At 66.0% G+C, this 56,629-nt stretch carries 53 protein-coding genes, 2 pseudogenes and 1 riboswitch (2 of these 56 only partly in view); of the genes and pseudogenes, 31 read left to right on the top strand and 24 right to left on the bottom strand.

Going from position 1 to position 56,629, the window contains the following annotated elements; genetic code table 11:
* The 3 genes from M4578_RS15515 to M4578_RS15505 form a co-directional block, all read left to right on the top strand.
* Window positions 1-130: the end of a hypothetical protein gene (locus M4578_RS15515; protein WP_258094202.1), read on the top strand. 194 nt of this gene lie to the left of the window's left edge; the window shows 130 of its 324 coding nt (coding positions 195-324); its start codon lies beyond the left edge, outside the window; its stop codon occupies window positions 128-130.
* Between the two features lie 100 nt (window positions 131-230).
* Window positions 231-671, top strand: a complete 441-nt coding sequence (locus M4578_RS15510; RefSeq protein ID WP_258094201.1) for a c-type cytochrome — start codon at window positions 231-233, stop codon at window positions 669-671.
* A 1-nt stretch (window position 672) separates the two neighbouring features.
* Window positions 673-912: a hypothetical protein gene (locus M4578_RS15505; protein ID WP_258094200.1), complete on the top strand. Its 240-nt coding sequence runs from the start codon at window positions 673-675 to the stop codon at window positions 910-912.
* A gap of 65 nt (window positions 913-977) precedes the next feature.
* Here the strand turns inward: M4578_RS15505 and M4578_RS15500 are convergent.
* The 5 genes from M4578_RS15500 to M4578_RS15480 form a co-directional block, all read right to left on the bottom strand.
* Window positions 978-1,744 (bottom strand): IS5 family transposase gene (locus M4578_RS15500; RefSeq protein WP_274705651.1). Its coding sequence is split into 2 segments (ribosomal slippage): window positions 978-1,420 and window positions 1,420-1,744, totalling 768 coding nucleotides; the frame shifts between segments, so codons are not numbered across the junction.
* Window positions 1,731-2,111 carry an ATP-binding cassette domain-containing protein gene (locus M4578_RS15495; protein ID WP_258094198.1) on the bottom strand — a complete coding sequence of 127 codons (381 nt, stop codon included), beginning with the start codon at window positions 2,109-2,111 and terminating at the stop codon, window positions 1,731-1,733. Before M4578_RS15495 ends, M4578_RS15500 begins: the two co-directional genes overlap by 14 nt.
* The gene (locus tag M4578_RS15490) at window positions 2,104-2,865 is read right to left on the bottom strand and encodes an ABC transporter permease (RefSeq protein ID WP_258094197.1); all 762 of its coding nucleotides are present in this window, start codon (window positions 2,863-2,865) and stop codon (window positions 2,104-2,106) included. Before M4578_RS15490 ends, M4578_RS15495 begins: the two co-directional genes overlap by 8 nt.
* Window positions 2,866-2,911: 46 nt before the next feature.
* Window positions 2,912-3,082 (bottom strand): YkoF family thiamine/hydroxymethylpyrimidine-binding protein, encoded by a 171-nt coding sequence (locus M4578_RS15485; protein ID WP_258094247.1) that lies wholly within the window; start codon window positions 3,080-3,082, stop codon window positions 2,912-2,914.
* 15 nt (window positions 3,083-3,097) lie between these two features.
* The gene (locus M4578_RS15480) at window positions 3,098-3,523 is read right to left on the bottom strand and encodes a Ykof family thiamine-binding protein (protein WP_258094196.1); all 426 of its coding nucleotides are present in this window, start codon (window positions 3,521-3,523) and stop codon (window positions 3,098-3,100) included.
* Window positions 3,516-3,622, bottom strand: a riboswitch (TPP riboswitch). It overlaps the preceding gene by 8 nt.
* Window positions 3,623-3,937: 315 nt before the next feature.
* Between M4578_RS15480 and M4578_RS15475 the strand changes: the two genes are divergently transcribed.
* Window positions 3,938-4,138 (top strand): hypothetical protein, encoded by a 201-nt coding sequence (locus M4578_RS15475; RefSeq protein WP_258094195.1) that lies wholly within the window; start codon window positions 3,938-3,940, stop codon window positions 4,136-4,138.
* Window positions 4,139-4,592: 454 nt separating this feature from the next.
* Here M4578_RS15475 and M4578_RS15470 read toward each other — a convergent pair whose 3' ends face one another.
* Window positions 4,593-5,336 (bottom strand): SDR family oxidoreductase, encoded by a 744-nt coding sequence (locus M4578_RS15470; RefSeq protein WP_258094194.1) that lies wholly within the window; start codon window positions 5,334-5,336, stop codon window positions 4,593-4,595.
* 97 nt (window positions 5,337-5,433) lie between these two features.
* On the opposite strand from M4578_RS15470, the gene M4578_RS15465 reads away from it, so the two are divergent.
* The gene (locus M4578_RS15465) at window positions 5,434-6,408 is read left to right on the top strand and encodes an AraC family transcriptional regulator (protein ID WP_258094193.1); all 975 of its coding nucleotides are present in this window, start codon (window positions 5,434-5,436) and stop codon (window positions 6,406-6,408) included.
* A gap of 465 nt (window positions 6,409-6,873) precedes the next feature.
* Here M4578_RS15465 and M4578_RS15460 read toward each other — a convergent pair.
* The 15 genes and pseudogenes from M4578_RS15460 to M4578_RS15390 form a co-directional block, all read right to left on the bottom strand.
* Window positions 6,874-7,999 (bottom strand): annotated as a pseudogene (locus M4578_RS15460) (IS91 family transposase).
* Between the two features lie 12 nt (window positions 8,000-8,011).
* A pseudogene (locus tag M4578_RS15455) lies at window positions 8,012-8,887 on the bottom strand (tyrosine-type recombinase/integrase).
* Between the two features lie 186 nt (window positions 8,888-9,073).
* Window positions 9,074-9,580, bottom strand: coding sequence for an oxygen-independent coproporphyrinogen III oxidase (locus M4578_RS15450; protein ID WP_258094192.1), 507 nt, complete (start codon window positions 9,578-9,580; stop codon window positions 9,074-9,076).
* 155 nt (window positions 9,581-9,735) lie between these two features.
* On the bottom strand, window positions 9,736-10,794 hold the full coding sequence (locus M4578_RS15445; RefSeq protein WP_258094191.1) for an ABC transporter ATP-binding protein: 1,059 nt from the start codon (window positions 10,792-10,794) through the stop codon (window positions 9,736-9,738).
* On the bottom strand, window positions 10,791-11,789 hold the full coding sequence (locus tag M4578_RS15440) for an ABC transporter ATP-binding protein (RefSeq protein ID WP_258094190.1): 999 nt from the start codon (window positions 11,787-11,789) through the stop codon (window positions 10,791-10,793). The genes M4578_RS15445 and M4578_RS15440 overlap by 4 nt, the downstream gene beginning before the upstream one ends.
* Entirely contained in the window at window positions 11,782-12,564 is a 783-nt protein-coding gene (locus M4578_RS15435) for an ABC transporter permease (protein WP_258094189.1), read from the bottom strand. Before M4578_RS15435 ends, M4578_RS15440 begins: the two co-directional genes overlap by 8 nt.
* Window positions 12,561-13,496, bottom strand: a complete 936-nt coding sequence (locus M4578_RS15430; RefSeq protein WP_258094188.1) for an ABC transporter permease — start codon at window positions 13,494-13,496, stop codon at window positions 12,561-12,563. The genes M4578_RS15435 and M4578_RS15430 overlap by 4 nt, the downstream gene beginning before the upstream one ends.
* Window positions 13,497-13,560: 64 nt before the next feature.
* The gene (locus tag M4578_RS15425; protein WP_258094187.1) at window positions 13,561-15,093 is read right to left on the bottom strand and encodes an ABC transporter substrate-binding protein; all 1,533 of its coding nucleotides are present in this window, start codon (window positions 15,091-15,093) and stop codon (window positions 13,561-13,563) included.
* A gap of 61 nt (window positions 15,094-15,154) precedes the next feature.
* Window positions 15,155-16,465: an NtaA/DmoA family FMN-dependent monooxygenase gene (locus M4578_RS15420; protein ID WP_258094186.1), complete on the bottom strand. Its 1,311-nt coding sequence runs from the start codon at window positions 16,463-16,465 to the stop codon at window positions 15,155-15,157.
* 232 nt (window positions 16,466-16,697) lie between these two features.
* Window positions 16,698-17,420, bottom strand: coding sequence for a class II aldolase/adducin family protein (locus tag M4578_RS15415; RefSeq protein ID WP_258094185.1), 723 nt, complete (start codon window positions 17,418-17,420; stop codon window positions 16,698-16,700).
* Window positions 17,417-18,568 (bottom strand): 3,4-dihydroxy-2-butanone-4-phosphate synthase, encoded by a 1,152-nt coding sequence (gene ribB / locus M4578_RS15410; RefSeq protein WP_258094184.1) that lies wholly within the window; start codon window positions 18,566-18,568, stop codon window positions 17,417-17,419. The genes M4578_RS15415 and ribB overlap by 4 nt, the downstream gene beginning before the upstream one ends.
* Window positions 18,565-19,092 (bottom strand): flavin reductase family protein, encoded by a 528-nt coding sequence (locus tag M4578_RS15405; RefSeq protein ID WP_258094183.1) that lies wholly within the window; start codon window positions 19,090-19,092, stop codon window positions 18,565-18,567. The genes ribB and M4578_RS15405 overlap by 4 nt, the downstream gene beginning before the upstream one ends.
* A complete protein-coding gene (locus M4578_RS15400) occupies window positions 19,089-20,090 on the bottom strand; it encodes an NADPH:quinone oxidoreductase family protein (protein WP_258094182.1) in 1,002 nt (333 codons plus the stop codon). The genes M4578_RS15405 and M4578_RS15400 overlap by 4 nt, the downstream gene beginning before the upstream one ends.
* The gene (locus M4578_RS15395) at window positions 20,087-20,503 is read right to left on the bottom strand and encodes a PaaI family thioesterase (RefSeq protein WP_258094181.1); all 417 of its coding nucleotides are present in this window, start codon (window positions 20,501-20,503) and stop codon (window positions 20,087-20,089) included. The genes M4578_RS15400 and M4578_RS15395 overlap by 4 nt, the downstream gene beginning before the upstream one ends.
* Window positions 20,503-22,203 carry a class I adenylate-forming enzyme family protein gene (locus M4578_RS15390; protein ID WP_258094180.1) on the bottom strand — a complete coding sequence of 567 codons (1,701 nt, stop codon included), beginning with the start codon at window positions 22,201-22,203 and terminating at the stop codon, window positions 20,503-20,505. Before M4578_RS15390 ends, M4578_RS15395 begins: the two co-directional genes overlap by 1 nt.
* Before the next feature lie 171 nt (window positions 22,204-22,374).
* Between M4578_RS15390 and M4578_RS15385 the strand changes: the two genes are divergently transcribed.
* A complete protein-coding gene (locus tag M4578_RS15385; RefSeq protein ID WP_258094179.1) occupies window positions 22,375-22,833 on the top strand; it encodes an SRPBCC family protein in 459 nt (152 codons plus the stop codon).
* An 8-nt stretch (window positions 22,834-22,841) separates the two neighbouring features.
* Here M4578_RS15385 and M4578_RS15380 read toward each other — a convergent pair whose 3' ends face one another.
* On the bottom strand, window positions 22,842-24,110 hold the full coding sequence (locus M4578_RS15380; RefSeq protein WP_258094178.1) for an amidase: 1,269 nt from the start codon (window positions 24,108-24,110) through the stop codon (window positions 22,842-22,844).
* A gap of 142 nt (window positions 24,111-24,252) precedes the next feature.
* On the opposite strand from M4578_RS15380, the gene M4578_RS15375 reads away from it, so the two are divergent.
* The 17 genes from M4578_RS15375 to M4578_RS15295 all read left to right on the top strand — a co-directional run bounded on the left by M4578_RS15375 (window position 24,253) and on the right by M4578_RS15295 (window position 46,437).
* Complete coding sequence (locus M4578_RS15375; RefSeq protein WP_258094177.1) at window positions 24,253-25,173, top strand: helix-turn-helix domain-containing protein; 921 nt, start codon at window positions 24,253-24,255, stop codon at window positions 25,171-25,173.
* A gap of 184 nt (window positions 25,174-25,357) precedes the next feature.
* Window positions 25,358-26,338, top strand: coding sequence for a TAXI family TRAP transporter solute-binding subunit (locus M4578_RS15370; protein WP_258094176.1), 981 nt, complete (start codon window positions 25,358-25,360; stop codon window positions 26,336-26,338).
* A 117-nt stretch (window positions 26,339-26,455) separates the two neighbouring features.
* Window positions 26,456-28,396: a TRAP transporter permease gene (locus tag M4578_RS15365; protein WP_258094175.1), complete on the top strand. Its 1,941-nt coding sequence runs from the start codon at window positions 26,456-26,458 to the stop codon at window positions 28,394-28,396.
* Between the two features lie 2 nt (window positions 28,397-28,398).
* Complete coding sequence (locus tag M4578_RS15360) at window positions 28,399-30,765, top strand: xanthine dehydrogenase family protein molybdopterin-binding subunit (RefSeq protein WP_258094174.1); 2,367 nt, start codon at window positions 28,399-28,401, stop codon at window positions 30,763-30,765.
* Window positions 30,762-33,146: a xanthine dehydrogenase family protein molybdopterin-binding subunit gene (locus M4578_RS15355; protein ID WP_258094173.1), complete on the top strand. Its 2,385-nt coding sequence runs from the start codon at window positions 30,762-30,764 to the stop codon at window positions 33,144-33,146. The genes M4578_RS15360 and M4578_RS15355 overlap by 4 nt, the downstream gene beginning before the upstream one ends.
* Entirely contained in the window at window positions 33,143-34,024 is an 882-nt protein-coding gene (locus tag M4578_RS15350) for an FAD binding domain-containing protein (protein WP_258094172.1), read from the top strand. Before M4578_RS15355 ends, M4578_RS15350 begins: the two co-directional genes overlap by 4 nt.
* Window positions 34,025-34,031: 7 nt before the next feature.
* Entirely contained in the window at window positions 34,032-34,532 is a 501-nt protein-coding gene (locus tag M4578_RS15345) for a (2Fe-2S)-binding protein (protein ID WP_274705650.1), read from the top strand.
* Between the two features lie 13 nt (window positions 34,533-34,545).
* The gene (locus M4578_RS15340) at window positions 34,546-35,445 is read left to right on the top strand and encodes a polysaccharide deacetylase family protein (protein ID WP_258094171.1); all 900 of its coding nucleotides are present in this window, start codon (window positions 34,546-34,548) and stop codon (window positions 35,443-35,445) included.
* Window positions 35,446-35,511: 66 nt separating this feature from the next.
* The gene (locus M4578_RS15335; protein WP_258094170.1) at window positions 35,512-36,822 is read left to right on the top strand and encodes an LLM class flavin-dependent oxidoreductase; all 1,311 of its coding nucleotides are present in this window, start codon (window positions 35,512-35,514) and stop codon (window positions 36,820-36,822) included.
* A 151-nt stretch (window positions 36,823-36,973) separates the two neighbouring features.
* A complete protein-coding gene (locus tag M4578_RS15330) occupies window positions 36,974-38,350 on the top strand; it encodes an LLM class flavin-dependent oxidoreductase (RefSeq protein ID WP_258094169.1) in 1,377 nt (458 codons plus the stop codon).
* Window positions 38,351-38,385: 35 nt separating this feature from the next.
* Window positions 38,386-39,711, top strand: coding sequence for an LLM class flavin-dependent oxidoreductase (locus M4578_RS15325; protein WP_258094168.1), 1,326 nt, complete (start codon window positions 38,386-38,388; stop codon window positions 39,709-39,711).
* A 217-nt stretch (window positions 39,712-39,928) separates the two neighbouring features.
* Window positions 39,929-41,512: an ABC transporter substrate-binding protein gene (locus M4578_RS15320; RefSeq protein WP_258094167.1), complete on the top strand. Its 1,584-nt coding sequence runs from the start codon at window positions 39,929-39,931 to the stop codon at window positions 41,510-41,512.
* 201 nt (window positions 41,513-41,713) lie between these two features.
* Window positions 41,714-42,700: an ABC transporter permease gene (locus M4578_RS15315; RefSeq protein ID WP_258094166.1), complete on the top strand. Its 987-nt coding sequence runs from the start codon at window positions 41,714-41,716 to the stop codon at window positions 42,698-42,700.
* A gap of 4 nt (window positions 42,701-42,704) precedes the next feature.
* The gene (locus M4578_RS15310) at window positions 42,705-43,520 is read left to right on the top strand and encodes an ABC transporter permease (protein ID WP_258094165.1); all 816 of its coding nucleotides are present in this window, start codon (window positions 42,705-42,707) and stop codon (window positions 43,518-43,520) included.
* Entirely contained in the window at window positions 43,517-44,521 is a 1,005-nt protein-coding gene (locus M4578_RS15305) for an ABC transporter ATP-binding protein (protein ID WP_258094164.1), read from the top strand. Before M4578_RS15310 ends, M4578_RS15305 begins: the two co-directional genes overlap by 4 nt.
* Entirely contained in the window at window positions 44,511-45,317 is an 807-nt protein-coding gene (locus M4578_RS15300; RefSeq protein WP_258094163.1) for an ABC transporter ATP-binding protein, read from the top strand. The genes M4578_RS15305 and M4578_RS15300 overlap by 11 nt, the downstream gene beginning before the upstream one ends.
* A 49-nt stretch (window positions 45,318-45,366) precedes the next feature.
* The gene (locus M4578_RS15295; protein WP_258094162.1) at window positions 45,367-46,437 is read left to right on the top strand and encodes an AbrB family transcriptional regulator; all 1,071 of its coding nucleotides are present in this window, start codon (window positions 45,367-45,369) and stop codon (window positions 46,435-46,437) included.
* A gap of 9 nt (window positions 46,438-46,446) precedes the next feature.
* Here the strand turns inward: M4578_RS15295 and M4578_RS15290 are convergent, their stop codons facing one another.
* Window positions 46,447-47,355: a LysR family transcriptional regulator gene (locus M4578_RS15290; protein ID WP_258094161.1), complete on the bottom strand. Its 909-nt coding sequence runs from the start codon at window positions 47,353-47,355 to the stop codon at window positions 46,447-46,449.
* An 82-nt stretch (window positions 47,356-47,437) separates the two neighbouring features.
* On the opposite strand from M4578_RS15290, the gene tcuA reads away from it, so the two are divergent.
* From tcuA to M4578_RS15260, 6 genes are all read left to right on the top strand, one after another.
* Window positions 47,438-48,832 carry an FAD-dependent tricarballylate dehydrogenase TcuA gene (gene tcuA / locus M4578_RS15285; protein ID WP_258094160.1) on the top strand — a complete coding sequence of 465 codons (1,395 nt, stop codon included), beginning with the start codon at window positions 47,438-47,440 and terminating at the stop codon, window positions 48,830-48,832.
* Entirely contained in the window at window positions 48,822-49,877 is a 1,056-nt protein-coding gene (tcuB, locus tag M4578_RS15280; RefSeq protein ID WP_258094159.1) for a tricarballylate utilization 4Fe-4S protein TcuB, read from the top strand. The genes tcuA and tcuB overlap by 11 nt, the downstream gene beginning before the upstream one ends.
* Before the next feature lie 562 nt (window positions 49,878-50,439).
* Window positions 50,440-50,961: a TRAP transporter small permease gene (locus tag M4578_RS15275; RefSeq protein ID WP_258094158.1), complete on the top strand. Its 522-nt coding sequence runs from the start codon at window positions 50,440-50,442 to the stop codon at window positions 50,959-50,961.
* 1 nt (window position 50,962) lies between these two features.
* The gene (locus tag M4578_RS15270; protein WP_258094157.1) at window positions 50,963-52,273 is read left to right on the top strand and encodes a TRAP transporter large permease; all 1,311 of its coding nucleotides are present in this window, start codon (window positions 50,963-50,965) and stop codon (window positions 52,271-52,273) included.
* A 41-nt stretch (window positions 52,274-52,314) separates the two neighbouring features.
* Window positions 52,315-53,409 carry a C4-dicarboxylate TRAP transporter substrate-binding protein gene (locus M4578_RS15265; protein ID WP_258094156.1) on the top strand — a complete coding sequence of 365 codons (1,095 nt, stop codon included), beginning with the start codon at window positions 52,315-52,317 and terminating at the stop codon, window positions 53,407-53,409.
* Between the two features lie 227 nt (window positions 53,410-53,636).
* A complete protein-coding gene (locus M4578_RS15260) occupies window positions 53,637-54,584 on the top strand; it encodes a helix-turn-helix domain-containing protein (RefSeq protein WP_258094155.1) in 948 nt (315 codons plus the stop codon).
* Between the two features lie 30 nt (window positions 54,585-54,614).
* Here the strand turns inward: M4578_RS15260 and M4578_RS15255 are convergent, their stop codons facing one another.
* Window positions 54,615-55,400: a helix-turn-helix transcriptional regulator gene (locus M4578_RS15255; protein WP_258094154.1), complete on the bottom strand. Its 786-nt coding sequence runs from the start codon at window positions 55,398-55,400 to the stop codon at window positions 54,615-54,617.
* Between the two features lie 253 nt (window positions 55,401-55,653).
* On the opposite strand from M4578_RS15255, the gene M4578_RS15250 reads away from it, so the two are divergent.
* Window positions 55,654-56,598 (top strand): cyclase family protein, encoded by a 945-nt coding sequence (locus tag M4578_RS15250; protein WP_258094153.1) that lies wholly within the window; start codon window positions 55,654-55,656, stop codon window positions 56,596-56,598.
* A gap of 24 nt (window positions 56,599-56,622) precedes the next feature.
* A protein-coding gene (locus tag M4578_RS15245; RefSeq protein ID WP_258094152.1) for a GMC family oxidoreductase crosses the window boundary here: on the top strand, window positions 56,623-56,629 show its beginning. 1,634 nt of this gene lie beyond the right edge of the window; 7 of the gene's 1,641 nt are visible here — the first part of the coding sequence; the start codon lies at window positions 56,623-56,625; the stop codon falls past the right edge of the window.

Genomic DNA, 56,629 nt, shown 5'->3' with positions numbered 1-56,629 from the left:
AGCGACCTTGCCTGACGATGGCAGCATGGCCGTGACAATGAAGGCGGCACGCGACGGGTATCCCGCGCCCAGGTCCGAAACCGGACGGGCGGTGTCGCTCGGTCGCGACCTGCCGCCTCCACGCCTCTGATCCTTCACACTCCAGAGACCGGTCCCGCGCCCTGCGCACGGGATTGATGTGACAGGACCATGCAGACGGGCCCGCCCGTTCTGCGACCGAGGACACTCAGATGAAAAAACTTGCCATCTCTGGCGCGGCCGTTGTTGCGGTCGCCGCCGGCGCCATCTTCCTGATGACCCGCAGCGCATCGCAAACGCAGACACCGGCGGCGCAGGCCCCCGCCGCCGGTGCCCCAATGGTTGCCGTCAGCCTGCCGGACAATCTCTCCGCTCAGGCCGAACTGGGAAAGCGCGGATTCGACGCTGTCTGTGCCGCCTGCCACGGCGAAAACGCTGCCGGGAAGGACGGCTTCGGCCCGCCGCTGATTCACAAGATCTACGAGCCGTCGCATCACGGCGACATGGCCTTTTTTCTGGCCGCCGAGCGCGGTGTCCAGGCGCATCATTGGCGCTTTGGAAACATGCCCGCGCAGAAAGGGCTGACACGCGCCGATATGGTAAGCATCGTGAGCTATGTCCGCGAGTTGCAGCGTGCAAACGGGATCAACTGATATGATCAATATCCTCCTCAAACGCCGCAGTTTTTGCGCCGGACTTGCCGGAGCGCTCGTGGCGCGGCCCGGCTGGGCCGCGACGCCCGCGCAGCTAAAGGCCCGGAAAGCCACGGTGCAGCTCGCGCCTGAGGGCTACGGGCCGACCGAGGTCTGGAGCTATGACGGCACCATCCCCGGCCCGCTGATGGCGCATCCCGCCGGAGAGCTGGTCGGGGAACCTGTGTTCGTGCCCTGCTAGGCCGAACGTGGGGAACAGCGGGCGGACCCTGCCCTGCGCGGCGGTCCGGGTGGTGCCTCGGATCTCTAGGAAGCGGCCTCATAAAACCTTAACCAAAGTCGGGATGATGCGAGGAGGACAGCTGCGTGGTAGTTGCGCGCAGTTTTTTCGTATCGCGTTGCGACTTTTCGGAAGTGTTTGAGCTTGTTGAAGTATCGTTCGACCAGATTGCGTTGCCGGTAAACTGCGGCATCGACTGACCGTTGAGCTTTGCGGTCCCGCTGAGTTGGGATGTGCCCCCGCCCGCCATGCGCTGCGATCAGCTCCAGGATGGCGCGGGCGTCGTAACCGCGATCGGCCACGACGTCGCCAGGCGCGGGGTGAGCCGCCAGCAGATCGGCCACCGCCGCCTTGTCCGAGGTCTGTCCGGCGGACAGCGTGATCGCCACCGGCAGGCCGCGATGATCGACCATGGCATTGATCTTGGTGCTCAGCCCGCCACGAGAACGACCGATGGCGTGATCCTCGCCCCCTTTTTACCCGCGGCCGCGTGCTGGTGGGCGCGGATGATCGAGCTGTCGATGAACTGCATACTGTCCGGTGACTTTTCCGAACGGGTTTCAAACACCTGCACCCAGACACCGGCCTTGGCCCAGCGATTGAAGCGGTTGTAGATGGTGGTGTGCGGGCCATAACGCTCTGGCAGATCGCGCCATGGCGAGCCGGTCCTGAGCCCCCAGAAGATGCCGTTAAGCACCCGCCGGTCGTCCACCCGCGCGACGCCGCGCGGCTTGTTGGGCAGAAGGGGCTGGATCAGCTCCCACTCGAAGTCGGTCAGATCAAAACGGGCCATGTTCACCTCCATTGCCGGAAGTGAAGCATAGACCCGCCACACTGGGAATCCCGGTTATGGGTTCAAAACCTAGCCCGAGGGCCGCGTTTTCGAGGATCGTCAGCCACGGAAATAGCGTGTCCTGCTGCGGTTGGTAGGCGATGGCCTCGTGGGGCAGAGACAGCTCCGTCTCCTCCAGCCGCGCTTGACCCTTGGCCCGCCGCAGTTCCGGCGCGAGAACACCGGACAGCCGCTTGATGACAGAGCTCTTGCCGTAGCCTGACGGGCCGATGAGGCAGGTCAGTCGCCCAGTTTCGAGGTCAAGCGACAGCTCCTCGACGAGCACGGTGTCTCCCGCGCGGATGGTTAGGCCCCGTACCTCAAGCATGGTTGGCTCTCCGATAGCGACGACCCGTCTGCCGGTCGATAAGCTGGATCAGGGCTAGCAAGGTTAGGGTCAGAAGGGCCGAGACGAAGACAGCCGACAGCACGAGGTCGGAGCGGAAGTTATTCTTGGCGGTCAGGATGTAGATCCCGAGGCCCTGCCGCGCCCCGGCGTATTCGGCAAAGATTGTCGCCACGATGGCATAGGTCGCGGAGATTCGGAGGCCCGCGAAGAAATGCCCGCGGGCTGAGGGCAGGGGGGCGCGGCGGAACACCTGCCAGTGCCCGGCGCCCATGGAGACGAGCTGATCGCGGAAGGCGCGCGGCGGGGTGCCGTATCCGGCCATCAGGCTGAGGACCATGGGGAAGAAGGTCACGAGGATGACCAGCAGCACCTTCGGCAGCAGTCCGAAGCCAAACCAAAGCACCATCAGCGGGGCGAGCGCCACGATTGGCACCGTCTGGCTGGCCACCAGCAAGGGCATCATCCCGCGCCGCAGCCATCCGGCAAAGTGCAGCTTGATCGAGACGAGGGCGGCAAAAAGCACCGACAGGCTGAACCCCACGGTCGCGACACCGATGGTCGCCGCCGCATGGCGGGCGATCTCGGCCCGTTCGAGGCGAAGGCCGTTCAGCACGTCGCTCGGGGCGGGCAGAACAAGCGGCGAGGCGCCGGTCAGCGCCACGTAGCTTTCCCAACCACCGAGAAAGGCGAGGGCCAGCACGACGGCCGGAAGGATATGTCGCAAGACGCGCATGCGTCACCTGGCAGGGAGCGGGGCAGGGCCCCACAAGTAGGATGGATCAGGCGAGGCTGGGGCTGTTGGCTGAGGCAGTGATGTCGATGGTGACATGCCCCTCAGCCGGACCGAAGCGCAGTAAGGCCTGGCGCAGGGTCTCAAAGACGGCTCCTGCATCGCCGCGCAGGCGGGTGCAGAAGTTCTTGGTCTTGTGGAAGGCGCTGCTCTCCCGCAGGAAGTCGATGCAGCCCTAGATCTCTTCCATGTGGTCGCCGCTGCCCATGACATAGAGCGAGAACTGAAGGTCGATCTCCACACCCGTTTGCGGTGCGTTGCCGACGGCCTGAGCCGCCAGCGCCGGCCGTTCCGCAAGCCTCTCGTCCTGGGCCTTTTCCAGCACCTCGCATCGACAGGCGGGATCGTCCGCCTCTCCCGGGTAGCCGCGCGAGAGCGTCACATGCATGGTCATGTGCTCTGGCCTCCGCGCCGCCGCAGCGAAGAGGTCGCGCATCGCACCGAAGAGCGGCTCGGGCGCACCGACCATGAGCGTCGACATGTCGTCGGTCTCGATCCGCAGGTCTGACTTGTAGGGGGTTAGGGCCTTGAGCCCGGTCGTGATGACCTCCACGAAATCGCATGTCATCGGATATAGAGACACTTGCGCGCCTATGAACATGGTAGCACCTCGCTCCGCTGGTATTATCCAGATCAGCTGTTGAAGGGTTCACGCGGTCGCGCATCTCAGCCCCTGAACGGAGCACCCCCGGTTATGTGCGGGCACCCTGCGTCCGGCACGAAGGGAAGTCAACCGGATGCGGATCGCAGTCTTTAGCTGGCCTGCAGGCGAATGTGTTGGCGAAGTTCCCGGCTCCGAGCCGGCAAATGTCGGTGGATCGGGGCAGCTTTCGTCCGGTTCTCGACGCAGCTTGTTAAAATGAAATGTGTATTTTTGTTTCCGCTCCGCCGATTGGACCAAGGGAGTAGACACCGGCACGTCATGCCGGTTTGTTTTTTCCTATCCCAAACAGTTGACCTCAACTCCCTTGGGAAGTGGCGCTCCGCCGCTGACCATCAGCTGGAGACAACTTGAATGGAAACCAAATATCCAAACATCAACCTGCAGCTTTCGGGCGTGGAAGGAAATGCCCTCGCCATTTTGGCGCGGTGTGCTCATGCCGCGCGGAAGGCGGGCTTGGATCGTGATCAGATCGCCAGATTCCGATCTAAAGCAACATCTGGATACCATGACGATCTTATTCAGGTGGCACTTCGATGGTTACGTTTCTACTAACCACGCTTTGCCGTCATCGTTTAATGGCGATGCGGTTGTGCACAAGCAAGTAGAGCGCCTGGGGCGTTTAGGCGCTCTGCTATGTGATTATGATGAGATTCTGACCCCGTGATGTTGCGATAATTTGCACATCAGCAGCATTTGGGGTGTCGTTTCGCATGGCGTGTCCGCCTTTCAGGTTCCCAGGTTGGTTACTCCTTTCGCAACACGTGCGCCGACCACGCCGAACTCCGGGCCAGTGGCTAAAACGGCACAGAACTGACGTTCGACAACGGCTCAAATGCCGCTGACGGGCCGCTCAAAGCAGAAGTCCATAGCGTGTGCAGCATGCCAATGTCATTCAGAGCCAGAGACGCGGATAAAACCATCGAACCTTCTGTCTCGGCTCCCAACGAGTCGCCTTGTCTGCGAGGGACGCGGGCTATGCCGGTGCGGGTGCGACCCGGGCGTGCCGTCAGCCCGCTTTCGCCAAAGCGACGGCATCGGGACCCGCCGGGTAGTGCAGGGCGTCGCCGGTCTCGGTCGCGGCGCGCCAGATCGCCTCGGCCACATCGCTTTCGCGCGTCACCAACTCGGGCGTGGCGAAAGCTTCGAAAATCGGCCCGGCATAGCCGGCATAGCTTTCCGGGATCAGATCTTCGAGGCGGAACAGGCTGTTCGCGGCGAAGCGCGTCGTTGGGCCATAGCCCGGCTCAACCAGACGCGCCTTCACCCCGAAATAGCCGAGTTCAAGCGCCAGCGAGCCGGTGAAGCCCTGGATGGCCTGTTTACTCGCCGTGTAGAGCGCCGCCAGCGGCATCGCTGTGAGCGTGGTGCTGGAGGTGACATTGACGATCACGCCCGAGCGGCGCGCGCGCATCTGCGGGGTCACCGCCTGAGTCATCGCGATCGTGCCGAAGGTGTTGGTCTCGAAAATCTTGCGGATCAGCGGCATCGGTGTCGCCTCGACGGCGCCCACGAGGCCGATGCCGGCATTGTTGACCAGAACGTCGATCAGGCCGGCGGCCTCGATCACGCTGGCGATACTGTCAGGATCGGTGATGTCGAGCGGCAAAACCCGGATACGGTCGGAGGCGGGCAAGGGGCTGGCTTGCGGGTTGCGCATGGTGGCAATCACGTTCCAGCCCCTGGCGTGGAAGTGACGCGCGGTTTCAAGCCCATAGCCGGACGAACTGCCGGTGATGAGAATGGTTTTCATGTCGGTCTCCTGTGAAATACGTTGACGGCCGAGAGATAGCAGGCATAGGTCGAACTATCTTCGATGATTGATCCGCATAAAGTTTGAGATAGTCCGAATGGGCCTCGCGAAACCCGCCACAACCTCCGATCCGCTTGCTCAGGTGATCGCGCTTTTGCGCCCCCGTGCCATCTTCTCGAAAGGGATCAGCGGCGCCGGGCGTTGGGCGGTGCGCTATACGGCCTTCAATCAGCCGGGGTTTTGCGCCGTGACTGAAGGAAGCTGTCGCCTCGCCGTCGATGACGAGACGCCGGTGGCGCTGGAGGCGGGGGACTTCGTGCTGCTGCCGGCGACCCCGGCCTTCACCATGTCCGGTTTTGAACCGGCACCGCCGATCCTGGTCGACTCCGGGCAAGCCTCGCGCCGACAGGGAGACCAGCAAGGAGAGGTGCGATATGGCCGTCGCGACGGGCCCGCCGATGTCCGTCAGTTCGGCGGCTATTTCGCCTTCGCCTCCCCCGATGCCGCGCTGCTGGTGTCGCTGCTGCCCCGCATGATCCACATCCGCGGCGTGCCGAGGCTGGCGGAGCTGGTGCGCATGGTCGGCGAGGAGGCGGCGCAGGAGAATGCCGGGCGCAACCTCATCCTGGCTCGGCTGGTGGAAATCCTGCTGATCGAAGCCCTGCGCTCCGTGCCCGTGGATGCGCTGCAACCGGGGCTTCTGCGCGGGTTGGCCGATGCCCGGATCGCGGTGGCGCTGCGGCATATGCATGGCGACACGGAACGGTCCTGGACCGTCGAGGGGCTCGCTCAGGCGGCAGGCATGTCCCGGTCGACCTTTTTCGATCGCTTCGCCCGCACCGTCGGCTTGCGGCCGATGGAATATCTGCAGAGCTGGCGCATGGCTGTCGCCAAGGATCTCCTCTCTGCTGGCAGGGTCCCTCTCGACGAGGTGGCGCAGCGGGTCGGCTATGGCTCCGCCAGCACATTCAGCACCGCATTCAGCCGCCATGTCGGCATGCCGCCGGGCCGATACATGCGGCGTGCAGGGAGCTCCGACCCTGCAACAGCGGAATATTTCGCCAGCAATTGATGTTAGGACCAAGGAGGAGGGGGGTATCTGGCAAGAGGTCAAGAACCAAGCCGGCTTCCGTCCTTCTCTATCCACGTTGCTCCCGGCCCAAAGCGGGCCTTCGTGTCAACTGCGGCGAACGTCGGCTCTCCTGAAGGTTTTTCGATGCGGGCCGCAGCATGACGTCGGCCCCTGAGCGGGTGTCGGCCGGCGTTGACAAACCACGGAAGGAGGAAGCCGTGGGCAGCAGGGCTGTCTATGGGGAAAGTGAGCCGCGCGAGGGGGCCAAGCCTGGATCAGAGCGTCGGCTGATGAGGAAAGGGAGGCGTCTGCGTCTCGCTTTGTTGATCGGAACCAGAGGTTTGGGGGGCGACCTGCGCAGACAACCACGCATTTTCGGGCCGATTGTGGCACCAAGCAAGCGGGGGCTCATCCGGCATGCGACCACGCGCCAGGTCTTTTCCTTCGCCATTGACGAGCGTTTCGTCATGCCGCCTGCTCCCTGGGTGGCGCGCGCGATTGCGGTTTCTGCCCGCGCCGGAAGATTTCGACGATGCGCATCGAGCCGCCGCAGCACGGACATGGTTCGCGCAGCGTGAAAGGGGCAGTCTCGGCGATCTCCTTCGGTTGCCATGCAACGGGTCTCTGCCCGGGCAGATCGCGGATGCGGGCGATGGTGGCCTTGCGGGCAGCGCCGGCGAGCAAGCCGTAATGGCGGATACGGTGGAAGCCGTGAGGCAGGACATGCATCAGGAAGCGGCGGATGAACTCAGGCGTGGCCAGATGCATGACCTTGTGCCGGTCGCCATGCTTGATGCGGTGGTCCTTCCAGCGGAAGGCCACGGTGTCGGCGCCGATCTGGCGGCTGTTGGAGATGGCGACACGGTGGGTGTAGCGGCGCAGATAGGCCAGCACCTATTCGGCCTTGCGGAACGAGGCGAGGACGGCGGCGAAAGCGCGCCCGTCTACCAGCGTGGCAAGATCGCCATGGAAGGCAAGCTGCCCGGTGCGGTGCAGATCCATCAGCCCATCCAGAAACAGGCGCCGGAACAGGCGCGACCGCACCCGCACGTGCAGGAAGCACCCGGGATGGCAGGCGATCCAGCGGCTGCCGTCGGGCGAAAGGCCGATCATGTGGATGTGGGGATGGTGGGTCAGCGCCGTGCCCCAGGTGTGCAGCCCCGCCGCCATGCCGACCTTTGCCCCAAGGCGCTTCGGATCGGCGCCAAGGGTCATCACCGTTTCCGCCGAGGCCCGGAACAGCAGGCCATACACCGCCTGCTTGTTCCAATATGCGATCTGTGCGACCTCGGCGGGCAGGGTGAAGACGACGTGGATATATTCCACGGGCAGCAGGTCTTCCGCCCGCGCCGCTATCCAGTCCCGCGCTGCCGGTTCCTGACACTTCGGGCAATGCCGGTTCTTGCAGCTGTTATAGATGATGTGGTGATGGCCGCATTTGGTGCAGCCCGCAACATGCCCTCCGAGCGCGTCGGTGCGGCAGGCTTCGATCGCCGACTTGACCTTCAACTGGGGTCAGGCTGACATGCCGTCGCCACGCAGGACCATGAGCGCGGAAGATATCAGCGATTTCCAGCTTCGGCCGGAGCACGCCCGGCGACGGTCACTCCAACCCGCGTCGGAGGATGTGGTCCTGAAGCTCCTTCAGGCGTTCGAACGGGCTGACGGTGGAGTGGATCGTCTTGGTGGCGACATGCGCGTAGCGGGCGGTAGTGGTCAGCTCGGCATGGCCGAGCAGGACCTGGATGACACCCGCCTCCAGGAGATGCGTCGCGAAGCTGTGCCGCAGCGTGTGCAGGGTCGCAGGCTTGTTGATCCCCACCATGTGTTTGCCGAGGTGAACGCCCGGTTCAACTGGCGCGGTGACAGTGGATTGATCTTCGGCTTGCCGGAGAACAGCCAGCCCTCCGGCCGTGCCTCGCGCCAGTAGTCGCGCAACAGTTCCAGCAAGCCAGGCGACAGCATCGCCTTGCGGTCCCGGCCACCCTTGCCATCGTCGACATGTATCTGCATCCGGTCGCTGTCGATATCCGCAACCTTGAGGTTGCAGACCTCGGAGACGCGCAGGCCAGCCCCGTAGCTGATGCCCAGGGCTGCGCGATAGGTAAGCCCCGGCCCGGGCACCGCCGCCATCATGTCGCCCACCTCCTCGACACTGAGAACGACCGGCAATCTTCGCGGCTTGGCTCGGGACTGCATGTATCGCTTCATCTCCTCACGCCCGCAGGTGATGCCGAAGAAGAACCGCAGCGACGAAATCCGCACGTTGAAAGTCGCAGCGGATACCCCCGGCATCCGTCATCTGAAGCTGGTAGGCACGAAGTTCCTCCGGTGTCGCCGTGTTGGGCGAATGCCCAAGATAAGCTGCGAAGTTCTTGATCGCCCGGATATGGGCCGACCGCGCCTTCTCGCCCATGCCTCGGATGCGCATGTCTTCGATCATCCGCTCGCGCAGCGGCGTGGTTCTCTGATCGGTCATCGAAACCTCCTGTCTACGATTGAGAAGGTTCCAATCGTCAGGCAGGTCCGCTCATTCCCAAATGCGCTGACGCCAGATCAAGGCGAAAACGGCTGCCACAGGCGCCAATGCCGCGCGAGCGGCTTCGTCCCTCAGCCCAATACGAACATCTTTCTTCTCTCAAGAAAACGCAAAAGAATTGTCGCTTCACGACGCCTGGGAGAACCTTTTGTTGTCTGACAGGTGGGCGTCGAGGGCACTGGCGATGATGCGCGTCAGGGGGCGGCCCTGTGGCTCGACAGTCAGGCTCTCATCCGTCAGGGTCACAAGGTCTCCGTAGCGTTCAGCGATTGTCGCCAGCATCGGGGCGAGGGTGGCGGCCTGCGCTCCAAAATTGCGGCGCAGCGCATCGCGGTCAAGGCGAAAGTCGCACATCAGCATCTCGATGGCGCGGGCCCTGAGCAGGTCGTCTCTGGTCATGACATGTCCGCGCGCGCGCGCCAGCGTTCCGCTTTCGATGCGCTGGACGTAGGTGGCGGCTGGCGCGTTCTGGACGTAGCGCGAGGGCAGGCGCGAGATCGAGGAGGCGCCAAGGCCGATCAGCGTCGGGCAATTGTCATCGGTGTAGCCCTGAAAGTTGCGCCGCAGGTGCGCGAATACGTCATCGCAGTGCTGGCCGTGATCGCCTATCACCAGAAATGGGCTCGTCGGCAAGGAAAGCCGCCGCGATCTCACGCCGCGTTCAGCCGCTGGTCAGTGCCCGCCGCACCGCTTCACGCCGAAACTCCGGCATAGCCAGCTTGGTTCGAAGCTGATCCGGCAACTGGCTCGTGGATGATCATTGAAACCATCCGACGGCTGAACCGCTTTCAGGATCGTGCTTGTATCGCGAGACCCATGCGCCGCTCGGCCGGAGTCGGTTGTTGCCGTTTCGCTTCGGGAGGCGCGATGGTGGGCAGGCTGGCCGCGTGATGGCAGGCGCTTTGATGGCCCTCGCCCAGCTCCTGCAAGGCGGGGTCGAGGCGCCGGCAGAGATCGGTGGCATGGGGGCATCTGGGATGGAACCGGCAGCCCTCTGGCACGGCGAGGGGGCTTGGCAGATCTCCGGTCGCCGGGGCCGCCTGCCGCCGCTTGCCGTCCGGCGACAGAACCGAGGCGATGAGGGTGCGGGTATAGGGATGGCGGGGGTTTTCGAAGAGCCGGTCCGCCGGACCGATCTCCATGATCTTGCCCAGATACATGACCGCGATGCGATCGGCGATGTGTTTCACCACGGCGAGGTCATGGGCGATGAAGAGATAGGAGAGCCCGAGACCGGTCTGGAGGTCTTGCATCAGATTGACGATCTGGGCCTGAATAGAGACGTCGAGCGCCGAGACCGGCTCGTCGCAGACGATGAGCTCGGGATTCACTGCGAGGGCGCGGGCGATGCCGATCCGCTGGCGCTGACCGCCCGAAAACTGGTGCGGCTGGCGGGAGGCGTGGTAGTCGGAGAGCCCGACCAGCGAGAGCAGCTCGCTCACCCGCGCGCGGCGGCTGGCACGGTTGCCGATCTCGTGCACGATGAGCGGTTCCTCGATCAGCTCTCCGACGGTCATCCGGGGATTGAGCGACGCCGAGGGATCCTGGAAGATCATCTGCATCCGCCGCCGTAACGGCCGCATGGTGCTGCGGGAGCGATCGGTTATGTCCTGCCCGTTATAGCGGATCGTTCCGGCATCGGGATCGAGAAGCTTGAGGGCCAGCCGGGCGAGCGTGGACTTGCCGCAGCCGGATTCACCCACGAGACCCAGTGTTTCGCCTTTTTCGAGGGTCAGGGAGACGTTGTCCACCGCGCGCACGACCGCGCCGCCGCGCCCTCTGGAGAGGCCGGCGGAGACCTGGAATTGCCGGGTCACGTTCTCGAGTTCCAGGAGGTGGTGGCTCATCGGGCGATCTCCTTGACCGGGGCGCGAAAGCAGGCCGCGAGATGGTTGCCGCCAAAGGGTCGCAGGCCGGGGCAGGCGGCGGCGCAATCCGGGGTGGCAAAGGCGCAGCGGGGCTCGAAGCGGCAGCCGGGCGGCAGGTCGAAGGGCGGCGGCACCGCGCCTTCGATGGTGGGCAGCCGGTGCAGGTTCCGGTCGAGCCGCGGGCGGCTGCCGAGCAGGCCGAGCGTATAGGGATGCTGGGCGTCCTCGAAGATATTCCGGGCGGTTCCCGTCTCGACCACACGGCCCGCATACATGACCGAAACCTCGTCGGCGACGGCGGCGACCACACCGAGATCGTGGGTGATGAAGATCATCGCCATCCCGGTCTCGTCCTGAAGCTCGCGCAGGAGATCGAGGATCTGCACCTGAACGGTCACGTCCAGCGCGGTGGTGGGCTCGTCGGCGATCAGCAGTTCCGGACCGCAAGAGAGCGCCATGGCGATCATTACGCGCTGGCGCATGCCGCCGGACATCTGGTGTGGGTAATCGTCCACCCGCCGTTCCGGAGAGGGGATGCGGACCCGCCGCAACAGCTCGATGGCGCGGTTCCGGATCTCGCGGGCCGAGGCCCTGCGGTCATGGGCGCGGATCGCCTCGGAGAGCTGCCGGCCGATCGTGTAGAGCGGGTTGAGGCTGGTCATCGGCTCCTGGAAGATCATGGCGATCCGCTTGCCCCGGATCGCCTGCATCTCGCGGTAGGGCAGCCCCGCAAGATCGCGACCGCCGAGCCTGATCCGGCCCGAGGCGATGCGCCCGGAATCGGGCACCAGCCCCATGATCGCGAGGGACAGCATGGATTTCCCGCTTCCGCTTTCGCCGACGATGCCATGGGTGCGGCCGCGCTCGACCGTAAGGCCGATGCCATCGACGGCGCGGGTCTCGTGGGCGCCGGCGCCGAAGGAAACGCGCAGATCCTCGACCTGGAGGAGCGGAGGGGTCTTGGGGTCAGTCAATGGTGCGTCCCAGAAGATAGAAGCCCATCACCGTCATGGCCACGGCGCAGCCCGGCGCGATGCTCAGCCAAGGGTTGAGCGAGAGATAGTCGAAGCCGCTCTGGACCATGCCGCCCCAATCCGCCGCGGGCGGGGGTAGGCCGAGGCCGAGAAAGCCCAGGCTGGCGGCGGTGAAGATGGCGGTGGAGACGGTGATCGCGAGCTGCGCCGCGATGGTGTGCATGATATTGGGCCAGATATGCCGGGCAAGAATGCGGGTGCGCGAGCAGCCAATGGCGTCGGCGGCCTCGATATAGAGCCTTTCGCGCACGCTCTTGACCTGACCGCGCACGAGGCGGGCCATCTCGGGCCACATGACGAGCCCAAGCACAAAGACGAGGTTGGGCAGGCTGGCGCCGATCATCGCCATGACGATCAGCGCCAGCACGAAGGCGGGGATCGCGATGAAGAGGTCGATGACCTGCACGATCATCTGGTCGGCACGGCCATGGGCATAGCCAGCCACAAGCCCGATGGGGATGCCGATCAGCGCCACGATGAGCGCGGCGGCGGGCCCGATCACCAGCGAGATGCGGGCGCCGTAGAGCACGCGGGTAAAGACGTCGCGCCCGAGGTCGTCGGTGCCGAAAGGATGCTCGGCGGAGGCGGGGTAGAGAATATCGTAGCCCGAGGCATTGGGGTCGAAGGCGCTGAGCCAGGGCGCAAAAATCCCGGCCAGCGCCACGAAGGCGATCAGGGTAAGACCGGTGATGCGTCGCAGGGTAACGGCTGTCATAGGCGGATCTGCGGGTTGAGAAGGGCAAGGATAAGCTCGGCGGCGAGGTTCATGAGCATGACCCCGGCGAGGGTGATCATTCCCATGGTCAGCATCACGGGAAAGTCGTAGCGCGCGATGGCCGAGACGAAGAGCCGCCCGAGTCCGGGGATGGAAAACACCGTCTCGGTCACCACGGCGCCGCCCACGAGATTGCCGATGCTGGTGCCGATATAGACGACGAGCGGCAGGATGGCGTTGGGCAGCACGTGTAGGAACGAGACCGCGCGCCGGGAAATGCCCTTGGCCTCGGCCACGCGCACGAAAAGCTGCTGTTCGACCTGCCGGTATTCCGCCCGGTAGATCATGCTGAAGGTGCTGAAGTAATAGGCCGAGAGCGTGAGCACCGGCAGGATCAGGTGCTGTAGATGGGTGAAGATCCCGTCGCTCCACGGCCGCCAGCCGGTGGTGGGCAGCCAGCCGAGACTTACCGAAAAGATGCTGATGAGCGTGGCGCCGAGCAGAAAGTTGGGCACGGTCACGCCGACGATGCTGATGCCGGTGGTGAGCGCGCCCACCACATGCTTGCCCACGGGGATGCTGTTGATCACCAGCGTGGCCGAGATCGCCAGCAGCATTGTCCAGAACGTGAGTTCGAGCGTGACCGGGATCGCGGGGCCGATCATCTCGGCCACGGGCTGGCGGGTGGCGTAGGACCGGCCGAAATCGCCGGTGGCGGCGTTGCCGATCCATTGCAGATACTGCACCACCACGGGCCGGTCGAAACCGTAGCGGGCATTCAGCTCGGCCACCGCCTCGGGCGAGGCGTCGGTGCCCAGCATCATGGAGGCCGGGCTGCCGAGCCAGTTGGTGACCACCGCGAAAAGCAGGAAGGTCAGCAGCACGATATTGGGCAGGACCCACATCAGCCGCCGCAGAACGAAGTTGAGCATGGTGCGTTCCGCTCCTGCCTTTCCTGGTGGTGTCGGTTCGGGGTTGCGTGTCTCTTCGTCGGGATCAGGCGGATTTGGAGACGTAGCGGAAGCGCGGAATGCTGTCCGGGGTGAGGATCACGCCGTCCACCGCCTGGCTCATCGCGGCGAAGGAGGCCGAGAAGAACAGTGGCACATAAGGCAGATCGTGCACGATCAGCTCGGCCGCCTCGGTGTAGAGCGGCTTGCGCTCCTCGGGGGAGAGCAGGTTGCGCGCCTCGTCGAGCAGGGCGTCGACCTCGGGGTTGTTGTAGCCGGTGGTGTTGGCGTGGCCCTTGCTGCTGAACAGGATGTAGAAGAGCCCGTCGGGATCGGCGCGCTGCGACCAGCTCATCGGCGTGAAATTCACCGCTTTGGAGACCACGCGCGAATACCATTGCGAGCTTTCGACGGGTTCGAGCGTGACCGAAAGGCCGACCTCGCCGAGCTGTTCGGCGACAAGCTGGTTGAGCCGCCGGTAGATCGGTGTGCTGGGGGTTGTGAGGGTCAGCGCGCCGCCCTCGAGCCCGGCCTCGGCCAGCAGGGCGCGGGCCTTTTCGGGATCGTAGGGATAGGGGTAGGGCGCGTCGGTCGACCACCAGAGGCCCGGAGGCGTCGGGCTGTTGGCGACATTGGCCTGACCGTTCATCATGATCTGGTTGATCCGGTCGCGGTCGAGCGCATGGGCCACGGCCTGGCGCAGCTTCAGGTCGTCGAAGGGCGCCTTGTCGACCTGCCATTGCAGCGAATACCACAGGCCGACCGGGAAGGCCTCGGTCTTGATCTCGTCATTGCCCTCGATCTGGCGCAGGTCGTCGGGGCTGAGGTTGTCGACATAATCGAGCTCGCCCACGCGCAGGCGCTGGAGGCCGATGATGGTGTTGGGAATGGTCTGAAAGACGATGCGGTCGAGATACGGGGCGCCGTCTTCCCAGTAATCCGGGTTTCGGTCGAGCGTGACACTGGTGCCGCGCACCCATTCGGTGAGGGTGAAGGCGCCGGTGCCGACCGGGTTGCTGCCGAAATCCTCGCCGAATTTCGCGACGGCGGCGGGCGAGATCATAAAGCCCGCGCGGTCGGCAAAATCGCCCAGAAGGCCGGGGTAGGCGGTCTTGAGGTTGATCGCGACGGTGAGCGGATCAATCACCTCGACGCTGTCGATGACCGGATCGAGCCGGCTGCGCTGGGGCGAGCCCACGGATTCGTCGAGCCGGTGCTCGATGTTGAACTTGACCGCCTCGGCGTCGAAGGGGGTGCCGTCATGAAAGCTCACGCCGTCTTGCAGATGGAAGACGTAGCGCAGACCGTCGTTCTCGATCTCCCAGGAGGCGGCGAGTTCGGGCTTTACGCTGAAATCGGTGCCGATGGAGACCAGGGTGTTGTAGACGAGATGCAGGATCCGCCGCTCGGCGAACTGGATCGAGAAGGTGGGGTCCAGCGTATCGAGGCTATCCTGAAGCCCGATCGAGAAGGTGCCGCCCTGCGCGGGCGTGGCCTGGGCGGCGGCGGGGCCGGCCGCAAGAACAAGCCCGCCTGCGCCGAGGCCGAGCAGAAAATCGCGTCTGTCAACACTGTCCATCGGTCGTCCCTTTCCTGTTGGATCGTCTTTATGGGGTTGGCGGCAGCGGCCGGGAGGGCCGCTATTGCAGGTTTTCGCGCAGGGTCGTGCCGCGGTATTCACGGCGGAGGAGCCCGCGTTTCTGAAGCTCCGGCACGATGGTCCGGCAGAATTCCTCGAGCGAGGAGGGCACGACCATCTGTTCGATGATGAAGCCGTCGCAGGCTTCGCCGTCGAAGAGGTCCTGCATCTGGTCAACGATGCTCTGGGCTGTGCCCACGAGTGTGCCGCGCCGCGACTGGCGGCGCAGGGCGTCTTCGAAGCCGATATTCTCCTGCTCCATGAGGCGCTGCACGCGGGCGAAGGATTCGTGCATGCCCTGGGTGCCGCGGGCCTTGCCGATGGCGTCGATGTCTTTCATCGGCTGAGCCAGATCGACGCCGATCTCGCTCGACCGGGCGGCGATGACCAGCTCGGGGTCGATGAGCGAGTCGAGATAGGCGGCCTTTTCCTCGGCGATGGACTCGGTCTCGCCCACGACGACACGAAGCGAGGGCAGAATGGCGCATTTCGCCGGGTCGCGGCCGACGGCGGACATGCGTGCGGCGATATCCTCGCGGAAGGCGCGGAGCTCGGCCTTGTCGTTGAGCGGCACAAAGATCACCTCGGCCCAGCGGGCGGCGAAATCGCGGCCGCGCGGAGAAGAGCCCGCCTGCATGAGCACGGGCCGGCCCTGCGGCGAGCGGGGGATCGTCAGCGGGCCGCGCGTTTTCGTCCAGCGGCCTTCGTAATTGGCGTAATGGACCTTGGAGGCGTCGACCATCAGGCCGTTCTCCTTGTCCATGACAAGGCTGCCCTCTTCCCAGCAGTCCCAGAGCGCGCAGCAGGCTTCGACCACCTCGTCGGCGCGGTCGTAGCGCTCGTCGCGCGTCGGCAGATCGTCCATGCCGAAGTTGAGCGCCTCTTCGCGCCGGGTGGAGGTGACGATGTTCCAGGCGACGCGCCCGCCGCTCAGGATGTCGAGCGAGGAGAGCATCCGGGCCAGGTTGTAGGGCTGGTGGAAGGTCGTCGAAAGTGTGGTGCAGATGCCGAGATGGGTGGTTGCCCGCGCCATGAGCGGCAGCACCATCATCGGGTCGAGAAAGCTGATCTGGCCGCCGAGCTGAAGCCGGGTCTGGTAGCCGCCGTTGTAGATGTCGTGGAGCCCAAGCCCGTCGGCGAAGAAGCAGCCGTCGAAGCGTCCGTTTTCCAGAACACGCGCAAGATGTTCGTAGTAGCCGGGGGTGAGGACGTTCTGCAGGTCGGCCTCCGGGTGCCGCCAGGCGCCCATGTGGTTCGCGGTGGGGCCGGTCTTGAGATACGCGATGAGGTGCATTTCGCGCGAAGTCGTCATTGCCATGTCCGTTCAGCAACTGTTGCCGTTGAGAAGGAGGCTACGGGGCAGATGCGGAAGCAGGCAAGACCTTTTTTGTTACTCGTTCTAATTTTGTTACTAAATATGAGATATAGTTAATAAATGTGTATAATTTCATCTTGTGGCTCGCGCCGGAGTTTGGGCGGCCACGCGGATATCGGCCCGCAACGACAGGGAGCGTCGCGGCCTGCTTCGGGCAATGTGGGGGCGATCAGCCGGTGATGCCGCTTTCCAGCAGGTGCAGGCGGCGGAGCGCGTGATTCCAGGTGCGGTTCACCGGGCTCGGCTTCAGGTCGCCTCCGGCAAGCGCGATCTCTCCGGGGGTGAGCGCGTCTACGCCGCCCATGAGCATGGCCTGCATCTGGGTCCGGGCATTGCTGGTCGAGTGGATCGCGCGGAAGACCATCTCGCGCAGCGAGCGGCCGACCACCGTGGCGCCGTGGCGTTTCATCAGGACGACCCAGTCCGGTCCCAGCGCACGGGCGAGGGACTGCCCCTCTTCGGGACGGGTCAGCAGGAGATTGGTGTCGCCGAAATCGTCGGCGCTGTCCCAGAAGGGAACGTTGGGTCCCATGGCCGCGCCGGTCTGGGTGACCGGCACCAGCCGCTGGCCCGAGACGCAGAACGGCAACACGGCGGGGGCGTGGTGGTGCACGATCGCGGCAACATCGGGCCGGGCGCGGTAGATCTCGGAATGAATCACCCGCTCGGAATAGAGCGGGCGGTCGGAGGGGGTCAGCAGGGCGCCGTCCAGATCGAATTCGAGGATGTCGGCGGGCCCCACGGTGACCGGCGCCAGCGCGGCGGCGAGGAAGTAGCGGTCCGGGCGGTCCGGGTGGCGGCAGCTCACATGGCCGAAGGTGTCGAGCACGTCTTCGTTGACCAGAAGGCGGTTGGCGAGCGCCAGCTCGGAGATCAGGGCATCGTGGCTCATTCCATTCCTCCTTTTCCGGGATCTCCGGCGGTTTCCGCTCCGGCCAGCAGCTCGGTTTCCTCGATCCGCAGCCCATAGGAATCGAGCCCGACAAGACGGGGCAGGGCGGCGTGGGAGAGGACGCGCAGCCGGGTGAGGCCAAGCGCGGCGAGGATCTGCGCGCCGCGCCCGAAATCGTGCATCTCGGTCCCGCCATCGGCGCCCGGCGTTTGCGTGGCGGCGTCGGTGTTGCGCAGCAGGACCAGCACGCCACGACCCTCGTCGGCGATGCGGCACATGGCGGCGGAGGCCTCGAGGCCGGGTGTGTCGCCGATGCCGAGCGCATCCGAAAGCGCGTCGAGCGTATGCACCCGTGTCAGCACCGGCGCGTCGGTGTCTAGATCGCCTTTGCTGAGGGCCATGTGCTGGGTGCCGGTAAAGCGGTCCTCGAAGAGCCGGAGCGTCCAGTCGCCGCCCCAGCGCGAGCGGACGACGCGCTGCCCGGTTTCGCGCACGAGCCCGTCATGGCGCTGGCGGTAGGCCACGAGATCGGAGATCGCGCCGATCTTCATGCCGTGGCGCTGCGCGAAGTCGAGCAGGTCGGGAAGCCGGGCCATCTCGCCATCGTCGCGGATGATCTCGCAGGTTGCGGCCGCCGGGGTAAGCCCCGCGAGGCGGCAGATATCGACCGAGGCCTCCGTATGGCCCGCGCGCACGAGCACGCCGCCGTCATGGGCGCGGAGCGGAAAGACATGGCCGGGGGTGACGATGTCGGCGGCGCCGAAGGCGGCGTCCTGCGCCACGCGAATGGTGCGGGCGCGGTCGAAGGCGGAGATGCCGGTGTCGATGCCCTCGCGCGCCTCGATGGAGGTCAGGAAAGCGGTGCCCTGACGCTCGGAATTGCGCACGGGCAGGGGTTTGATCCCCAGCTCCTCGACCCGCGCGCGGGTGAGGCTGAGGCAGACCAGCCCGCGCGCGTGTGTGGCCATGAAGTTGATGGCGTCGGGGGTGACGAACTGGGCGGGGATCACCAGATCCCCCGCGTTGTCGCGGTCGGCATGGTCCAGCAGGATGAACATGCGTCCGGCTTTCGCCTCTTCGATCAGTTCCTGGACGCTGGCGAGGGCGGGGCTCTGTGGGCGCTCCGCAAGGCCGCATTGCAGGGTCATGCGCCGATCTCCGCGAACCGCCCGAAGCGCCCGCCGCAATAGAGCAGCGGGTCGTCGCCCAGCTTGCCCGTGGCGCAGAGGACGCGGGCGATAAAGAGGCGGTGCGTGCCGTAATCGACGGTGGTGTCGGTTGCGCAGAAGAAGGTGGCCTGGGTCTCGGCAAGCCAAGGAAGCCCGTCCACCGGTGCCCCGGCGCCATCCAGCTTGCGCCAGGTCCCGTGAGCGCAGCGCTCGGCGGTGGGTGCGCGGGCGATGGCCATGCCGACCCCGGCGGATTCGCCGTCCAGGATGCCGAGCGAGAACGCCCCCCGCGCGCAGAGCGCGTCATAGGCGGAGGCGGAGCGGTTCACGCTGATGAGAAGCGAGGGCGGCTCCATCGACACGGAGATCGCGGCGGTGGCGACCATGGCGAAGGTCTCGCCGCCGGTCTCGGTCGCGATCAGCGTCACGCCGGAGCCGAAGCCGCGCCACAGCGTGCGGAAGGTCTCGGCGGTGCCGGGGAGGATGTCGCCGCGCCCGGTCATAGGTCTGTGTTTCCGGGAATGAGAAGCGCGCGGCCCTTTGCCTTGCGGTTGACCACGTCCGACAGGGCGCGGGCATAGTCCGAAAGCGGATAGCGGCTGCGGGGGCCCGCCTTGATGCGGCCCTCGGCGGCAAGATCGAGGATTTCGCCGAAGCAGCGCCGCATGAGGTCGGGCATGCGCTTGCGGTAGTCGCTCACCTGCACGCCGCTGACCTCCATGTTCTTGAGCATGAGGTAGTTGACCTTGACCTCGGGAATGCGGCCCGCCGCAAAACCCACGACGACGACCCGGCCTCGCCAGGCGACGGCGCGCAGCGCGGCATCGAAGATGTCGCCGCCGAGCGGGTCGATGACCACGTCGGCGCCATGCCCGTCCGTCAGTTCGTGCACCTGGTCGCGCAGCGCTTCGCGCAGGTTCGGGCGGGAGAGATCGACGATACCGTCAGCGCCAGCCTGCAACACCTCGTCGGCGCGGGAGGGAGAGGAGACGGCAGCCAGCACCGTTGCGCCATGGGCCTTGGCAAGCTGTATCGCGGCGTTGCCCACTGCGCCGGTGGAGCCCAGCACAAGCACGGTTTCGCCGGGGCTCAGCCGCCCGCGTTCGAAGAGAGCGACCCAGGCGGTATCGAAGGCGAGCGAGATGGTGGCAGCATCTTCGAAGCTCACCGCATCGGGCAGCACAAAGCTGTCCCTGGCGGGAACGATCGCCTGTTCGGCATAACCGCCCTGCTCGGCCATCGCGAGGACCCGGTCGCCGGGCGCAAAGCCGGTGACGCCGGGGCCGACCGCGAGCACGGTTCCGGCGGGCCCTTTGCCGGGGGTGAAGGGGCGCGGCGGGAGGAACTGGTAGCGGCCCTCGAAAACCAGGCTATCGACGAAGTTCACCGGGGCGGCGGCGATCTCGATCAGCAGCTCGCCCGCGCCGGGTTCGGGCACCGGCAGCTCCTGTATCTTCGCCTGTTCTGGCGCTCCGAATTCCTCGATGACGACGGCTTTCATGGCTGGCCTCCTGGGTTGGCGAAGGTTCCCCGACCGAGCGCGACGAGCTTGTCGCCGGCGTAGATCTCGACATCCGCGCGCGACAGGGTGCGGCCCAGCTTTCGCAGCAGGCCGGTCGCGCGCAGCACCCCGGCGGGGGCCGGGCGGAGGAACTCGACGGAGAGGGTGAGGGTGGGGGCGGGACAGCCCTGCGCCACGGCAACCACCGCATGACCCGCGATGTCGACGAGGCTTGCGACGATGCCGCCATGGATCAGCGCGGGCTCGGCGCTGTGGCAGAATTCCGGACGGGTGGTGAGGGCGATCTCGATCCGGTCGTCGGAGGCGCTGACCGCCTCCGGCCGCAGCCAGTGATGGAAGACCGGACGCTCCATTTCCACCTGGAGCCGCGCGAAAGCGTCGCCGCCCTGCATCATCCGGCCTCGGCCGGACGGAAGCGCACGGGCACCGGCTTGAGCGCACCCGAGGCGATCTCGGGCAGGAGCGAGCGTTTGAGCATCTTTCCGGAAGCGGACAAGGGGATTTCCTGAACGTTCAGAAGGTATTCCGGCATGTCGTAGCGCGACAGGCCCGCATGGTCGAGATGCGGCAGGATCTCGTCGGCGGTAATGTCTTCGCCATCCTTCGGCATGAGTACCAGGCAGACCTTTTCGCCCAGCCGTTCATCGGCGATGCCGAGTGCCGCGGCTCGTTCCACTCGGGGAAAGCGCATGGCGAGCTGTTCGATCCGGGCGGGGTGGATGTTGTGGCCGCCCCGGATGATGATCTCTTTCAGGCGCCCGGTGATCCTCAGGTAGCCGTCCGCGTCCATCCGGCCCAGATCGCCGGTCATGAACCAGCCCGACTGGTTGAAGGCGTTTTCCGTGGCGGTCTGATCGTCGAAATAGCCCATCATAAGGCTGGCGCCGCGCCCGCCGATATGGCCGATCTCGCCTGTCGCCAGCTCGCGGTCGGGGTTGTCGATGGCGAAAATGCGGACCTCGTAGCCAGCACAGGCGCGGCCAGAGGTGCCGGAGATGCGCTCCAGCGGATCCTGCGGCAGCGTATAGTGATGCGAGCAGCCCTCGGTCATGCCATAACCGCTCTGGCCCTTGATGCCGTGCGCGGCGAGGCGTTCGACCACCCAGGAGGGCACCGCCGCGCCCGAGATGCGGAAGCCCCGGAGCGGGGGCAGGGCCGGGCCGTTCCCGCCGCGCGCCTCGATCTCGGCCAGCAGATCCATCGCATGTGCCGGGACGCCGAAGAGGAAATTGGCGCCGACCTCGGTCAGGCGGTCGCAGAGCGACTCGCCCCGGCGGATCGAATGCAGCACCAGCTCGCCGCCGACCAGCAGAGTGAGAACCAGCGCGCCGAACCCGAGATTGTGGCTGAGCGGGCCGATGGAATAGGTCACCGAGGCCGTGTCGAAGCCCCAGTCGCTGGCGATCGAGCGGGCGTTGGCGAGCAGCGTGTTGTTGGAGTGCATGACCCCTTTGGGCTGGCCGGTCGTGCCCGAGGTGAAGGCGAGATAGACGATGTCGTCGGCATCGGAAGGGCGCTCGGTGCCGGGCGCGGCGCGCACGCCGTCCGGAAGCAGCGCCGCCGTCAGCGTTTCGGCGTCGCAGTCGCCGGGCTGATCGAGCGCCACGATGCGTTTCAGATGCGGCAGCTTTTCCGCCGCTGCCTGCATGTCGTGACGTGCCGCGTCGGCGCCGAAGCCGGATTCGAAGTAAAGCGCCTTGGCGCGCATGCGCACGAGCAGGTCGGTGATCTCTTCGACCGTGTTGTTGCGGTGCAGCGACGGGCAGAGCACATACCCCCCGCGCGAGCAGGCGGCGAGCAGGATCGCGACCTCGCAGCGGCTCGACATCCAGGCGGCCACCCGGTCGCCCGCATGCAGGCCCGCCGCCGCGAGATCCGCCGCAACGCGGTCGGCGAGGGTCACAAGCGTTTCGTAGCTCATGCCACCGGTTGCGCCGCGCACGGCGATCTTGCCGGGCGTGGTCGCCGCTGCCGCGCTGCAATGGTCGTAGATGGTGCTGTCCTGCCAGAATCCTTCTGCGCGGAATGCCTTGGCCATAGCCGGGGTGAGCCGTGTGAGCAGGTTCTGATCTGCGACGAAGGGAGTCTGCATTATGGGGCTCTCCGTTGGGCAATTTCCACGCGATTTCCTGCGGGCCGGCCCGTGGAGGGCCGGACAGCAGTGGATCTCGTCTCGTTCTTGGTGTGTAATTATTTTTATACTATGTTTCAATAAAAAAGTTTATGGGCATTATGGACAAAAAATGAAACCAAGGAGAACGACATGGAATTCACCGATACGCGCCTCATCGCGGCCCCCCGCGCGGTTGTCTGGGAGGCGCTGAACGACCCTGAGGTGCTTCGGGACTGTATTCCCGGCTGCAAGGAGCTGGAGATGCAGAGCGAGACGGAAATGTCCGCGACCGTGACCACGAAGATCGGTCCGATCTCGGCGACATTTCGCGGCAATGTGACGCTTAGCGATCTGAAACCATTGGAAACTTATGTCATCACCGGGGAAGGGAAGGGCGGCATCGCGGGCTTTGCCTCGGGGCAGGCCCGGATCGTGTTGAAAGAAGAGGGCGCACAAACGGAACTGAGCTACGTCGCCGAGGTCTCGGTGGGCGGCAAGCTGGCGCAGCTTGGCGGGCGGCTGATCCAGTCGACGGCCCGCAAACTCTCTGGACAATTTTTTGAACACTTCGCGCAGGCGGCGGAGGCGCGGGCCGCCGCCGAGGTGTAAAGGCGGGCTCAGGGCGCCCGCAGCTCTTCGAGCAGGCGGGCGCCGGACAAAAGACGGGCGTCGTCGAAGCGCGGCGCGATCAGCTGCACCCCAAGCGGCAGGCCCGAGGGGCCGCGCCCCCAGGGCACCGAGACCGAGGGGAATTGCAGCATCGTCCAGATCTCCTGCAGGCGCGGGTCGCCGGTGCTCTCGATGCCCTCGGGCGCCTCGCCGGGTGTGACGGGCGCGAGGATCAGGTCAGTCCCGGCAAAGATGGACGCGGTTTCCACCCGCCAGCGGTCCAGCTCGCGGCGCGCGGCCAGGTAGGCATCGGCGGTGATATCCGCCCCCTTCTCCGCCACCGCCCGCGATTTTGGCTGAAAGCGGTCGCTGGCGACAGATTCCCCGGCCATATTTCCGTGTCGTTCAAAGGCGTTGACCACGGCGCGGTGTTGGGTGAGCTCGGAAAACCCGTCGGGCAGGGTCAGATCGGACAACGCGGCGCCCGCCGCTGTCAGGGCGGCGGCGGCCCCGGCCAGCGCGTCGCGGGCCGGAGTATCGACCGTGTCCCAGAGATGGGTGCGGCAGAGGCCGATCTTCAGGTCCGCCGCTTGTGCGGTCCGGGCGGTCGTGCCGTTGGTCAGGGCGGCATGGACGATGGCGATGTCGGCGGTGTCGCGGGCGAAGAGGCCCACCGTGTCAAAGCTGTGCGCGGCGGCGAGCATGCCGGAAATCGGATAGACCCCCTGCGTCGGCTTGAACCCCGCGATACCGCAGAAGGCGGCGGGGCGCAGGACCGACCCGCCCGTCTGGGTGCCGAAGGCGAAGGCCGCCATGCGGGCCGCAACCGCCGCCGCCGATCCGCTGGACGAACCGCCCGGCGTGTGGGCGGGGTTCCAGGGGTTGACCGTCGCGGCGGGGGCGGTCCCGGCGAATTCGGCGGTGGCTGTCTTGCCGAGCGCGATGGCGCCCGCGGCCCTGGCCAGCGCCACGCATCCGGCGTCGAAGCGGGGCTGGTGGCCGCGATAGATCTTGGACCCCATTTCGGTGGGCATGTCGGCGGTGTCGAGCACATCCTTGATCGCAAAGGGAATGCCGCCGAGCGGGCCGCCGACCGAAGCGGCCGCCTGCCGGGCGCCGCCGGGATCGGTGTGCACGAAGGCGCCAAGCGCGCCGTCCGCCTCGGCAATGCGGGCAAGATGCGCCTCGACGAGATCGCGGGCCGAGAAATCGCCCCGGTCCAGACCCTGCCGCATGTCGCGCAGGCTCAGCCCGGTCAGCGTTACGTCGCGGGACATCGTGCCTCCATTTGTGCCATTAATGTTATTTGTTCAAATACCTGTGCAATTGTCACAGGTCAACGCAAAGCGCGGCTGTCAAACTTGCGGCGGTGCCGCTTTGGTGGTTCGCTGTACAATGATCAATTTTTGGGAGTACGACGTGAATCTGCAGTTTCATGAGATCGGCCAGAGGTTGCGTGCCTTTCGCCTCGGGTCGGGGCTGAGTGCCGACGAGATCGCCAAGAGAATCGGGATTTCCCGAACCGCCGTCTATCGGTTCGAAAAGGGCGATGTCGTCAAAATTGAGACTCTGATCAGCCTGTCCGAGCTGCTCGACGTGTCGCTGGCGACGCTGCTCGGCGTCGAGATCGAGTATATTTCCTCGGCGGTGACCTATTTTGAGCGGCTCCGGCAGCTTGAGGCGGAGGCGAACCAGATCGTCGTGCTCGCGGGGCCGATCTCGTTCCTGCTGGCGTCGGACGAGTTCCAGCACTCGCTGGAAAAGCTGCTCAAGGAAAGCGTTCCGGATGCCACTTCGCAGAGCGAAAAGGCGCTGGAGAATGTCGACCGGATCATCCAGATCCTCAAGGAGCGCAAGGCGAATTACCTGCAGCGCCGCCCGACCGTGGTGAACCTGATGTCCGCGAACGACTGTGTGCGGCTGCTGCGCGGCGGCTTTGTGGGGCGCCCCTTCCTGCCGCTGGCCGATCTCGAGGACCGGCGCGCCCGCGCGCGCAAGGAGGTGGAGCATTTCATCAACCTGATCGAAAGCGAGCCCATCGGCATCCAGATCGGCATCGTGACCGGCACCCTGCCGCACACGACCTTTCAGATCTTCCGCAACGGCGACCAGAAGACCCTGTCGATCAGCCCCTTCCGGCTGGGCGAGCAGCCCAACATCCGGCTGGGCGTTGCGATGATCACCCGCACCGAGGAGGCGGTCTCGCTTCATGAGAGCGTTGTGGATCAGATGTGGTCGGAATCGCTGAAGGGCCGCGAAGGCGCGGATTATCTGCGGGGGCTCATAGAGCGCGTAGAAATTGAGCAAAAAGGTCATTATTTGAGCGACGATGCTTCGTAGGCGGATCGCACGGGGGCATTTTTCGGAACTTGTAACATTTTTGGTAATTTCTCTTCCCATGTAACATTTTCTGGGTAAAGTTGGCTTGTGCGCTGGAGCGCCGGGGGTGTCCCCATGCTCCGGCACTTAACCCAAACCAAAACAGCCGCCGCCGGAACGACCGTGCCGGCAGCAGGGGGGTAAGATGAAGCTGAACACGATCTGTACCGCAGCAATGTTCCTGGGATGGGCCGCCACGGCGAACGCCCAGGCGATCAACGAATCCGTCTGCGGCGCGAGTCCGGGCGGGCTCTGGTCCCTCGTGGGCGCGGGGCTGGACAGCGCCGTGAAGGCCACGGTTCCCGGATCCACGATCACCTATCAGACGTCTTCGGGCGGGCTGGCGAATGTGGTTCAGGTCCAGAACGGCGGCTGTGCGCTTGGCATGGCCAACGATGGCGACCTTGCCTTCGCGGTCTCCGGGACCGAGCCTTTCAAGGCGCCGGTCGAGGGGCTGACCGCGCTGGCCGTGCTTTATGACTGGGCGCCGATCTGGTGGATCGCCCGCGCCGATTTCGCCGAGGAGTACGGCATCGAGAGCATCGCCGATCTGGCCGAGGTCAAGCCGCCGGTGCGGGTGGCCTTCAACCGCCGGGGTCTGCTGACCAGCGCCATCACGCTTGCCGAGTTCGAAGCGCTCGGCATCACCGAGGAAGAGGTCGAGTCCTGGGGCGGCAGCATCCAGTACCAGGCCTCGGGCGAGCAGACGACGCTGATGCGCGACGGCCGCATCGACCTGCTGGCCAATACGCTTTTTGAGGGCCACTCGACCCTGAGTCAGATGACCGACGCGGTGGAGCTGCGGCTTTTGCAGACCCCGGACGACGTGGCCGAGCAGGTGATCGAGACCTACAAGCTCAAGCCCTGGACGATCGCGGCCGAGAACAATCCCGGCGGCAACGGCGACATCAAGACCGTGACAACCTCGATCATCCTCTTCGCCAAAGGCGATCTCGACGAGGAAATCGCCTATCAGGTCACCAAGTCGATGATCGACAACCCGGCAAATATGGCGGCGGTCTCGGCGGCGATGGAGCGTTTCGCGCCCGAGGGTATGGTGGGGCAGAATGTGGTGCCGTTTCACCCTGGCGCCGTTCGCGCCTACACCGAGGCGGGTCTGATGTGATCCGCCTTCCGGACGCGCGGTGCTCCCCGTTCGCGCGTCCGGGCATCGCCCGCATGAACCCTTTCCAGGCCGTCCCGGTTCAGCCGGTCCGTCCAAGATTGTATGAAGACTGCTCAAATGACTGAGGTTCCCCTCCGCCCATCCCTGCTTCGCCGCGCCGCTGCGGCGTCGCTTTCCTCGGGCGTCCGCCGGGTGCCGGGCGGCGTGCTCGGGCATATCATCCGGTTCTTCGCCGTGCTGACCGCCGCGTTCACGGTCTACGCGGCCACCATGTCGACCTGGGACGTGCTGGCGCGCACCATCGTCTTCCTGACGATGATGCTGACCATGCTGTTCCTGCTGGTGGGCGCGACGCCGCGCTCGCGCAGCGACCGGCCGAGCAATCTGGATTTCCTGCTTTCGGCGGCAAGTTTCGCCTGCCTGATCTTTTTCTCGCTCGAGATCGAGGAGATCGCGGTCCGGATCACGCTGTTCGATCCGCTGCCGCTGAGCTACTGGATCTTCGGCTACGGGCTGCTGCTGCTGGCGCTCGAGGCGGCGCGGCGCACGGTTGGGATCGGGCTGACCGCCGTGGTGCTGGTGTTTATGGCCTATAACCTCTGGGGCCATAATTTCGACGGGCCGCTCAAGCACGGCTATATCAGCCTCGGGCATTTCCTCGACGTGACGGTGTTTACCACGGACGGTATCTTCGGCGTGCCGATGCAGGTCTCGGCGACCTACGCCTTCTTCTTCGTGATGTTCGGCACCTTTCTCGAGCGTGCCGGGGGCGGCGCGTTCTTCTTCGATCTTGCGGCCTCGCTGACCGGACGGTCGCGCGGCGGGCCGTCGAAGATCGCCGTGGTCTCTTCGGGGCTCTTCGGCATGATCTCGGGCAGTCCGACGGCGGATGTGGTCACCACCGGGTCGGTCACCATTCCGGTGATGCGCCGCCTGGGCTATCCGTCGCAGCTTGCCGCGGGCATCGAGGTCGCGGCCTCGACCGGCGGGTCGATCCTGCCGCCGGTGATGGGGGCCGCCGTCTTCATCATGGCCGAGTTCACCGGCATTCCCTATGTCTCGATCTGTTTCGCCGCCGCCGCCTCGGCGCTGCTGTACTACGCCGCCGTCTTTCTTCAGGTCGACCTGCGGGCGCGCCGGCTGAACGTGGGCGAACTCGATCCGGCGACCCTGCCGAGCGCGCGCAAGGTGCTGGCCGAGGGCTGGATGTTCATCGTGCCACTCGCGGTGCTGACCTTTGCGCTGATCGAGCATTTCAGCCCGACCTTCGTGGCGGTCTACGGCATCATTGCGCTGCTGGCGGTCTGGGTGCTGCGCTGGCGCAGCTTCTCGGTCCGGGCGGTCTATGAGGCGCTGGGGCAGACCACCACGAGCATGGTCTCGGTGACGGGCGCCTGTGCCGCCGCCGGGATGGTGATCGGAGGGATCACCATGACCGGGCTCGCCGGCAAGGTGTCGGAGCTGCTGGTGCTGATCGCGGGGGCCAACGAGTTCCTGACGCTGGTGATCGCCGCCGCCATGACCATCCTGCTTGGCATGGGAATGCCGACACCCGCCTCCTACGCGCTGGCCGCTGCCCTGGTGGGGCCGACGCTGGTGGGCAATTACGGGCTGTCGCTCATGCAGGCGCATCTGTTCCTGCTTTATTATGCCGTGCTCTCGGCGATGACCCCGCCGGTGGCGGTGGCGGCCTATGCGGCCTCGGCCATCGCCGATGCGAACCCGGTGGGCATCGCCGCGACCGCCTGCAAGCTCGCAGTGGCGGCATTCGTCCTGCCCTTCGCCTTCGTCTACGCTCCGGGGCTGATCCTCGAGGGCGGGATCGCGGCGATCGTGCTGGACATCCTGCGCTGCGGTGCGGGGGTGATCGCCATCGCCATCGCCGCCGAAGGCTACTGGCGCCAGACCCTGCCGCCGGTTGTGCGTGTCGCCACCGGGGCGGGAGGGCTTGCGCTGCTCTCGGGCCAGCCGCTGGTGGCGCTGGCCGGGGCCGTCTGTGTGGCCGCCGTGGCGGGGCTGGGCCTCGCCCGGCAGAAATCGACGCAAGGGTCCCTGTGACTATGACTGCATCTGACAAGACTGAGGCAAAGCCGCTCCGCGCGGAGCGCACCCGCTGGATCGGCCAGCGCGTGACCCGGCTTGAAGACCGCCCGATGGTGACCGGCACCGGCCATTACGTGGGTGACCTGAACCTGCCGAACCAGCTGCATGCGCGGGTGGTCCGCTCGGCCCATGCAAGGGGCCGGATCCTCGGGATCGACTGCGCCGAGGCACGGGCGCTGCCCGGCGTGGCGGCGGTCTGGACGGCGGAGGATCTGGGCGACCTGCCTCCGATCCCGTTCCGGGCGACCTCGATCAAGGGGCTCGACCCCTATTGCCAGCCCTGTCTGGCGCGGGGCGATGTGCGCTATGTCGGTGAGCCCGTGGCCATCGTCTTTGCCGAGACGCCGCAGATCGCCGAGGATGCCGCCGATCTGGTCTTTGCCGATGTCGATGAGATCGCGCCCTATCTGGATGCGACGCAGGATCCGCCAGACTTTGCCGAGGGCCATGGCTGCGAGCCGGTGGTGATCGAAAAGGGCTATGGCGATGCCGAGGCGGCCTTTGCGCAGGCCACCCATGTGATCGAGCTGGATCTGGGGATCGGACGGCATTCGGGCATTCCCATGGAGACGCGCGGCGCGCTGGCGGTCTGGGATGCCGGGCGCAGGCGGCTCGACATGTATGGCGCCACAAAGCGACCGCACTGGAACCGCGACCGGCTGGCCGAGATGTTCGGCATGTCGCCCTCGGAGATCGCCCTGCACGAGCCGCATGTGGGCGGGGGGTTCGGTATCCGCGGCGAGCTTTATCCCGAGGACGTTCTGGTCTGCCTCGCCGCGTTGCGGCTGGGCCGCCCGGTGAAATGGATCGAGGACCGGCGCGAGCACATGCAGAGTGCCAACCAGTCGCGCGAACAGACCCACCGTATCCGCGCCGCCATCGACGCCGACGGGCGCATCCTGGGGATCGACGAGACACTCTGGCACGATCAGGGCGCCTATGTGCGCACCCATGGCGCACGGGTGGCCGACATGAGCATCGGCCTGCTGCTTGGCCCCTACCGGGTGCCCGCCTATCGGGCCCGCGCCCATTACCGGCTGACCAACAAGACCCCCGCCGCCACCTACCGCGCGCCGGGGCGGTTCGAAGGCTCCTTCGTGCGGGAACGGATGATCGACGCCATCGCCGTGCGCATTGGGCTCGACCCGATGGAGGTGCGGCGGCGGAACTTCATCCGCGCCGACGAGATGCCCTTTGCCCGCAACCTCACCGCGCTGGAAACCGAGGTCATCCTCGACAGCGGCGATTATGAGGGGCTTTTGGGCAAGGCGCTGGCGTTCTCGGACTGGCAGCGGCTTTCGGCGGAGGCTGAAACGCGCCGCGCGGCGGGAGACTGCGTGGGCACGGGCCTTGGCTTTTTCGTCGAGAAAAGCGGGCTTGGCCCGTCGGAGCTGGTGCGGGTCTCGGTTTCGACCGACGGGCGGGTCGAGGTGGTGACGGGCGCGGCGTCGCTGGGGCAGGGGATGGAGACCGCCATGGCCCAGATCTGCGCCGAGACGCTGGGAGTGCATTATAACGTCATCCGTGTCGTGCACGGCGATACCGACCGTATCCCCTACGGCTATGGCGCCCATGCCAGCCGGGTGACGGTGATGACGGGCGAGGCGACGCGCCGCGCCGCGGAACTGCTGCGGGAGCGGGCGCTCGACATGGGGGCCGAGCTGTTGCAGGCGGCGCCGGAGACGCTGGATATTCTGGACGGCATGATCGTTTCGCGCGATGGCGCCGAGGTCTCGCTGGCCGAGGTGGCGCGGCATCTCGATCCCGCTTCGGCGACGCGGGGAGCGCGCGAGCCGGGGCTCGCCGCCGAGGCCTGGTTCCACAACAAACACATGAATTATCCCTATGGCGCGCATACCGCGATGGTCTCGGTGGATCCCGAGACCGGAGCGGTCAGGGTCGAGCGCTATTCGGTGACCTACGATGTGGGCCGCGCGGTGAACCCCGCGATGATCGAGGGTCAGATCCTCGGCGGTCTGTCGCAGGGGTTGGGCGGGGCGCTGTTCGAGGAGTTCCGCTATGACGAGAGCGGACAGCCCGTCTCGGTCACCTTCGCGGATTACCTGATGGTCAGCTCCGCCGAGATGCCGCCCTGCGACATCCTGATCCTCGAGGACGCGCCCTCGCCGCTGAACCCGCTTGGGCTCAAGGGCGCGGGCGAGGGCGGCGTGACGGCGGCGGGGGCGACCATCGCCTCGGCCATCGACGCGGCGCTCGGGCGTCCGGGGCTTGTCGAGCGGCTGCCCGCCACACCGCAATATATCCGCCGCCGCATCGCCGAATGGGACGCGGCCCACGGCACGCCGGAAGGCGCGGACGCATGAGCGGCGCGACCGGAGTGCCGGGATCGCTGGTCGGCGCGTCGGTCGGACGGCGCGAGGACGGCCCGCTGGTGCGCGGGAAGGGGCGGTTTCTCGACGATCTCGGGGTGCCGGGATGCCTGCATGTGGCGTTTCTGCGCAGCCCTGTCGCACATGCCGCCATCGGCGTGCCGGACCTGACCGAAGCCGCCGCCATGCCCGGCGTCGTGGCGGTTTACACGGCGGCGGATCTTGCGCCGCTTCTGCCCGGAGGCGACAGGCTTGCCGTGGCGCTGCCCTCCTCGGCCATCGCCTTTGCGCTCGACCGGCCCATCCTCGCCTCGGGCGAGACGGTCTATGTGGGCGAGCCGGTGGTGATGATCGTGGCCGAAAGCCGCGCCGCCGCCGAGGATGCGGCGGATGCGGTCTGGCTGGATTTCGACCCGCTGCCGGTCGCCGCCGATCCGGTGACCGCCCTGGAAGAAGGCGCCGCGCCCGCCCATAGCGGGCTGCCGCATAACCGGCTGGCGGAATTCGGGTTCGACTATGGCGACTGCGATGCGGCCTTTGCCGCCGCCGCCCACAGGGTGACGGGGACATTCACCGTCGACCGGGGCGGCTCGCATTCGATGGAGGGGCGCGGGGTGCTGGCGCGGACCGATGCGCTGACCGGACGGCTCGAGGTCTGGAGCTCGACCCAGACTCCGCATGCACTGAAAAAATCGCTCTGCACGCTGTTCGAGCGCGAGGATGCGGCGGTGAGCGTGCAGGCGCCGGATCTGGGCGGCGGCTTCGGGCCCAAGCTCGTCACCTATCCCGAGGAGATCGCCGTCGCGGCGGCGGCGGTCGATCTGGGGTGTCCGGTGAAATGGGTCGAGGACCGGCGCGAACATTTCACCTCGACCACGCAGGAGCGCGAACAGCATTGGTCGATGGAGATGGCGCTGGACGAAGACGGCGCGATCCTCGGGCTGCGGGGATCCATGGTGCACGACCACGGGGCCTGGACGGCGCGGGGGCTCAACGTGCCCTATGCCTCGGGGATGATGCTGCCGCTCATCTACCGCGTGCCCGCCTACGATCTGAAGATCGCCGTGGCGGTGACCAACAAGACGCCGGTCACGCCGGTGCGCGGAGCGGGGCAGCCGCAGGCGACCTTTGTCATGGAGCGTCTGATGGACCGGGCGGCGGAGGCCTGCGGGCTCGACCGCGCCGAGATCCGGCTGCGCAACCTCGTGGCGCCCGAAGAGATGCCCTGCGCCAAGGAGCTGAAGCTGCGGTCGGGCCGGCCGGTGATGCTCGACAGCGGCGATTATCCCGGCACGCAGAAAAGCGCCATGGCCGCGACCGGCTGGCATGGCTTTGCCGCGCGCCGCGCGGCAGCGCTGGCCGAGGGGCGTCGCCTGGGCATCGGCATGGCGAATTACATCGAGGGGACCGGGCGCGGCCCCTACGAGACGGTGACCGTGCGCATCCTGCGCAGCGGGCGCATCCATGTGGCGACCGGGGCTGCCGCGATGGGGCAGGGGCTTGCCACGGCGCTGGCGCAGATCGTCGCGGATCATCTGGGCCGGGATCCGGCGCTGGTGGATTTCTCGCTCGGCGACACGGCAGAGCCCTATGGTTTCGGCGGGTTCAACAGCCGCCAGACGGTGGTCGCGGGCGCTTCGGCGGATGCGGCAGCCAAGGTGGTGCGGACCCGCGTTCTGCGCGTGGCGGCGCATCTTCTCGAGGTGGATGAGGACGAGCTGGAGATCGACGGCGGTCTCGTGCGGCAGCGCAACGGCAACCGCAGCATCGACTTCGCCCGGCTCGCCCGCGAGGCGGAAGGTCTGCCCGGTTACGACCTGCCGGGGATCGAGACGCCGGGGCTGATGGCGACCGAGCGCGTGGTGATCGACGACATGGCCTATTCCAACGGTTGCTGCGTGGCCGAGGTCGAGGTGGATGCCGAGACCGGGCTGGTGCGGATCGGAACCCTGCATCTCAGCCACGATTGCGGGCGGATGGTGAACCCGGCCATGGTCGACGGCCAGATCCTCGGCGGGCTCGCCCACGGGCTGGGCAACGCGCTTTACGAGAAGATGGTCTATGACGACGAGGCGCAGCCGCTGAGCGTGACTTTCGCCGACTACCTGCTGGTCACCTCCGCCGAGATGCCCGAGGCGGATATCCTGCATCGCGAGACCTATTCGCCGCTCAACGCGCTCGGCGTGAAGGGCGTGGGCGAAAGCGGGGTCATCCCGGTTGCCGCCGCGGTCGCCTCGGCGATCGAGAACGCCCTTTCGGATCTCGGCGTGCGCGTCGATTTCGCCCCGGTCTCGCCACAGGCCCTGCGTGCCCGCATCGTGGCGGCGGGGCAGCGGGGCCAAGCCAACGGACAGGAACAAGGAGCGCAGTCATGAAACCCGCGCCATTCGCCTATCACAAACCGCAAAGCCTCGACGAAGCGCTGGCGCTGCTCTCCGAAGGGGCCGAAGAGGGCGCGCTCATCCTCGCCGGCGGCCAGAGCCTCGTGCCGATGATGGCGCTGCGTGTGGCCTATCCGCCGGCGCTGATCGACATCAACGGCATTGCCGGGCTCGATGCCGTGGAGGTTTCCGGGACACGCGTGCGGCTCGGAGCCACCGTGCGGCACGCGGCGTTTCACGATCCCGGCTTTCTGCCCGAGCCGCTGGGGCCGATGCTGCATGCGGTCGCGGAGAACATCGCGCATTACCCGATCCGCCAGCGCGGCACCTTCTGTGGCTCGCTCGCCCATGCGGACCCGTCTTCGGAATGGTGCCTCGTGGCTTCCGTGCTGGATGCGGAGATCGAGCTGCGCTCGGCGGGCGGTGAGCGGCGGCTGCGGCCTGCGGATTATTTCGAGGGGCCGATGATGACCCTGCGCGAGCCGGACGAGATGCTTGTTGGGGTGACCCTGGCGCGCCCGGCGCCCGGCACCTGCTGGGGGTTTTACGAGTTCAACCGCCGTGCCGGAGATTTCGCGCTCGGCATGGCGCTGGTGCTCTACGAGATCGAGGATGGCGTGATTGCCAACGCGCGGCTGGGGCTGGGCGGGATCGAGGAGCATCCCCGCCGCATCGCCACCGCCGAGGCGGTACTGAACGGGCGTGCGCCGGACGAGGCCGTTTTTGCCGAAGCCGCCGAAGCGGCCATGGCCGAAGTCGAACCCATGAGCGACGCCACCACCTCCGCCGATTACCGGCGCGATCTTGCCGGAACGGTGCTGCGCCGGGCGCTTGCCGCCGCCAGCCGCCGGACCACACACGAAGCCGCATGAGGCAGCCATGACCGAGACCATCGCCAAGACCGAGATTTCCTTTACCGTAAACGGGCGGCCCCGGACCGTAACCGTCGAGCCCCGCAAGACCCTGGCGGATACGCTGCGCGAGGACTGCGGGCTGACCGGCACCCATGTCGGCTGCGAGCACGGCGTCTGCGGCGCCTGCACCGTCCTCGTCGACGGCAAGGCGGTGCGGTCCTGCCTGATGTTCGGGGCGCAGGCGGACGGCGCCGAGATCCGCACGGTCGAGGGGCTTGCCGAGGGCGAGGCGCTGGCGCCGCTGCAGGAGGCCTTTATCCGCAACCACGCGCTGCAATGCGGTTTCTGCACGCCGGGGTTCCTGATGCTGATCACCGGCGCGCTCGACGAGAATCCCGACATCAGGGACGAGGAGCTGACCGAGATCCTGTCGTCGAACCTCTGCCGCTGCACGGGCTACCGCAACATCATCCGCGCCGCCATCGAGACCGCCGAAACCCTGCGCCGGTCGCGCGGCGCTGCCTGAGGAGGATCCCGCCATGTCGCTTCTCACCCTGCGCGATCACGGACGTTACGACTATGTTCCGCTGCCCGAGCGGCCGGATTTTACCTGGCCCGGCGGCAAGCGGCTTTCGGTCAGCATCTGCAACAATATCGAGGTCTTCAGCTTTCGCGAGGGGCTGGGATCGGACAGCGCCACGGTGGGTGCGCCGCCGACCAGCCGCAACTATGCGTGGAAGGATTACGGCAACCGGGTCGGCCAGTGGTATCTCTTCGATCTGCTGGACGAGCTGGGCTTTCCCGCGTCGCATAATTTCAATTCGCTGCTGTTCCAGACCTGCCCGCAGATCGCCGAGCGGATCAAGGCGCGGGGCGACGAATTCGTGGGGCATGGCCGGACCAACGGCGAGCGGCAGGATGCCTTTGACGAGCCCATCGAACGGGCGCTCATCGCCGAGGCCTTTGACGCGATCGAGGCGTTCGACGGCAAGGCGCCGGGTGGCTGGCTGGGGCCGTGGCTGGCGCAGACGGATGTGACGCTCGACCTGCTGAAGGAGGTGGGTTTCACCTATCAGCTCGACTGGCCCGCCGACGATCAGCCGTTCTGGATGAAGACGCGCTCGGGGCCGATCCTGTCGGTGCCCTATTCCATCGAGGTCAACGACAGCCCGACAATGGTCTACCGCCACGAGGGCGCGGGCGATTTCGAGCGGATGATGATCGACCAGTTCGACGAGATGCTGCTGCAGTCCCGGAAATACCCGCTCTGCTATACCATCGTGCTGCATCCCTTCGTGATCGGTCAGCCCTACCGGCTGCGGGCATTGCGGCGGGCGCTCGAGCATATCAACCGGCATCGCGACGATGTCTGGATCACCACCCCCGGGCAGGTCGCCGCTCATTATGCCGGGCTGTTTCCGCCCGACAGCGTGGCCTGACCGCGAAACCCCCAGCACCTGCGCCGGGGTGCGACGGGTGCCCCGGCCTCATCCAAGAGGCCCAACATGCAGAAAACACTCAAGCTCGGCGCGTCGATCCGCGGCGTCGGTTACCATGTCTCCGCCTGGAGGCACCCGGATGTGGATCCGCGCGCGGCCGAGAAGATCGGCCATTATGCCGAGCTTGCCCGCATTGCCGAGGCCGGGCTTTTCGACATGGTGTTCTTTGCCGATGCGCTGGCGACGCGCGCCATCGACAGCCCGCTCGGCGCCGCCGCGCGCTATCCGGGCGACGCGATCCTCGATCCGCTGATGATCCTGCCAGCGCTTGCCATGGAAACGCGGCATGTGGGGCTGGTCGCAACCTCGTCGACCACCTATCACGAGCCCTATCACATCGCCCGGCGCTTTGCCGCGCTCGACCATATCAGCGGCGGGCGCGCGGGCTGGAACGTCGTCACCTCCTTTTCGAACCGCGAGGCGGCGAATTTCAACCGCGCCGAACAGCTGAGCAAACCCGAGCGCTACGCGCGGGCGACGGAGTTCCTGGAGACAGCGATCGGACTCTGGGACAGCTGGGAAGAGGGCGCCCTCGTCGCGGACAGGCAGAGCGGTCTGTTCTTCGATCCGTCGAAGGTGCATGCGGTGAACCATGTCGGGCCGCATTTCCAGGTGGCGGGGCCTCTGACCTCGTCGCGCGTGCCGCAGGGCCGGCCGCTCATCGTGCAGGCCGGGGCCTCGGAGGAGGGGCTGGACCTCGCCGGGCGCTATGCGGATGTGGTCTATTCGATCCCGCGCAGCATCGAGGCGGCGATTGCCAATCGCCGCGAGCTGCAGGCACGCGCCGTCAAGTTCGGACGGACGGGCGACCAGATCCTGTCGATGCCGGGGGTGCAGGTCATCTCGGGGGAAACCGAGGCGGAGGCGCGCGAGAAATACCGGGTGCTGCTCGACATCGTCGATCCGCTGACGGCGCTGGGGATGCTGAACCGGCAGTTCGGCGATGTGTTCACCCCCGAAATGCTGGACGAGCCGGTGCCGGCGGAGGGACCGGCAGAGGGCACGTCCTATTCCGTCGCGAGGGAATCGGTGAAGCGCGCCCGCGAGAAAAGCTGGACCCTGCGGCAGCTCTGTCAGCGGGTCGGGCTGGGGCAGCATTTCCAGATCGTGGGCACGCATGATCGGGCGGCGGAGGTGTTGGCGGAGTGGTTCACCTCGGGCGCCTGCGACGGGTTCAATGTCCTGCCATCGCACACCCCCGGCAACCTTGCGGATTTCGTCGAACACATTGTGCCAAGGCTTCAGCAGCGTGGCCTGTTCCGGACCGCCTACGAAGGCGCGACCCTGCGCGAAAACCTCGGGCTCGCGCCGCTGTGAGTCGGATCGCGAGGCAAGGGGGAGAACAAAAATATTGTAGAATACAAATTTTGGTATAATCTAGCGATATAGAGAAATTTCGTAACGAGTCGCGGTTCTTGCGACTCACCCCCGGGAACGGGCGGCGACAGCAGGCGAAAGGGATGGGACGATGGCGCCAGCCAAGAGCGCGACGCGGCAGATGAAACTGGCTCTGCACATTCATGCGACGGGCCACCATGTCGCGGCCTGGCATCATCCGCGGTCGCAGATCGACGCAGGCTCGAACCCGCGCCATTATATCGAGATGGCGCAGCTTGCCGAACGTGGGAAGTTCGACCTGATCTTTCTTGCGGATTCCCTGGCGATCCGGCTGGGCGATGTGAAGGCCAAGGGGCGCTGGCCGCAATATCTCGCCTATTTCGAGCCGCTGACGCTGCTTTCGACGCTTGCGGCGGCGACCTCGCGCATCGGCCTCGTGGCGACGGCGAGCACCAGCTATACCGAGCCCTACAACCTTGCCCGCTCTTTCGGCTCGCTCGACCACCTGAGTGCGGGCCGGGCGGGGTGGAACATCGTCACCACCGGCAACGCCGCCTCGAGCCGGAACTTCGGACGTCCCGAGCATTTCGAGCACGAGGACCGCTACAGGCGCGCGCAGGAATTCGTCGAGATCGTCTGCGGGCTCTGGGACAGCTACGACGACGACGCCTTTGTCATGGATCGCGCCTCGGGGCTTTATGCCGATCTCGACAAGATGCATGTGCTGCATCACGAGGGCGAGTCCTTTTCGGTCGAGGGGCCGCTCAATATGCGGCGCCCGCCGCAGGGGCGCCCTGTGCTCTTTCAGGCGGGCACCTCGGAGACCGGCAAGGAGACGGCGGCGCGCAATGCCGACGTGGTCTTTATGCAGCAGCAGTCGCTGGAACGCTGCCGGTCCCTGCGCGAGGACATCCGGGGGCGCCTGCCGAAACACGGGCGCGATCCGGACGAGATCCTCGTCATGCCGGGCATGGCGGTCACCGTCGGACGCACCGAGGCCGAGGCACGGGAGCAGCACGATTTCCTTCAGTCCAAGATCCACCCCGATGTCGGTCGCGCAATCCTGTCGGCGGAGCTGGGCTATATCGACCTGCCCGAGATGCCGCTCGACGAGCCGTTTCCGCTCGATCTGATCCCCGAGATCGACGGCGGTGTGCGCTCGACCGCGCAGGCCCTGCGCCGGGTGGTCGAGGCCGAGCGGCCCACCGTGCGCGAGCTTTACCAGCGCTACGCCAACGGGCGCGGCTCGCATCAGATCGTCGGCGATGCCGTGCAGGTGGCGGACGAGCTGGAACACTGGTTCCGCAGCGGGGCGGGGGACGGGTTCATCATCCAGCCCGCGGTTCTGCCCGGCGGGCTCGAGGATTTTGTCGAACTGGTGGTGCCCGAACTTCAGCGCCGGGGCCTCTACCGGGAGGAATACGAGGGCGCCACCCTGCGCGATCATCTTGGGCTTGCCCGCCCGGAAAGCCGCTATGCACGGCCTGCGCTGCAGGACGCAAACTGATCCCGCCACGCGCGGGGCAATGGAAAGGAACGGATATGAGTGACCGCAAGATGAGGCTCGGTGCATCGGTACGCGGGCTGGGCTATCACCCGACCGGCTGGCTGGATCCGGATGTCCCGGCGGACGGCGCGATCAATTTCAACTTCTATCTCGATCTTGCCAAGACGCTGGAAAGCGCTTTCTTCGACATCTTCTTCCTGGCCGATCACAGCGCGTTCTTTTCGCCCAACATCCCCGAGGGCGCGCTCGGGCGCTCCGATGGCGGGGCCGAGTTCGAGCCGATCACGCTGCTGGCGGCGCTGAGCGCGGTCACCAGCAATATCGGGCTCGTGGCCACCGTGTCCTCGACCTTTCACCAGCCTTTCCAGCTCGCCCGCCAGCTCGGCTCGGTCGATCATCTCAGCGGCGGCCGCATGGGCTGGAACGTGGTCACCTCGTCGCGCGACGCGGAGGCGCGGAATTTCGGAGAGGAGAAGATCCTCGAAAAGGGCCTGCGCTACCAGCGCGCCAAAGAGATGCTCGACGTGTGTTTCGGGCTCTGGAACAGCTGGGAGGACGATGCCTTTCCGCGCGACCGGGAGCGTGGCGTGTTCTTCGAGCCGTCCAAGATGCACCCGATCAATCACAAGGGCGCGTTCTTCCGCGTCGATGGTCCGCTCTCGCAGCCGCGTTCGCCGCAGGGCCGCCCGGTGATTTTTCAGGCGGGTGCCTCGGAAGCGGGGTTGGATTTCGCCGCCTCCAAGGCCGAGGTGATCTATGCCCTGCAAAGCGATTTCGACTCCGCCAGGGCCGCCTATGCCTCGATGAAGGAGCGGGTGAAGAAATTTGGCCGCAGCCCCGACGACATCCGCATCCTGCCCGGCCTGATGCCGGTGGTGGGCGAGACCCGCGCCGATGCGGAGGCGTGGAAGCGCCAGTCGCAGAAGGATCTCGACCCGATCGTGGGTCTTCAGCGGCTCGCGCGGCATTTCGGCGACCTGTCCAAATACGATATCGACGGCCCCTTCCCGGACGAGGTGAAATCCATCTCGGGGATCAGCCGGAGCGATCTCTATCTCGAACAGGCGCGCCGCGAGGGTTGGTCGATCCGGCAGCTCTACGAGAATGCGGTGATCAGCGACCAGCATCTCGAGGTGGTGGGCTCGCCCTCGGACATCGCCGATGTCATGGAGAAGTGGTTCACCGAGGGCGCCGCCGACGGCTTCAACATCCTGCCGGCGAAATCCCCGCGCGACATCCATGCCTTCGTCGAACTGGTGGTGCCCGAGCTTCAGCGCCGGGGCCTTTATCGAACGGAATACGAGAGCACGACGCTGCGCGGGAATCTCGGCTTGCCGGACGTTCCCTCGCCTTGGGTTTGAGGCCGGAGGAAGCCGGCGCAGGAGCGCAAATCCTGAGCCAAAAACATTACCGATATGGGGGATGTATCAATAAATTGAACAAGTACCGGATTTGTCTTGAAATTGGGACGGAGTGCTTGTGAAATTGCAGCAGGCTGCGACCGGGGGCACGGGTCTCCCGGTCCAGCGCGGCGACAACAGCCAGACAAATACAAACAAAGCGAACAGGGAAAACATCATGAAACTGAGACCGTGGGCGTTAAGCCTTTCGACCCTTCTTTTGTCCACCGCCGGGCCTGCGCTGGCCCAGGATCCGGACCCCACCTATGGCGGAACGGCCATTGTCGTGGTGGGCGACGAGCTGACCTCGCTCAATCCCGCGATCACGTCGGGCTCGGGCGAGGGCGTGGTGGGCTGCATGGTGCTGGAGGGCCTCGTCGAGATCGACGGCGAGGGCAACCCGGTTCCGGCGCTGGCCAAATCCTGGACCATCTCGGACGACGGGCTGTCCTACACGTTCGAGCTGAGAGAGACCAGCTGGCATGATGGCGAGCCCTTCACCGCCGACGATGTGGTCTATGCCTTTACCAATGTGAACTCGAAATACGCGCCGCTCTTTTCGGCGCAGCTTGGCAAGCGCATCGAAAGCGTGGTGGCGGACGGGCCGCATGCGGTGACGGTGAATCTCAGCGAGCCCTTCGGCCCCTTCATGCGGATCCTGACCTGCTGGAACGGTGGGGCGATCACGCCCAAACATGTCTTCGAAGGCACCGATCCGAACACCAACCCGGCTTCCTCCGAGATGATCGGCACAGGTCCCTTCAAGTTCGAGACCTGGAACACCGGGGACTCCATCCGGCTCGTGAAGAACGAGGCATACTGGAAGGAGGGGCGCCCCTACCTCGACGGGGTGGTTGCGCGCTTCATGCCCAATGCCGCCTCGCGCGTTCAGGCCATGCTGGCCGGGGAGGCGGATTTCATCCAGAAATACTACTTCCCGGTCAGCGACCTGCCCGCCGTCGAGGCGAGCCCGGCGCTCAAGACCATGCCCGCGAGCCAGGCACCGAACAATCTGCTCGGCTTCTTCAACGTCACCAAGCCGCCCTTCGACAACAAGGAGCTGCGTCAGGCGCTGTTCAGCCTCGTGGACCGGGACTTTATCTTCAAGGCCGGGTTTGGCGGACAGGGCATGAAGGCGACCGGCCCGATCCCGAAACAGGTGAGCTGGGCGTCGAACCCGGATCTGAGCTATGACGAGATGTATCCGGCCGATGTGGACGCGGTGAACGCCAAGCTCGACGAACTGGGCTTCGCGCGCGGCTCCGACGGCACCCGGTTCGAGACCAGCATCATCTTCGAGGCCGCCGTGCCCGAGCGGCTGAAGGCCGCGACCGCGATCCAGGCGGCCTGGCAGGAGGTTGGCGTCAAGGTCAATGTCGAGCCGCTGGAACGCGCGCTGCTGCTCCCGCGCGCCTATACCGATGGCGATTTCGGCGTGCTGATCATCTCGTACGGAACCTATGGCGATCCGGCGCTCGGCATTGCGCGGGTCTATATCACCTCGTCGATCGGCAAGAATTACGGCAACGCCTCGGGCTACAGCAATCCCCAGGTGGACGAGCTGTTCGCCCAGGGAGCGACGCTGGCCGAAACCTCGGCCCGGAGCGCGGCGTACCGCGAGGCGGAAAAGATCATCGCCGAGGAACTGCCGGTCATGACCCTGCACGAGAACAAGGGGATCGACGCGGCGGTTGCCAATCTCTACGGCATCTGGGGCTATGAAGGCGCCGGCCGCTTCGGCGAGGCCTATTTCGCCGAGTGATCCTGCGATCCGCCCCGTGGCCGGCGAACAGCCGGCCACGGGGCACGCAACCGCACCGAGGGGCCGCCTGTCACGGCGGTTCCCTCTTCCCTCACCGGACCGTCCGGGTCAGCGTGAGGGGGCAAGCAATTCTCCCGAACACGAGCGCGAACACATGCAACAGGCAGCAATGGCGGCAACCGCCGGGCCGGATGCCACGCGATGAGAAAATACTTCTTCAGACGGCTCTTCTGGGGCCTCGTCACCATCGTCGTCATCGTCACGGTCAATTTCCTCATCCTCAAGCTGGTGCCGGGCGACCCGGTCACCGCGCTGATCGGCGAATATCCCGCGCCGGATGAATACATCGCTCAGGTGCGCGTCGAATTCGGGCTCGACGAGCCGCTGACGGTGCAGTTCGCGAACTATGTCACGAACCTTGTTCAAGGCGATTTCGGGTATTCCTTTGCAAACCGCAAAGCGGTGCTGCCGCTGATCCTCGAACGTGCGCAATACACGTTGCAGCTTATCCTGCCGGGGATCGCCATCGCCTTTCTGCTCGGCGTGTTCCTGGCCGTGGTGACGGCGGTGCGGCGGTCGGGGGTGCTGGACACGACGGTCTCGTCCATCGTGATGTTCGGCTATTCGATGCCGTCCTTCTGGCTGGGGCAGGTGCTGGTGCTGATCTTTGCGGTGGGGCTGTCGTGGCTTCCGGCGGCGGGGATACGCTCGGTCCGGGTGCAGCCCACCGGTGTCGCCGGGGCGCTCGACCTGGCCGCGCATATGATCCTGCCGCTGATCTGCGTGGTCTCGTTCAAGATCGCCATCGTGCTGCGGGTGGCGCGGGCAAGCGTGGTGGGCGTCATGCATGACGACTTCGTCACCACCGCACGGGCCAAGGGTGTGAGCGAGCGGGCCATCATGTGGAAACACGTGCTGCCCAACGCCATGGTGCCGGTCATCGTCGTGCTGGGCTATAATCTCGGCCATGCGCTGACCAGCTCGATCCTTGTCGAGACGGTCTTTGCCTGGCCCGGCCTCGGCACGCTGTTCGTGAAATCCATCGCCAGCCGCGACTATCCCGTGCTGCAGGGCATCCTTGTGCTCGCCACGGTCATGGTTGTGGCGGGCAATCTGCTGGCGGATTTCGTCGCCGCGCTCGTCGACCCAAGGGTCCGCAAGAGCATGGGGGCGCGACGTGGAGAATAAGGCCTTGAAACTACCCAATATCGGAGCGGGCGCCTGGACCGGGCTTGCGATCTTTGCGGGCTTTATCCTGCTCTATCTGCTGGTGCCGCCCCTTACTGGCGGCAACCCGAGGGCGCTGTCCACCGACCTTCTGCAGCCACCCTCGCCGCAGCATCTTTTCGGCACGGACGAGCTTGGGCGCGACGTGTTCCTGCAATTCGTCGATGGCGTGCGCATCTCCTTCACCGTGGGCTTTGCCGCCGCCGCCGCCACCTCGCTCGTGGGGATCATCGTGGGGGCCTATGCGGGCTTTTCCGGCGGCGCGGTGGATCTGGTGGTGATGCGCATCACCGAGATGTTCCAGGTCATTCCGACCTTTGTCCTGGCGGCGGTCATCGTCGCCATGTGGGGACCCGGCCTGACACGGGTCGTGGTGGTCATCGCATTGCTCGCCTGGCCGCCTGTGGCGCTGGTCATCCGGGGCGAGGTGCTGCGGATCAAGCGGCTCGACTTCGTCGATGCGGTGCGCTGCCTGGGGTACAGCGAGGGCTATATCCTCCTGCGCGAGATCATTCCCAACGCCGTCCGCCCGGTCTTTGCGCTGGCGACGCTCGCGGTGGGGCAGGCGATCCTGCTGGAAGCCTCGCTCAGCTTCCTCGGGCTCAGCGATCCGAGCCAGGTGAGCTGGGGCCGCATGCTGAGCCTCGGCCAGAGCTACCTGCTGACCGCCTGGTGGATCTCGACCTTTCCGGGGCTCGCCATTTTCCTGACAGTGCTCGCCTGTAACTTCGTCGGCGACGGGATCGGCGCATATGTGAATCCGAAGGGCCGGAAATCATGACCCAGACCGAGAACATCGTCGAGATTTCCGACATCCGCATCGACTACACGCTTCGCGGCACGACCATCCACGCCACGCAGGGCGCCTCGCTGAAGGTGCGCCAGGGCGAGACGGTCGGTCTTGTGGGGGAATCCGGGTCGGGCAAGTCCACCATCGCGCGCGCGCTGCTCGGTCTGCTCGATCCCGAGCGCGCCGAGATCGCGGGCGGGCGCATCGTGCTCGACGGCCGCGACGTGACCCGGATGACGCCGGAGGAGTGGGTCGGCATGAGGGGGCACCCTGTGGCCATGGTGTTCCAGGATCCGCTGACCTTTCTCAATCCGATCATGAGTGTCGGCAAGCAGATCCGCGAGGCGATCCTCCTGCACGATCCGGAGCAGAATATCGAGGCCCGCCTGAAGGAACTGCTGGATATGGTGAAGCTGCCGGCCCATGTGGCCCGCTCCTACCCGGACGAGCTGTCGGGCGGGATGCGGCAGCGGGCGCTTCTGGCGGTGGCGCTGGGATGCCGGCCCAAACTTCTGGTGGCGGACGAGCCCACCACCGCGCTCGACGTCACCACGCAGGCCGAAATCATGGAGCTGCTGGGGGAGCTGCAAAAGAGCACCGGCATGGCCATGCTGCTCATCAGCCACGATCTCGACCTGGTCGCCACGGTCTGCGAGCGGATTTACGTTATGTATTCGGGCCGGACCATCGAGTGGGGCGCGGCGGAGCAGATCTTTGCCGCCCCGGCTCATCCCTATACCCGCGGGCTGCTTGCGGCGGCGGAGGGGCGGCGCCAGGAGGACGGCACCTTCGTCACCATTCCCGGCGATCCGCCCGATCTGCGTATCGAGGCGCAGGGCTGCCCGTTTGAGCCGCGCTGCGCGGTGCGGCAGCCGGTCTGCAGCCAGAGAATGCCCGAGGCCACGCCCTATGGTGCCGCCGCGCATCTGGTTCGCTGCTTCGCCGCCGAAGACAGCCAAGGCAAGGAACGGAAGATCGTCCATGAGCTCTGACGCCGCCACTCCGCAAAACCCGATCCTGACACTGACCGGCGTGTCCAAGACCTTTACCAATCTCGCGGGCGAGGAGGTGGTGGCGCTCAAGCCGCTCGACCTTGCCATCCGTCCGGGCGAGATCGTTGCCGTCGTGGGCGAAAGCGGTTCGGGCAAATCCACCCTGGGGCGCATCGCGCTGGGGATCCTCCGGCCCGATACCGGCGATGTGCGGGTCCGGGGCAAGAGCTGGGCGACCATGGGCAAGGCCGACCGCAAGGCGGCCCGCGCCCTGGTGCAGCCGATCTTTCAGGATCCCACCACCTCGCTCAATCCGCGCCGGACGATCCGCAGCCTGATGACGCAGGCCTCCTGGGCCTACACGGGCGACCGGGCGGTCTTTATCCGCGAGACGCTGGCCAATGTCGGGCTGCGCACCGAGGAGGATTTCCTAGACCGTCATCCGCATGAGCTGAGCGGCGGGCAGCGGCAGCGGCTTTCGATCGCGCGGGCGCTGGCGATGCAGCCGTCGGTCATCGTCGCGGACGAGCCGCTCTCGGGGGCGGATGTGTCCCTGCGCGGGCAGGTGCTGAACCTGATGCTGAAGATCCGGCAGGAGATGGGCGTCAGCTACCTGATGATCACCCATGACATTTCCATCGCGCGCTACTTCGCACACCGGGTTCTGGTGATGAAGGACGGCGAGGTTGTCGAAAAAGGCGACGCGGAAACCGTGGTGGGCGATCCCAAGCATCCCTACACCCAAAAGCTGCTGAATTCGACCGGGCTGCATCTGCCGAAATCCGGCACCGCCTGACCGCGGTGCCGCCCGGGCGATCCGTCCTGCGACTGAGAAAGACCGCCACATGTCCAGATTGTCCCTGCGTGAATGGCTGCGCGTGTCGCGCTGGAAAGCGCAGCTGGGAACCCTGGCGCTCGCCGGGGCGGGGGCCTGGTGTTTCCTTTGGCTCGGCGTGCCGCTGCCCTGGCTCTTCGGTCCCATGTGTTTTTGTCTGGTCGCGGGGCTCATGCGCGCGCCGCTGGTGACGAACGACGCGATGACGATGGCAAGCCGTCTCATCATCGGGGTGACGGCGGGAACCGCGATCACGCCGGACGTCGTGGCGCATATTCCCCGGATGGCCTACACGGTCGCCATCGTGCCGCTGTTCGTCGCCACCGCCGGGCTGGTGGGGGTGCCCTATTTCATGCGTGTCTGCGGGTTCGACCGGGCCACCGCCTATTACGCGGCGATGCCGGGCGGGCTGACCGACATGGTGCTGTTCGGCAGGGAGGCGGGCGGCGACGAGCGCGCGCTGGCCCTTGTGCACACGACGCGGGTTGTGGCCACGGTCGCGCTGCTTCCGGTGCTGCTGGCCTATGCGTTCGATCTCGATTTCACCCCGCCCGACAAGGCGCAGGTTTCGCCGACCCCGATGACCGAACTCCTCCTGATGGGGATCGCGGGCTATGCGGGGTGGCGGATTGCCCTGCGGCTGAGGTTGTTCGGCGCGCCGGTCCTGGGGCCGCTCATCCTGGGGGCGGCGCTGTCGCTTACCGGGCTTGTCGAGCACCGCCCGCCGGCAGAGGTGATCTCGGCGGCGCAATTCTTTCTGGGTGTGGCACTGGGGGCGGGCTATGTGGGCGTGACCTTTGCCGAGCTCGGGGGCAAGGTGCTTGCCGGGGTGGTCTATGTGCTGATCCTCGCGGCGCTCGCGGGGTTTGTCACCGAGGTGGTGGTGCAGCTCGGCCTCCTGTCACCGCTCGAAGGGCTGCTCGCCTTCGCTCCGGGCGGGCAGGCGGAAATGATGCTGCTTGCTCTGGCGGCTGGAGCGGATATCGGGATCGTGGTCGTGCATCATCTCGTGCGGCTCGTGCTGATCATTCTCGCCGCGCCGCTGGTGGCCTCGCGGCTGCGGCTCGGCCCTCGCAAATAGCAGCGGCGCTCAGCGCCGCGCGGCCTCTTCCACGATGATCTCGCGCAGGCGCCGGGCCGGCGGCGAGAGCGCCGCGTCGCGCCGCCCGACAAGCCCGATCTGCCGCGAGACCTCGGGGCCGGTCAGTGTGCAGAGCGCAAGGCCGTCCTCGGCGAGCGGCACGGCGGAGAGAGGGACCGGCGCGACGCCGAGACCGGCGCGCACCAGCTCCAGCGCGGTCGAGGTGCGCGGAACCTCATAGGTCCAGAACAGCGTGGGGCCGCTGCGGGCCAGGGCCCGGTCGATGAGCGCCCGATTGCCGCTGCCCTGCATCGGAAGGACGAGGCGCTGCCCGGCCAGCGCTTCCCATGCCACGGGGCCGCCCGCCGCCAGCGGATGGTCGCGCGGCACCGCCAGCACCACCCGATCAGCAAAGAGCGGCTCGAAGGCGATCTGCTCTTCGGGCACCGGCAGCGAGGAGATGCCGAAATCGGCCTCGCCCCCTGCCACCGCCTCGGCCACCTCGTTGGCGAGCATATCGAGCACGCGCACCCGGGCGCCGCCCTGTCCCGCGCCGAGCACTCCCAGCGCCGGAACCAGCAGCCGGGGCACCGCGCTCGGCACTGCCGCCACGGTCACGATGGCGCTGCTTTGATGCTCGAAACGCGCCGTCTCGTCGCGCATCTCGCGCAGGGTCTCGCGCGCCTCGTCCAACATGGCCTGCGCCCGCGCTTTCATCCGCTTGGCCGCCAGCGTCGGGCGCACAGCGCGTGTGGTCCGCTCGAACAGCGTGACCCCAAGCGCCTCCTCGAGCTTGCGGACCCGCCGTGTGAGCGCCGATTGCGAGGTGCCCAGATGCCGCGCCGTCGCGGAAAACGAGCGGGTCTCGAACAGGACGAGAAACGCCTCGAGGGCGTCGAAATCGAAATTTATGCGCATTTCGGCATAATCGCAAAAATCTTTGCAGTTATCAATGGGCGGGCTTGGCGCTAGACCCGAGGTGATCCCGAAGGAGTCCGGAATGTCACAGCCAGGTGCAGAGTACGACGTCGTCGTCGTCGGAGGCGGCAATGCCGCCCTTTGCGCTGCCATGACGGCAGCCGAAAGCGGCGCGCGCGTGCTGATCCTCGAAGCCGCGCCAAAGCCCTACCGTGGCGGCAATTCGCGCCACACCCGAAACTTCCGCTGCATGCACGAGGAGCCGGTCTCGGTCCTTGTCGACAGCTATGGCGAGGATGAGTATTTCGACGATCTCATCAAGGTGACCGGGGGCAAGACCGACGAGCACCTGGCCCGGATGGTCATCCGCAGCTCGCGCGAATGCCTGCCCTGGATGATCGAACGCGGCGTCCGCTTTCAGCCCTCGCTGTCCGGCACGCTGTCGCTGGCGCGGACCAACGCCTTTTTCATGGGTGGCGGCAAATCTCTGGTGAACGCCTATTACCGCACCGCCGAGGCGCTTGGGATCGAGGTGCATTACGAGGCGCCGGTCACGCATATCGAGCTGGACGGCAGCCGGGTGACCCGCGTCGATTACCAGCTCGGCGGCGAAGCCCGTTCTGTCCGGCCCGGCGCGGTGGTGGTCGCCTCCGGCGGCTTCCAGGCGGATATCGACTGGCTGGCCGAGGCCTGGGGTCCGCCCGCGCGCAATTTCCTCATTCGCGGTACGCCCTATAACCGGGGGGTGGTGCTGAGGGACCTGCTCGACCAGGGCGTGATCTCGGTCGGCGATCCGACCCAGTGTCACGCGGTGGCCATCGACGGGCGGGCGCCGAAATACGACGGCGGCATCGTCACCCGGCTCGACTGTGTGCCCTTCTCGATCGTGGTGAACAACGACGGCGAACGGTTCTACGACGAGGGCGAGGATGTCTGGCCCAAGCGCTATGCGATCTGGGGGCGCCTGATCGCCGCGCAGCCCGAACAGGTTGGCCATGTGATCATCGACGCCAAGGCGCTGCCGCTTTTCATGCCCTCGGTCTTTCCACCCATCAAGGCGGATACGCTGGAGGAGTTGGCCGGAAAGATGGACATTCCCGCGGACCGGCTCACCGAGACGGTCGCCACCTTCAACGCCGCCTGCGGCGAGGGGGACGGGTTCCATCCAACGGAACTCGACGGCGTCGCCACAACGGGGCTCACCCCGCCCAAGACCAACTGGGCCCGGCGGATCGAGCAGCCCCCCTTCTACGGCTACAGCCTGCGCACGGGCGTGACCTTTACCTATCTCGGGCTGAAGGTCGACGAGACCGCGCAATGCAGCACCGAGGCGGGACCCGTCGAAAACCTCTGGGCCGCCGGAGAGACGATGGCGGGCTCGATCCTCGGGCAGGGCTATCTGGCCGGCTACGGCATGACCATCGGCACCGTCTTCGGTCGCATCGCGGGTCGGGAGGCCGCAAACCATGTACGATAATCCGATCGAAGAGGCGCGCCGCCAGGCGCAGATCTGCAACTCCTGCCGCTATTGCGAAAGCTATTGTTCGGTTTTTCCGGCGCTGCACGCCAACCGGGTCTTTAGCGACGGCGACATGGTCCAGCTCGCCAATCTCTGCCACAACTGCCAGAATTGCTACTATGCCTGCCAGTATACCGAGCCGCATGAATTTGCGCTCAACCTGCCCGGGGTTCTGGCCGAGGTGCGTCAGGATAGCTGGGAAGAGACCGCCTTTCCGGCATCCTTCGGGCGCGCCTTCCACCATCACGGCACGTTGATCGCCATCGCGACGATCCTCGGCATGGCGCTGCTTTTCTGGGCTGCGCGCAGCCTGCCCGCGGATGGCGAAGGGTTCTATGCGGTGCTGTCGCACAACGCGCTTGTGGCGATCTTCCTGCCCGCTTTCCTGTTTCCGGTGGTGGCGCTGGCGGTCGGGCTGAGGCGCTACTGGTCGAAGGTCGGCGGAGAAAGGCTGCGGCTGTCGCAGTTGATCACCGCCTTCGGATCGGCGGGGCGGATGAAGAATCTGGCCGGGGGCCATGGCGAGGGCTGCAATTTCGAGGACGAGGACCGGTTCTCGCAGGGGCGGCGGCACATGCACCAGGCGGTGATGTACGGTTTCCTGCTTTGCTTTGCCGCCACGGCGTCGGGAACGATCCTGCATTATGTCTTCGACATGCCCGCGCCCTACCGCTTTTTCTCGCTGCCCAAGCTGCTTGGCGTCAGCGGCGGGATCCTGCTGTGCCTCGGCACGCTGGGTCTCATGCGGCTCAAGATGAAATCCGCGCCCGAACTTCAGGACCAGCGCGTCCGGGGCGGCGAGTTCGGCTTTATCCTGCTGCTCTTTGTGGTCAGCCTGTCGGGCCTTGCGCTTTACGTCTTCGGCGCCACGCCCGCGCTGGAACTTCTGCTGGCACTGCATCTGGGGGCCGTCCTCGCCTTCTTCCTCTTGACGCCCTATTCCAAGATGGCTCACGGCTTTTACCGGCTGGCGGCGCTTGCTCGGGATGCGCAGCGGACCTGACGGGGTGTTGTCGAGGCTTGCCGCAAGTATGACTGCTGCCACTGGGCTGATCCCGCATTCGGATCGCGGCGTTCAACAGGCGGCTGACGACGACCGCGACGCCCTCACCGCCGTGAGAAGCACGCCCTTGATGAGTCGGTAGGGAAACTGCCCCGACACCGCCCCGATGAAGAGCGTCTTCCACAGGCTCGAAGTCGCGCGCGGACCTCACCGCGTCTATGCCACAAGGGGCGAAGCGTGCGGTGACCTCTTCGCCGCCTGCCTTCCGGAATAGGCTACCGTTCCACGGCCGATATGGACCGCATGGTGTGACCTGAGCCCGTCCACTTGTTCGGAGCAGGAGCAACCCACTGTTTCGCTCTGCGCGCAGAGCGGGCCACTTGTCGGTTAGGTGGTGGACAGAACGTAGCGCGCCGCTGGTGCATCTTCTTCGAAAGCGAGGCGGAGCCAGAAGCCAGACGTTCCGGGAACCGGGCGCTTGCGCTTTCTCGGATCCCCGGAATACTCCGGCTCTTGTCAGCCGGATTGGCGGCTGGACGTGGACCGGACGAAAGTGGGGGAAATGGAAAAGATCACGGAAGCGATCAGCAGATTCGCGGTCGGGCTCTCTGGGTTCGGCATTATTCTCATGCTTGTGCTTGTTGTCGCGGATGTGCTTCTGCGGACGTTCTTCAACGTGTCGATCCCCGGAAACGACACGATCGTTGCCTCTTATCTGATGGTCGCGGCGATCTTTCTGCCCTTGGCACTGTTGCAGGTGCTGGACGAAAACATCGTCGTCGATGCGCTTTACGACCGCTTGCCGACGATTGTGCAGGATCTTCTGGATGTGCTCGCCCATCTTCTGGCGGTGCTCTTTTATCTGCTGCTCGGCTGGATCTACTACCGTGTCGCGATCGAGGCCTTCGAGGTGAAGGAATATATCACCGGCACCTGGAACGTTCCGATCTGGCCCGCGCGGATCCTGATGCCGGCGGGGCTGTTCCTCGGGTCGCTGGCGGCGCTTGTGAAGACCGCCTTGGCAATCCGCAACCTGATCGCTGGCACACCGCCGCCGCCGCACCAGTCCTCGGGAGCATTCTGACATGAGCGAAAGAGAAACCATTGGCGCCCTCGGCGTTGCGATTGTCATGCTTCTGGTCGCCCTGCGCGTCCCCGTGGGCATCGCGATGGGCCTGGTCGCCTTCGGCGGGATCTCGGCGGCGATCAGCGTCAAGGCGGGCCTTGGCATCCTCTCGGCGGTGCCTTTCGAGCTGGTGGGCGACTGGAATCTCTCGGCGATCCCGATGTTCCTGCTGATGGGCTATGTCGCGGCATCGACCGAGCTGACCAAGAACCTCTTCCGCTCGGCGCGGATCTCGCTTGGCTGGCTGCCCGGCGGGCTGGCGTCGGCCACGGTGATCTCGGCGGCGCTTTTCGCCTCGGCCAGCGGGTCGAGCGTGGCCACCGCCGCAGCCTTTTCGCGCACCGCCGTGCCCGAGATGCTGCGCGCGAATTACCATCCCGGCCTTGCCACGGGCGCGGTCGCGGCGGCGGGTACGCTGGGCGCGCTGATCCCGCCGTCGGTGCTGATGATCGTCTACGGCATCACCATGTCGGAATCGATCAACAGCCTGTTCCTCGCGGGGCTGCTGCCGGGCATCCTGTCGGCGGCGATGTTCATCCTCTACATCACGCTGCGGGTGACGCTGAACCCGTCGCTGGCCCCCCGCGTGACCGAGGAGGTTTCGGAAGAGGAGCGGCGCGAGGCGTTTCGCGATGTCTGGCCGCTGCCGCTGATCATCGTCTGCGTCATCGGCGGGATCTTTGCCGGGCTCTTCACACCGACCGAGGCGGGCGCCATCGGCGCGGGGCTGACCATCCTTCTGGCGGTGCTGCGGCGGTCCTTCACCGTCGCGGGGTTCCGCGATGCGCTGCGGCGCACGGCCACCGGGACCGCGTCGATCTTTATCATCGTGGTGGGCGCCGCGCTGTTCCAGCGCCTGCTGGGGCTGACCGGGATCGCCGGGTATTTCTCGGATCTCGTCTCGACCCATATCCACACGCAGCTTGGGCTGATCCTGTCCATCGCGCTGCTGTATCTGGTGATGGGCTGCTTTCTGGAACCCGTCTCGATCATGCTGCTGACCCTGCCGGTCCTGACCCCGGTCCTGGAGCATTTCGACGTCAATCTCGTCTGGTTCGCGGTCATCACCGTGAAGCTGCTCGAAATGGGCATGGTCACGCCGCCGATGGGGCTGAACATCTTCGTCGTCAAAGGGGCGATGGGGGACGAGGTGACCCTCGGCCAGATCTTCCGGGGCACCTTCGGGTTTCTGGCGTCCGATTTCGTGACGCTCGCCCTGATCATCGCCTTTCCAATCCTGTCGCTGTGGCTGCCTGGCGCCGCGCAGTGACCGGAAGACCCTCAAACAAACTCTCGGGAGGAGACTATACCATGCGGAAAACATTCTGTGCCCTGACGGCCTCTGCCGCGCTTGCCGTCACGGCGGGCGCGGTCCAGGCCAAGGACCTGACGGCAAGCTCCTGGCTGCCGCAAAGCTACGCCCATTCGAAACACGCCTATACCGAGATGTTCGACCGCATCAGCCAAGCGACCGGCGGCGAGCTGAATACCGAGATCTTTTTCGGCGGCTCGCTGCTTCCGGCGCGGACGACGCTGTCCGGCATCGGAGACGGCGTGGCCGATGTCGGCTATGTCTATCCGGCCTACACCCCGGCGGATCTGCCGATCCAGTCCTTCCTGAACAATGCGAGCTTTGTCAGCGACGACATGTGGACCGTTGCGCTGGCCTATACCGAGTTCAACTACACCAATGCCGACGCCATCGCCGAATGGGCCAAGCACAATGTCATCATGCCGGGGGCGCATGCGACGCCGCTTTACAACATCCTGTGCAACACGCCGGTGACCACGACCGCAGAGGCACAGGGCAAGCGCATGCGCACCGCCGGTGCCTCGTTCACGGGGCTGGTCGACTCTCTGGGCGGCACGCCGGTGTCGGTGCCCATCGGCGACGCCTACAGCGGTATCCAGCGCGGTTCTCTGGACTGCATCATCGCGGACCCGAACACGCTGGTCAGCTTTTCGTTCAACGAGGTGGTGACCGATGTGACCACGGTTCCGCTGGGTGTGGTGACCGGCGCGATCTGGGCCTTCAACAAGGATAGCTGGGACGATCTGACCGACGCGCAGAAGGCGCTGATGAAGGACGAGATGGCGGTGGCCATCGTGGGCACCCACATGGAGTTCGATCAGAACGTGAAGGATGCGTTCGAGGACGCCACCGCCAAGGGGATCGCCCTGCATGACGCCGCACCCGATCTTGCGGCGCATATCGACGACTACAAGGCGAAATACGTGGCCGATCTGATCGCCGGTGCCGAAGGTTTTGACGGTCAGGCGGTCTATGACCAGTTCAGCGCGATGCAGGCGGAGTGGGCCGCGCGTCTGGAAGGCGTCGACCGCAGCGACGAGGCGGCGCTGGTGGCCATCGTCAAGGAACACCTGATGAGCAAGTTCCCGTTCTGAGCGCCTGATTCCATCCTCCCGGCGCGCGGGGGAGAGATTTCCCGCGCGCCCATGACCGGCCCGGCCCCGACCCTTGGCCCGGCTGTTCTCCCCTGACCCCTGCCGCAATGGCACGCAAATTGCAGCGTCTGGGCCGGAGCGGTTGCCCGGTCGAGGGGGCAAGGCGTGGCCATTGACAGGCTGCCGCCAGCGGGGACAGTCTCTCCGGGGGGAGAAGAGATCGGAAGATGGGTCAGCAGGAGACAGACGGATCGCAGCCCAGTGTCGTGCATCACGTGCGCAAGCATGATGTCGAGTCCTGGCACAACGCCATTTGCGAAGTCTTCTGCCACACGCGCTATACGCCGCGCCCGGACAACAAGTTCATGGGCGAGATGAGCTTTGCCTCGCATGGCGGCGCCCGGATGCTCAAGGTGCGGTCTTCGGCGGGGCATTTCGTCCGCGACCGCCAGACCATTCAGCGCGACGGTTTCGACAGTCTCGTGGTGCTGGTCAGCCTGCGGGGCGATCTGCAGATGGTGCAGAACGGCAATTTCCTTCAGGCCCGGCACGGCGAGGCGCTGGTCTACCGCCATGGCTCGCCCTTCGAGATCGAGTTTCCCCACCGCTACGGTGCGGTGTCGCTGCGGGTCGATCCCGATCTGGTGCAGCGGCATTGCCCGTCGCTGCTGATGCAGAACGCGACGGTGATCAAACCCGAAACGACGAACGGACTGCTGGCGCTGACCATGGTGCGCGAGCTCTGCGTCAACGCGATCACCAAAAGCACGACCGACGCGCACCGGCTGGTCGGCGCGACGCTGGATGTGATGTCCACCATCGTCTCGCAGCCCGACAACGACAGGAGCACGCGGAACCGATGGCTGCTGGACAAGCTCGAGGATCTCTTGCAGCGCAATATCGACAACGGCGAGCTGAGCCTCGAAAGCCTTGCCCGCGCCGCGGGTGTCTCGGCGCGGACGCTGAACCGGCTGTTTGCGGAAAAGGGCACGACGCCCATGCGCTGGGTGTTGGACCGGCGGCTGGAGCTGGCCTATGACGTGTTGGCGCAGCGCCGGGTGCGGAATGTCACCGAGGCGGCATTCAGCTTCGGCTTCAACGACAGTTCGACGTTCAGCCGCGCGTTCTCGCGCAAGTTCGGCGTGCCGCCGAACAGCGTGCTGCGCCGGGGCTGACACCCGGCACGGCGGCGTTCAGGCGAACAGCTAGGACTGGATGAGCATCGTCGAGAGCTGGTTGATCGAGTTGATGTTGAGCCGCGTATAGGCCCGAAGCCGGTATGTCCGCACGCTGGTCTGCTTGATGCCCAGATCCAGCGCGATGCCCTCGGCGGTCACCCCCAGCACCGAGCGCGCGCAGACGGCCACTTCGCGCCGGGTCAGTTCCGGGAAGGTGGCGGCGACGCGCTCTTCCATCTCGCCTGCCGACACGCGCCGCTGCGGCACCGCCTGTGCGGCCAGCCGGACATGCAGCCGCAGGATCGGCAGCAGCAGCTTGCCCAACTGGTTGAGTTCGTCGTGCTGGAAGGCGCTGAACCCGCCCGTGGCACGATCTGCCAAAATGCTGAGCGCAATCAGGTCGGTGCCGCTGCCCTGCGCCAGCGTCAGCGCCTCGGCGAAGCCGGGTCCGGTAAAGCAGAGGCTGCGCAGCATCGGGGCGCGGATCCCGGAGGCGGCGATGCGGTGGATGCCGGGGCCGTCCGCGCCCGGCTGCGGCGCGGCGGCGGGGTCGCCGAAGAGCGCCTTGGCGTAGGCCTCTGCCCAGCTAGGCGGCAGCGGGGCGCGGCTCTCCAGCAGTGTAACGTGGGGCAGTGCATTTGCGCGCCCCTCACGCCGGAGAATGGCGAACCCGGCGGCGCCGATGGCGTCGAGCAGCAGTCCGGCGAGGGCCGCGGCGAAGAGGTCGGAGCCCGCCGCCTCGACGATGCCGCCCAGCCTGTCGATAATCTTGGTGGCTTCGGGGTGCCAGGGGTCTATGCGCGTAAAGATCATGGTATTTTCCTCCCTCCCGCGCGGCCCGCCCTTGTCGGCTGGTCCGATCGGGTCGCGACAGGGTGAGATGCCGGCGCCGCGCCCGCATGTCTGAAATCGCCAAAACTCATGACAAATCCTGCCAGCGGGCGCGCGGGCAGGGCGAAGGGTCATACCCGGTTATGACAGATCGCGCGCCGCCGCCGCGATAAGGTTTGCCCAACGCCGGCCCCGAAGGCGGCCGATGCGACCGGCAAGCATAGGGAGGATGTCCGTGTCCGAGAAACTGACCAAGCAAAGCATCGAGGAGACCTTTCAGGCCCTGTCGAACTGGGGCCGGTGGGGCCAAGACGACGAGCTCGGCACGCTGAACAATGTCGGCGCCGAGCAGATCATCAATGCGGCCAGACTGATCCGCAAGGGCAAGGTCTTCGGCCTGGGCGTGCCGCTCGACCAGCCGCTGCAATCGCTGCCGCACAAGCGCTGGAACCCCATTCACACCTTCATGCAGGACGGCGCCGATGTGGCGACGGGCATGTTCGAGGGGCGGCTGCAATATGCCGACGACGCGATCAACATGCCGACCCACGGCTCGACCCATTGGGACGCGCTGGCCCATGTCTTCAATGACGGGCGGATGTACAACGGGCACGACGCCCGGAAATACGGATCCAAGGGCTTTGGCGTCAACGGCATCGAGAACATGGCCAACAAGATGGTCGGGCGCGGCGTGCTGCTGGATGTGGCGCGGTTCAAGGGCGTGGACTCGCTCGAAGACGAATACGCGATCTCGAACGCCGAGCTCGACGCCTGCGCCGCCGCGCAGAACGTCACCATCGAGAAGGGCGATTTCGTGATCGTGCGCACCGGCTATCAGGAACGGTTCTGGGCGCGCGGCGACTGGGCCGGGCACACCACCGGCATGGCGCCGGGGCTCGATTTCGAAAGCTGCTACTGGCTGAAGGAAAAGGACGTGGCGGCGGTCGCCGCCGACAATTACGCGGTCGAGGCGCGCCCCGCCGAGGGCGAGGGGTTCTCCTATCCCTGGCACGGCGTGGTGATCCCCGCCATGGGGCTGACCATGGGCGAGATGTTCTATCTGCGCGAGCTGGCCGCCGATTGCGCCGAGGACGGCGTCTACGAATTCTTCTTCTGTGCGCCGCCGCTGAACCTGCCCGGCGGCAGCGGGTCGCCGATCAACCCGCAGGCCATCAAGTGACCGCAACCAGACCGGAGACTGCGCGTGCCCG

The organism is Salipiger pentaromativorans (assembly GCF_024721115.1).
GTDB classification, from domain to species: domain Bacteria; phylum Pseudomonadota; class Alphaproteobacteria; order Rhodobacterales; family Rhodobacteraceae; genus Salipiger; species Salipiger pentaromativorans.
The sequence above is the reverse complement of the archived record's forward strand: the minus strand, read 5'-3'. Positions and strand labels throughout refer to the sequence as shown.

Coding starts and splice junctions, on each gene's coding strand:
- M4578_RS15315 (WP_258094166.1), top strand. CDS start 41,714: ATGAGAAAATACTTCTTCAGACGGCTCTTCTGGGGCCTCGTCACCATC.
- M4578_RS15465 (WP_258094193.1), top strand. CDS start 5,434: ATGGGCCTCGCGAAACCCGCCACAACCTCCGATCCGCTTGCTCAGGTG.
- M4578_RS15290 (WP_258094161.1), bottom strand. CDS start 47,355: ATGCGCATAAATTTCGATTTCGACGCCCTCGAGGCGTTTCTCGTCCTG.
- M4578_RS15305 (WP_258094164.1), top strand. CDS start 43,517: ATGACCCAGACCGAGAACATCGTCGAGATTTCCGACATCCGCATCGAC.
- M4578_RS15270 (WP_258094157.1), top strand. CDS start 50,963: ATGAGCGAAAGAGAAACCATTGGCGCCCTCGGCGTTGCGATTGTCATG.
- M4578_RS15430 (WP_258094188.1), bottom strand. CDS start 13,496: ATGCTCAACTTCGTTCTGCGGCGGCTGATGTGGGTCCTGCCCAATATC.
- M4578_RS15345 (WP_274705650.1), top strand. CDS start 34,032: ATGACCGAGACCATCGCCAAGACCGAGATTTCCTTTACCGTAAACGGG.
- M4578_RS15255 (WP_258094154.1), bottom strand. CDS start 55,400: ATGATCTTTACGCGCATAGACCCCTGGCACCCCGAAGCCACCAAGATT.
- M4578_RS15340 (WP_258094171.1), top strand. CDS start 34,546: ATGTCGCTTCTCACCCTGCGCGATCACGGACGTTACGACTATGTTCCG.
- tcuA (WP_258094160.1), top strand. CDS start 47,438: ATGTCACAGCCAGGTGCAGAGTACGACGTCGTCGTCGTCGGAGGCGGC.
- M4578_RS15415 (WP_258094185.1), bottom strand. CDS start 17,420: ATGAGCCACGATGCCCTGATCTCCGAGCTGGCGCTCGCCAACCGCCTT.
- M4578_RS15325 (WP_258094168.1), top strand. CDS start 38,386: ATGAGTGACCGCAAGATGAGGCTCGGTGCATCGGTACGCGGGCTGGGC.
- M4578_RS15400 (WP_258094182.1), bottom strand. CDS start 20,090: ATGAAAGCCGTCGTCATCGAGGAATTCGGAGCGCCAGAACAGGCGAAG.
- tcuB (WP_258094159.1), top strand. CDS start 48,822: ATGTACGATAATCCGATCGAAGAGGCGCGCCGCCAGGCGCAGATCTGC.
- ribB (WP_258094184.1), bottom strand. CDS start 18,568: ATGACCCTGCAATGCGGCCTTGCGGAGCGCCCACAGAGCCCCGCCCTC.
- M4578_RS15300 (WP_258094163.1), top strand. CDS start 44,511: ATGAGCTCTGACGCCGCCACTCCGCAAAACCCGATCCTGACACTGACC.
- M4578_RS15475 (WP_258094195.1), top strand. CDS start 3,938: ATGGAAACCAAATATCCAAACATCAACCTGCAGCTTTCGGGCGTGGAA.
- M4578_RS15395 (WP_258094181.1), bottom strand. CDS start 20,503: ATGCAGGGCGGCGACGCTTTCGCGCGGCTCCAGGTGGAAATGGAGCGT.
- M4578_RS15275 (WP_258094158.1), top strand. CDS start 50,440: ATGGAAAAGATCACGGAAGCGATCAGCAGATTCGCGGTCGGGCTCTCT.
- M4578_RS15360 (WP_258094174.1), top strand. CDS start 28,399: ATGACTGCATCTGACAAGACTGAGGCAAAGCCGCTCCGCGCGGAGCGC.
- M4578_RS15355 (WP_258094173.1), top strand. CDS start 30,762: ATGAGCGGCGCGACCGGAGTGCCGGGATCGCTGGTCGGCGCGTCGGTC.
- M4578_RS15260 (WP_258094155.1), top strand. CDS start 53,637: ATGGGTCAGCAGGAGACAGACGGATCGCAGCCCAGTGTCGTGCATCAC.
- M4578_RS15320 (WP_258094167.1), top strand. CDS start 39,929: ATGAAACTGAGACCGTGGGCGTTAAGCCTTTCGACCCTTCTTTTGTCC.
- M4578_RS15470 (WP_258094194.1), bottom strand. CDS start 5,336: ATGAAAACCATTCTCATCACCGGCAGTTCGTCCGGCTATGGGCTTGAA.
- M4578_RS15385 (WP_258094179.1), top strand. CDS start 22,375: ATGGAATTCACCGATACGCGCCTCATCGCGGCCCCCCGCGCGGTTGTC.
- M4578_RS15495 (WP_258094198.1), bottom strand. CDS start 2,111: ATGCTTGAGGTACGGGGCCTAACCATCCGCGCGGGAGACACCGTGCTC.
- M4578_RS15405 (WP_258094183.1), bottom strand. CDS start 19,092: ATGACCGGGCGCGGCGACATCCTCCCCGGCACCGCCGAGACCTTCCGC.
- M4578_RS15265 (WP_258094156.1), top strand. CDS start 52,315: ATGCGGAAAACATTCTGTGCCCTGACGGCCTCTGCCGCGCTTGCCGTC.
- M4578_RS15425 (WP_258094187.1), bottom strand. CDS start 15,093: ATGGACAGTGTTGACAGACGCGATTTTCTGCTCGGCCTCGGCGCAGGC.
- M4578_RS15295 (WP_258094162.1), top strand. CDS start 45,367: ATGTCCAGATTGTCCCTGCGTGAATGGCTGCGCGTGTCGCGCTGGAAA.
- M4578_RS15390 (WP_258094180.1), bottom strand. CDS start 22,203: ATGCAGACTCCCTTCGTCGCAGATCAGAACCTGCTCACACGGCTCACC.
- M4578_RS15335 (WP_258094170.1), top strand. CDS start 35,512: ATGCAGAAAACACTCAAGCTCGGCGCGTCGATCCGCGGCGTCGGTTAC.
- M4578_RS15445 (WP_258094191.1), bottom strand. CDS start 10,794: ATGAGCCACCACCTCCTGGAACTCGAGAACGTGACCCGGCAATTCCAG.
- M4578_RS15435 (WP_258094189.1), bottom strand. CDS start 12,564: ATGACAGCCGTTACCCTGCGACGCATCACCGGTCTTACCCTGATCGCC.
- M4578_RS15365 (WP_258094175.1), top strand. CDS start 26,456: ATGACTGAGGTTCCCCTCCGCCCATCCCTGCTTCGCCGCGCCGCTGCG.
- M4578_RS15510 (WP_258094201.1), top strand. CDS start 231: ATGAAAAAACTTGCCATCTCTGGCGCGGCCGTTGTTGCGGTCGCCGCC.
- M4578_RS15350 (WP_258094172.1), top strand. CDS start 33,143: ATGAAACCCGCGCCATTCGCCTATCACAAACCGCAAAGCCTCGACGAA.
- M4578_RS15420 (WP_258094186.1), bottom strand. CDS start 16,465: ATGACGACTTCGCGCGAAATGCACCTCATCGCGTATCTCAAGACCGGC.
- M4578_RS15330 (WP_258094169.1), top strand. CDS start 36,974: ATGGCGCCAGCCAAGAGCGCGACGCGGCAGATGAAACTGGCTCTGCAC.
- M4578_RS15370 (WP_258094176.1), top strand. CDS start 25,358: ATGAAGCTGAACACGATCTGTACCGCAGCAATGTTCCTGGGATGGGCC.
- M4578_RS15490 (WP_258094197.1), bottom strand. CDS start 2,865: ATGCGCGTCTTGCGACATATCCTTCCGGCCGTCGTGCTGGCCCTCGCC.
- M4578_RS15480 (WP_258094196.1), bottom strand. CDS start 3,523: ATGTTCATAGGCGCGCAAGTGTCTCTATATCCGATGACATGCGATTTC.
- M4578_RS15505 (WP_258094200.1), top strand. CDS start 673: ATGATCAATATCCTCCTCAAACGCCGCAGTTTTTGCGCCGGACTTGCC.
- M4578_RS15380 (WP_258094178.1), bottom strand. CDS start 24,110: ATGTCCCGCGACGTAACGCTGACCGGGCTGAGCCTGCGCGACATGCGG.